This is a genomic window from Streptomyces sp. NPDC007983, assembly GCF_042958345.1.
Classification (GTDB): domain Bacteria; phylum Actinomycetota; class Actinomycetes; order Streptomycetales; family Streptomycetaceae; genus Streptomyces.
The window spans coordinates 951,082-1,008,752 of the sequence record NZ_JBIBJI010000001.1; the positions used below are offsets into that span (position 1 = coordinate 951,082).

The window sequence follows — 57,671 nt, forward strand, 5'->3', positions numbered from 1 at the left end:
AACCGGCGGCCCAAGACGTACCAGGGCTATGAAAGCGTCGTGCGCGTCCACTTGGTCCCCGGCCTGGGAGGCAAGAAGCTCCGCGACCTACGCGCCCAAGAGGTCCGGGTCTGGCTCAACCGGGTTCGCGAAGAGTGCCAGTGCTGCAAGAACGGCTGGGACAAGGAACGCGAAAAGCCGCAGTGCTGCGCCGCCCGCCGTTGCTGTGAGCGCAAGCTGTCGGCCCGCATGGTCCAGTCGATTCACGCCGTGCTGCGGAACGCCCTTGAGCACGCAGTCCGCGAGGAGCTGATCATGCGGAACGTCGCGAAGCTGGTGAAGACCCCGGCGCCCTCCTACCGGACCGGCAAGGGGCTCTCACCGGCTCAGGCCAAGCTGGTGCTCAAGGAGCTCCGGGACCACCGCTTGCACGCCCTCTACGTCCTTGCGCTGCTCCTCGGAATGCGACGCGGTGAACTGCTGGGCCTGCGCTGGGCGGCGGTGGACCTGGAGCGGGGCACCCTCACCGTGCTGACCAACCTTCAACGCGTTGGGGGAGAGCTGCGGCTCGTCCTCCCCAAGACGCGGTCTTCCGAGCGAACCATCCCGCTCCCGCCTCTCGCGGTCTCCGCGCTCCGCGCCCATCAGGAGCGTCAGGCCCAGGAGCGGGCGGCGGCCGGCATGGCCTGGCAGGAAAACGGGCTGGTCTTCCCCTCCCGGATAGGGACGCCGTACGAGCCGGACAACCTGCGCCGGAGCTGGGACCCGGTGCGGAAGCGGCTCGGCCTGGACCTGCGCTTTCACGATCTGCGCCACACCTGCATCACGCTGCTGCTGGATCTTGGCGTCCCCGTGCACATCGTCCAGCAGATCGCCGGGCACAGCGATCACGGCGTGACCATGCAGGTCTACGCCCATGCCTCGCTCGATGAACAGCGGAAGGCGCTCGGCCGCCTGGAGGGCCGGTTGGTGTAGATCCGGCGCCGTTGGTGTCAGCCGCTGGTGTCACAGGCAACGAAGAAGCCCCCTCCGGGTGACCCTGGAGGGGGCTTTGCCCTGGTCGGGCTGCGGTGGCTGGGGCCGGGGTCGAACCGGCGACCTTCCGCTTTTCAGGCGGACGCTCGTACCAACTGAGCTACCCAGCCGCAGCGGTCCTGACGGGATTTGAACCCGCGGCCTCCACCTTGACAGGGTGGCGAGCACTCCAAACTGCTCCACAGGACCTTGCGTGTGTACGAGAACGAGTCTCGCACAAGGCGGCGTACGGGCCTAACGGGTTTCCGTTGAGGGGGTCGTACTGCCTGCGATCTTCTCGGCGGAGGTTTTTGCTTTCCCCCGCGTCGATGTCGCTGGATCAGCGTATCAGACCTCAGGCCCTGTCCTGACCGCGTCGAGGGCCGTGTGGAGGGCCGTGTGGAGGGCCGTGTGGAGGGCCGTGCGGAGGGCCGTGCGGAGGGCGGTCAGGCGGGCCGGGGAGACGAGGCCCGCGTGGTAGAGGTGCAGCTCGTCCGCGCCCGCTGCCAGGCAGGTGGTCCATTCGGCGGCCAGGGCCGACGGGTCCGCCGGGCGGGGTGGGAGGGCCGGGACGTAGGCGGCGAGGCGGGTGTCCGGGGCGGCCAGGGGGCGGAGGGCGGTGAGGTTGGCGGCGCCCTGGCCGGCGCTGGTCCAGGCGGAGGCGACCAGGGTGGTCACGGGTGGGGCGGGGGCGTCGGCGATCGTCGCGAAGGGGCCCGTGGCCCAGGGGTCCGCGCTCGCGTGCAGGGTCAGGGGGAGGGAGCCGGAGGCGGTCGCCAGCACCTCGCGGCGCAGGTCCGCGGTGAGGGTGGTGCGGATCTCCCGCAGGGTCGACAGCAGGGCGGGGGAGAGAGGGGCGGAGTGGTCCACGGCGTCGGTGACCTGGCGGCGGAGGTGGCGGGGGTCCAGGCCGGCCGCCTCGTAGCGGGCCAGGCAGGACCCGCAGAAGCACCACGACAGGAGGCGGTCCGCTTCCGCGTCCCAGTCCGCGCCGTCCGTCTTCTCGTGGTGGCCGCCGTGCCCCAGGCCCAGCGGGCCGCACGCCTCCAGGACCAGGCCGTCCGGCTCGCCCAGCGCCAGGACTTCCCGCACCAGCGTGGTGCAGTACGCCCTGACCTCGGCGGACGAGGGGCACAGGGCGTACGGGTACGGGTCGCCGAAGGCGTTGCGTACGGCCAGGTCGGGGTGGGCGCGGCCGAGGCGGGTGTTGTGGGTGAGGACCGTCCAGGCGTGGACCGGGAGGCCCACGGCGCGCAGCGCGTCGCGGGCCTCCAGGAAGGAGTCGGGGGTCGGCATCCAGGGAGGGGTGCCCGGGGTCAGGCGGGACCCGGCCCACGCCTCGCCCCGGACCGGGAGGTACAGCGCGGCGTGGTGCGCGTCGACCACCCGGTGCGCGGGGTGGAACGGGGTGGCGGCCCGTACGGAGTGGTACGCGGCGGCCAGGGCCACCGCGTCCACCCCCAGGGCCGCGATCCGCTCGGCGGCGGCCGGGTCGCCGACCACGTCCCAGGGGTACAGATACGCCGTCGCCGTCACCACCGCGGCAGGCCCGCCTTGAAGTCCGGGTTCACGCGCCGCATGTATCCCGTGTCGTCGCGCTTCCGCAGGCCGCAGGTCAGGTAGTTCTCGTGCAGCCGGGCGAGGACGTCCTCGTCCAGCTCGACGCCGAGGCCCGGGCCGGTGGGGACCGGGATCGCGCCGTCCACGAAGGTCAGCGCGCCCGGCCGCACCACGTCGTCCTGGGCGCTCCACGGGTAGTGGGTGTCGCACGCGTACGTCAGGTTGGGGGTCGCGGCGGCGAGGTGGGTCATGGCGGCGAGGCTGATGCCCAGGTGGGAGTTGGAGTGCATGGACATGCCCAGGCCGAAGGTGTCGCAGAGGGTGCCCAGGTGGCGGGTGCGGGTGAGTCCGCCCCAGTAGTGGTGGTCGCCGAGGACGACCTGCACCGCGCCCTGCGCGACGGCCGGCGGGATGTGGTCGAAGGCGACCACGCACATGTTGGTGGCCAGCGGGAGCGGGGATTCGGCGGCGACCCGCGCCATGCCCGGGATGCCGCCGGTGGGGTCCTCCAGGTATTCGAGGACGCCGTCCAGGGCCCGCGCGACCTCGAGCGAGGTCTCGTGCGTCCAGGCGGTGTTCGGGTCGAGCCGCAGCGGATGATCGGGGAACGCCTCTCGGAGCGCGTGGATGGCGGCGATCTCCTGGTCGGGCGGGAAGACGCCGCCCTTGAGCTTGATCGAGCCGAAGCCGTACTGGTCGATCATGCGGCGGGCCTGCGCCACGACGCCCTCGGGGTCGAGCGCCGCGCCCCACTCGTCCTCCTCCGCGTCCGGGTGTCCGGCCCACTTGTAGAAGAGGTACGCGCTGTACGGGACCGACTCCCGGACCGCACCGCCGAGCAAATCGCTCACCGGGCGGCCCGCCAGCTTGCCCTGGACGTCCAGGCAGGCGACCTCGACGGCCGCGTGCACCCGGCCGAGGTCGAAGGAGGAGATCTTGCCGCCCGCGTGGTCGAAGAGGGTCGCCGCCTTCTCGTACAGCTCGCCCAGCGCGTACACGCTCAGGCCCGCGAGGTGGGGGCGCAGCGCCGCGAGCCGGTCCAGGTGGAGGGTGTCGCCGAACGTCTCGCCGAGGCCCGTCACCCCGTCCTCCGTCACCAGCTGCACGATGCTGCGCAGCGCCCATGGCTCGTGGACGCCGTCCGCGTTGAGCAGGGGCGGGTCGCGGAAGGCGATCGGGGTGATCACCAGGTCCTTGATGCGCATATGTGTGGTCACACCTGTCCGAGTCCGGCGTCGATGATCTTTTTGAGTTCGGCGAGGTGTTCCTCGCTCGGGTCCACCAGCGGCGGTCGTACCCCGCCGACGTCCAGCCCACGCAGCCGCACCGCCGCCTTGATCAAAGAGATGGCGTAACCGGGGACCTTGTCCCGCAGGGCGACCAGGGGCTGGAAGAACTCGGCCAGCAGCCGTTCCGCGGTCGCGGTGTCGCCGGAGCCGACCGCCCGGTGGAAGGCGAGGGAGACCTCGGGGGCGAAGCAGAACACCGCGGAGGAGTAGAGGTCCACGCCGACGGCCCGGTAGGCGGGCACGGTCATCTCGGCGGTAGGCATGCCGTTGAAGAACTGGAAGTCCTCGCCGACCGTGGAGCGCACGGTGAGCACGATGCGCTGCATCAGGTCGAGATCGCCGGTGCCGTCCTTGAAGCCGGTCACGCCGGGGATGGAGGCGATGCGGGCGGCGGTCTCGGGGGTGAAGACGGCGTTGCCGCGCTGGTAGACGATGAGGGGCAGCCGGGTGGCGGCGGTGACCTGTTCGACGTACCGGACCAGGCCCTCGGGCGGGAAGGTGACCAGGTACGGGGGCAGCAGGAGCAGCCCGTCCGCGCCCGCGCGCTCGGCGGCGCGCGCGAACTGGGCGGCCAGCGTGACCGGGCCGCCCGCGCCCGCGTAGACGGGGGCGCGGCCGCCGGTGACCTCGACGGCGATGCGGACGACGCGTTCGTACTCGCCGGGCTCCAGGCTGTGGAACTCACCGGTGCCGCAGGCGATGAACACCCCGCCAGGTCCGGCGGCGACGCCCTGCTCGATGTGGGTGGCGAGGGTCTTCTCGTCGACGGTGCCGTCCGCGGCGAAGGGCGTGACGGGGAAGAAGAGCACTCCGGTGAGTCTCATACGGGACCTCATCAGTGGGGGGTGGGCAGAGGGCGGATGACGGACGGCGGATAGCAGATAGCGGATGACGGGGGACAGATGACAGACGGTGAAAAATGTCAGCGCCTTGACGGCATCCGTCAGCCCTTCAGCGCTCCGGCCGTCATGCCGCGGATCAGCGACCGCTGCAGCAGCAGATAGACGATCAGGCTCGGGATGAGCGCGAGCAGCGAACCGGCCAGCACCAGCCCCGGCCCGATCGTGTCGCTGCGCATCGTGGAGAGGGCGACGGACAGGGTGTAGTCCGACGGGTCGTTGGCGACGATCAGCGGCAGCAGGTACTGGTCCCAGATCATGATGAAGCCGAAGACGGTGATCACGCCGAGCGCCGGACGGCACAGCGGCAGCACGACCTGGGCGAAGATGCGCCACTCCCCGGCACCGTCGATCTTGGCGGCCTCCTCCAGCTCAGCGGGCAGTTCCCGCATGAACTCCGTCATCACGAAGATCGAGAATCCCCAGGCGCCGAGCGGCAGGATCATGCCGAGCAGGGTGCCCTTGAGGCTCAGGTGGACGACCGGGAGATCGCCGAGGACGAGCGAGAGCGGGATCGCGATGACTTCCTCGGGCAGCATCATCGTCGTCAGGAAGAGCAGTGACAGGATGGCCCGTCCCCGGAACCGCTTGCGGGCCAGGGCGTACGCGGCGAAGACGCTGACGCTGACCTGGAGCAGCAGCGCGCCGCCCGCGACGATGAGGGAGTTGGCGAGGTAGTGCCAGACGTCCCGTTCGCCCGCGACCTTGAAGTTCTCCAGGGTCGGGGAGTTGGGGATGAGGGACAGCTTCGTCGGGTCGGGGTTGTTGTCGAACGCGCCGGAGAACAGCACGATCAGCGGCCCGGCGAAGATGGCGAGCGCGATCAGGCACAGCAGGGCCCGGAGCGCCATGCTCAGCAGATGGCTGCGGCCGGTGCGCCAGCCGAGCGCGGTCTCGACGCTCTGCGAGACGCCGACGCCGCCGGGGCGGCGCTGCCTGCCCGGAACGGAGAGCGTCATGGCCGGGCCTCCTTCCGTCGCTGGTACCACTGCATCGCGACCGTCAGGCACACCGTGACCAGGAACAGCAGCGTGGCGGCGGCGGAGGCGACGCCGATCTCGTTGCGGGTGAATCCGAGCTGGTAGATCCGGGTCATCCAGACGTCCGTGGATCCGGCGGGTCCGCCTCCGGTGAGGACGTAGACCTCGGTGAAGGTGCGGAACCCGCGGATGGCGGCGAGGGTGAGCAGGATCGTGACGACGGGCCGCAGCGCGGGCAGGGTGATGTGGCGCAGCCGCTGCCAGGTGTTGGCGCCGTCGAGGGCGGCCGCCTCGTACAGCCCGCGGTCGACCTGGGTGAGCCCGGCGAGGACGATCACCATGTTGTAGGGGCCGCCGGTCCAGATGGCGACGGCCATGACGGACCAGATGGCGGAGCCCGTGTGGTCGAGGTAGTGCAGCGGGCCGATGCCGAGGAAGCCGAGGATGGTGTTCAGGAAGCCCGCGCTGGTCGGGTAGTAGAGCAGCCGCCAGATCTCGCCGACGACGGCGGTGGCGGTGACGACCGGCAGGAAGACGGCGGAGCGCATGAACCACAGGGAGCGCGCCGGGCCTTCGAGCAGCAGGGCCAGGAAGAAGCCGACGATGACGGAGCCGATCGTTCCGCCGACCGCGAGCAGCACGGTGTGGCCCAGCGCGGCCTGGAACTGCGGATCGCCGAAGACCGACCGGTAGTTGGCCAGGCCCACCCACAGATTACCGAGGAACGGCCGGACGTCGTAGAAGCTCAGCTGGACGCCCTTGGCCATGGGCAGGTACTTGAAGACGACGAAGAGGAGCAGGGCGGGGGCCACGAAAAGCCAGGGGACCCACGCCGAGGCGGTGAAGCGGCGGCCGCGCGGGCGCCGCTTCACCGCCCCGGCGGGCGGGCCGGCGGCCCGGCGGCGCCCGCCGGGCCGCGCCTCGGCGGCCGCCGCCGTCGTGGAGACGGCCGTCGTGGTCCCCGAGTGGCCCGGGGATGTCCCCGAGCGGCCCGGGGACGTCCCCGCGTGGCCCAGCGGCGCCCCCGCGTGGCCCAGGGGCTGGGTCACTTGGCCACCCCTTGGGACTTCAACTCCTGCTGAAGGGTGGAGTTCAGCTCGCTCAGCCCGCCCTTGACGCTGGAGCCGCAGTTGGCGAACAGCTTGTTCAGCGACTCGGCGGTGTCCTGACGGATGGGCTGGTAATTGATCGCGGACGGGAAGGGCTTGGAGTCGTTCGCGTACGCGTCCGAGAAGATCTTCCACCGCGGGTCGTGGTAGACCTTGCCGGTGTCCACCTTGGTGTTGACCGACAGCCGCACGACGGGGGCGTCGGGGGCGGTCATGCCGAGCTTCTGCGCCTCGGGGCTGATCAGGAACTCGGCGAGCTTGCGCTGCTGCTCGGACTTCTTGGAACCGGCCATCAGATAGACGTTCTCGCCCTCGGCCAGCACGGTGTTGCCGTCCGGGCCCTTGGGGGCGGGGATGACCTCCAGCTTGTCCTTGCCCGGGGTCTTGTCGAACAGCGGGAACTCATAGGGGCCGGTGAGGGAGATGCCCACCTTGCCCTGGGTGAAGAAGGGGTACGAGTCGCCGGTGGTCATCGTGAGCGAACCGGGCTGGGTGACCTTGCTGGAGCAGTACATGCCCTTGAGCCAGTTGACGGTCTTGACGTTCGCGGTGGAGTCGGCGACCGCCTCGTACTTGCCGCCGCCGCGCGAGGCGACGATGTCGCCGCCGCCCTGCCAGATGAAGTTGGAGGCGAACCAGGCGAGGTAGCCGTTGTTGGTGGAGCCGGGGACGAGGAGGCCGTAGGTGTCGTTCTTGCCGTTGCCGTCCGGGTCCTTGTTCGTGAAGGCCTTGGCGACGTCGAGCAGTTCGGCCCACGTCCTGGGGGCCTTCATGCCCACCTTCCGCAGCCAGTCCTTGCGGATGAACATCCCCTGGGCCTGGCGGGAGAACGGAATGCCGTAGGTCTTGCCGTCGGTGCCGACCGCGCCGGACCAGGCGGTGCCGGTGATGTCGGAGGTGCCCGCGATCGCCTTCTTGTCGATGGGCTGGAGCAGCCCCTGGGACTGGTAGTTCCCGAGGCTTCCCATGTCGTTGATCGTGACGTCGGGCAGGTTCTTGGAGGCGGCTCGCTGCTGGAGGAGCTTGTCGAAGTCGACGACGGGCTTGTAGTCGACCTTGATGCCGGTTTTCTTGGTGAAGGCGGCGAATATCCTGTTGTAGGCCTTCGCGTCCACGGCGTCGCTGCGGGTCCACACCTCCAGGGGCCCCTTGGTGCTGCCGCCGCCGCTGCCGCTGGTGCTCGCGCCGCACCCGGCGACGAGGGAACCGGCGAGTGCCACGCATGCCAGAGGTGCCAGTCGCTTCGTTGTGGCTGAGTGTCTGAACATGGCCACCGCCTGTTCGCATAGATGAACACTGGTTATGTCTACGAACCAGATGGCGGGACGCTAGAGCGCTCCGAGATGGCTGTCAATACTTGTTTCGCTGTGTGCTGTGTTGTTTGCTAAGTCGGAATCACTGCCTCCACATCCCTGGCTGAACAGGGCATCTCTCGAATCTTCGAGAGGGATACGGACAATGATCAACACGCGCCCGGACGCCCTGGCCGGGCGTGCGCCCCGTCTCGCTGCCCGTGCGGCACCCTGCTCCGGAGGTCAGTCATCGGACTCCGCCGACGCTCAGATCGAGCCATGATCACGTACTACGAGGACCCCTCGCCCGGCACCGGAGCACTCGCCCCCCGCGCCGCCTTCCGCTCCGACGCGCGGACCCTGTCCCTGAACGGCGAGTGGGACTTCCGGCTCTTCCCCACCGTGGCCCACGCGGAGGCCGCGGAGGCCTCGGAGGCCTCGGAGGCCTCCGCGGCCGCCGAGGAGACGACGGAGACCGACGGCTGGGAGCCGCTGCCCGTCCCCTCCCACTGGGCCCTGCGCGGCCACGGTGCCCCGCAGTACACCAACATCCGCTTCCCCTTCCCGGTCGACCCGCCCCGCGTCCCCACCGAGAACCCCACCGGCGACCACCGCCTCGTCTTCGACCTCCCCGACGACTGGCCGGGGCCGGACGACGGCCGCACCCTGCTGCGCTTCGACGGCGTGGAGTCCTGCTACCGGGTCCGCCTCAACGGGCAGGAGCTGGGCACCGCCAAGGGCAGCCGGCTGCCGCACGAGTTCGACGCCGGCCCCCATCTGCTGCGCCGCGGCAATGTGCTGTCCGTACGCGTCCACCAGTGGTCCTCCGGCAGTTACGTCGAGGACCAGGACATGTGGTGGCTGGCCGGGATCTTCCGCGGCGTGACGCTCCTCCACCGGCCCGAGGGCGCCGTCCGCGACGTCTTCGTGCACGCCGGATACGACCACCGCACCGGGCACGGCACCCTGCGCGTGGACGCCGACCCGGGAGGCCGCGTCACCGTCCCCGAACTGGGCCTGACCCTCGCGACGGGCGAGACCGCGACCGTCCCCGGCGTCCGGCCCTGGTCCGCCGAGGCGCCCCGGCTGTACGAGGCGGAGCTGGCGACCGACGCCGAGTGCGTCCCGTTGCGCCTGGGCTTCCGTACCGTCGCCGTCGAGGACGGGGTGATCACGGTCAACGGGCGCCCGCTGCTGCTGCGCGGCGTCAACCGCCACGAGTTCCACCCCGACCACGGCCGCGCCGTCCCGTACGCCACGATGCGCGAGGACGTGGCCCTGATGAAGCGGCACAACATCAACGCCGTCCGGACCAGCCACTACCCCCCGGACCCCGCCTTCCTCGACCTGTGCGACGAGTTCGGGCTGTGGGTGATCGACGAGGCCGATCTGGAGACCCACGGCTTCATCTACGGCGGCTGGCACGGCAACCTCGCCGACGACCCGGACTGGGAGGAGGCCCTGATCGACCGGGCCGCCCGGATGGTCGAGCGGGACAAGAACCACCCGAGCGTGATCATGTGGTCGCTGGGCAACGAGTCCGGCACCGGCCGCAATCTGGCCGCCATGTCCCGCTGGATCCGGGACCGCGATCCCCACCGGCTGATCCACTACGAGGGCGACTGGTCCTGCGAGCACACCGACGTCTACAGCCGGATGTACGCCTCGCACGAGGAGGTCGAGGCGATCGGCCGCCGCGCCGAGAAGCCGCTGGACGACCCCCGGCTGGACGCCCGCCGCCGCGCCATGCCGTTCATCCAGTGCGAGTACGCGCACGCGATGGGCAACGGCCCGGGCGGCCTCACCGAGTATCAGCGGCTGTTCGAGACGTACGAGCGGCTGCAGGGCGGCTTCGTCTGGGAGTGGATCGACCACGGGCTGCGGGCCCGGGACGCCGCCGGGCGGCCGTACTTCGCGTACGGCGGCGACTTCGGCGAGACCCAGCACGACGGCAACTTCTGCGCGGACGGCCTGCTCTTCCCCGACCGGACACCGTCCCCGGGGCTGCTGGAGTACAAGAAGGTCGTCGAGCCGGTCGGGATCGCGGTGGACGCGGCCGCCCGCACCGTCCGCGTCACCAACAAGTACGACGTCATCGACCTGACCGGGCTCGCCTTCGGCTGGTCAAGCGAGGTGGAGGGGCGCCGGGTGGCCGAGGGCGCCCTCGACGTACCGCCGCTCGCCCCCGGGGACTCCGCCGAGGTGGCGCTGCCCGAGCCCGGCACGGAGACCGAGGGCGAGGAGTGGTGGACGGTACGGGCCGTCCTGGCCGCCGACACCACCTGGGCGCCGGCCGGCCACGAGGTGGCGTGGGGCCAGGCGCGAGCCCGGGGCCCCGCCGTCAGGCGTACGCCCGGGGCGCGCATAGCCCCCGTACGCGCTCCAGAAGCCGCCGGGCCCGCCGGGATCACCCTCGGCCCGGCCACCTTCGACCCCCTCGACGGCAGCCTCCGTACCCTCCACGGCCTGCGCGTCGCCGTCCCGCCCCGGCTGAACGTCTGGCGCGCCACCACCGACAACGACCGGGGCCCGGACGAGGCGAAATCCCTCGCCGCGCAGTGGCGCCGCCACGCCCTGGACCGGATGCTGCACCGCTGCGACGGCGTCACGGTGGACGGCGACGCGCTGGTGGTCAGGGCGCGGGTGGCGCCGCCCGGGGGCTTCTTCGGCCTGACCGTCGTCTACCGCTGGACCGGCGAACGGACCGGCGAACCCACCGGGGACGGCACCGGCGAACCCACCGGGGACGGCACCGGCGAGCGCACCGGGGACGGCACCGGCGACGGCACCCGGCTCGACCTCGCCGTCGACATCGCCCCGGACGGCGAGTGGCCCTGCCCGCTGCCACGCCTCGGGCTGACCATGGCCGTACGGGCGCCGCTGGACTGGATCGAGTGGTACGGCAGCGGCCCCGGCGAGTCGTACCCCGACACCCGGCGCGCGGCGCGCATCGGCCGCTGGGCGACGACCGTGGACCGGTTCCAGACGCCGTACGTCTTCCCGCAGGAGAACGGCAGCCGCGGCGACGTCCGCTGGGCCGAGCTGCGCGGCCCGGACGGCGGCGGGCTGCGCGTCGAGGGCCGCCCCGCCTTCGCGCTCACCGCGCGCCGCTGGACCACCGAGCAGCTGGAGGCCGCCCGGCACCCGGCCGACCTGACCCCGGGCGACGTGCTCCACCTCGACCTGGACGTGGCCCACCACGGCATCGGCACCGCGTCCTGCGGCCCGGGCGTCCTGGCCCCGTACGAGCTGCGGGCCGCCCGGACGCGATTCGGCGTCGGCTTCACCCTGCCGCGCTGAGCACGGTGCACATCCCTGGGGGAAAGCACGAAGGCCGCGTCTCGACGAGCGAGACGCGGCCTTCGCACCAAAACCTGTGGGTGCCCCCAACGGGATTCGAACCCGTGCTACCGCCTTGAAAGGGCGGCGTCCTGGGCCACTAGACGATGAGGGCCGATGGCCCACCTGGGCGCCTTCCGGCGCTTTCGGGGACGCGAGAAGCATATGGGATGCCGGTGAGGTTCGCCAAAACGGTTTACGAACCGCTTACGGAGCGGTCGTCGCCGGGGTCGCGCCGGGCCGGTTCTCGGCGGGCAGATGACGGCTGACCTCGGCCTTGGCCAGCCCGAGCCCGCCCAGATCTATCTCGTCCCAGGCCTGCAGCCGATGGGTGTCCCGGTCCAGGTAGAGGACCGACGCCTGCACCGTGTCGGGCTCGGCGTCGTCCACCGCGCGCAGCCCGCTGCCGCCCGTCGAGCCCTCCGTCATCAGCCGGGTGCCACCGGGCAGCACCTCCGTCCGGCGGTGGTGGACATGACCGGCGAGGGCGAGGGGAACGGTGCCGTCGGTCTCCTTGGCGGCGAGCGGATTGTGGGCGAGGGCGATGTCCACGGGCGCGCCCGCCGCCTTCCGGGCCCGGATCGCGTCGGCCAGCGCCCGGCCCGCCCGGTGCTCGGCGGCGTCCCCGGCCACGGCGGCGGAGCGGTCCGGGGTGAACTGCGGATCGCCGACGCCCGCGATCCGCAGGCCCGCGACGGTCACCGTCCGCCCGTCGTCGACGACGTGGACGCCCTTGCGGCCGGAGAGGTGGCGCTGCGTCGTCGCCGAGTCGTGATTGCCGCGTACCCACACATAGGGGGCGCCGAGGTCGGAGACCGCTTCGAGGAAGCCGTTCTCGGCGGCGGTGCCGTGGTCCATCGTGTCGCCTGTGTCGACGATCACGTCGATCTTGTACTGCTCGACCAGCGACTGGACGATGTGCCAGGCGGCCGGGTTGAGGTGGATGTCCGATACGTGCAGTACGCGCATCGTCGTCGGGTCGGGCCGGTAGGCGGGCAGGGTCGAGGTCGCCTCGTACAGCCGCGTGACATTGGTCACCAGCCGGGCCAGCTCCCGCTGGTACACGTCGAAGTCGGTGACGATGCTGCGCGCGTTGCCGACCACGGACGGGGCGCTGGACAGCAGCCCCGAATAGCGCGGCTCCAGCACCGACTTCGGGTTCCAGGTCGCGTACGCGGCGCCGCCGGAGGCGGCCAGCAGCCCGAGCGCGAGGCCGCCCGCGGCCAGCGCCCGCCGCGGGCGGCGGTAGACGGCCAGGCCCAGCGCGGTGGCGCCGAAGACGACGGCCGCGCAGGAGCGCACCGCCAGGTCCCGGGTGCCGCGGACGACATCGCCCCCCACCTCCTCCTGCAGCCTGGACAGCCGCTCGGGGTGGTCGACCAGCGCCGCGGACCGGATGGGGTCGAGCCGGTCCACGTCGACGTCGAAGCGGAGCGGGGCGTGGTGGCTGCGGAGTTCGAGGGCGCCGAGCGGGGACACGTTGATCTTGGTGCCGCCGGTGAGGGACGGCCTGAGCGCCATCCGGGTGTCCATCGGGCCCACCGAGGCGTGGACGCTCCCGACGACCAGCAGCCCCATCCAGGCCCCGAGCACGGTCACCGCGGCCAGCCCGATGGCGCGGACGACCGGCCGTGGCCGCTCGGCGGCGGAGGCGAGGGGGAGCGGGGCGCGGGCCATTGGTCCCGTATGCCCGGCCGTACGACCCGCCATTCCCGGCCGCCACCGCCACCATTCCCGGGCGCGGACCGTCCCGTTCCGGGCCCGGCTGTTCGACAATGGCCACGTGCTGGAAATGACGCGCGAGGAGTTCGAGGAACTGGTTGCCGAGGCGCTGGACCGGATCCCGCCGGAGCTGACACGGCTGATGGACAACGTGGCGGTGTTCGTGGAGGACGAGCCGCCGTCCCACGACCCCGAGCTGCTGGGGCTCTACGAGGGGACGCCGCTCACCGACCGCGGCGAGTGGTACGCGGGCGTCCTGCCCGACCGGATCACTGTCTACCGGGGGCCGACGCTGCGCATGAGCGAGACCCGGGAGGACGTCGTCCAGGAGACCGAGGTGACCGTGGTCCACGAGATCGCGCACCACTTCGGCATCGACGACGAGCGGCTGCACGCCCTCGGCTACGGGTGAGGGGAACCCGTGCGCGACGCACGGGTTACGCCGCACGCGTGTCCTAAGGGGGGCGGGGCCAGTTGGGCACTGCGTCACAGCCCTGCGGCCTGGAGGTGTCCCACGCATGTCTGGAACCCCCGCTCCACGCACCGACCGTTCCCCCCGGACCGACGCGCCCCGCGCCTCGCGCGGCCCCCGCGTCTCGGCGCGGAGCGCCGTGGTGGTGACCCTGGTGGCCGGGGCCCTGGCCCTGGGCGGCTGCATGAGCATCTCCGACGACTCCGGTAAGCCGGACCGGCACCGAGGCGGCTCCGGCAAGGGCGGCGGGGCCGCGGAGCCCGGCGGCGGCGTGGTCGTGCGTACGGACGGCCGGGGCCATACGTACACGGTGGCGCCGCGGGACGCCAAGGGCCACAAGCGCAAGGGCGGCGAGCGGCGTTCGCCGTCGGCGTCCGCCGCCGCCGAGCCCGGGGCGGAGCCGTCGCCGTCGGCCGGGAAGGGCGGCTCCCAGGCGCACGGCCCGGCGCCCTCCCTGCCGCCGGAGCCGGGCGCGCCCGCGCCCTCCGAGGCCGCCCCGGAGCCGCGCCCTTCGAGCCCGCCGCCGAGCGCGCCCGACCCCAAGCCCACCCCGTCGGAACCGGCCTCCGCGCCCGCTTCGGAGCCCGAGGAGTCCGAGGAGTAACGGGGGCGAACGCCCGGTGCGGGGCGGTGTGTGACGCGGGACACGGGGGCAGGGACAGCCGGTTGGCCCAGCGAATTTGCTCTTGTGGGGTGGGGGTGCGTATGGTGGTAGATCGTTTGATCCCATTTGCCCGGCGCCTCATCGAAGTGCGCCGCGAGGCGCGTTCCTTGCCATCCCGTGGCTGACCGCATAGAGGCGGTCGTTTGCGACAACACGGAGTTTGGGCGCGTGCCGAGACTCCGGAAGGTTTCGCATTTCGCATGTCCGTTTCCACTGATCACGCCGTCATGCCCGCTGTCGACGAGCAGGGCGACCACGGCGACCAGTCCCAGCCGGTCGAGCAGCCCCAGGTCGAGCAGTCCCAGCCGGTCGAGCGCGCCGAGTCCGCCCCCGCCACCGAGCGCGCCGCCGGCGCCGACGTCTCCACCGATGACGGCGATGACACCGCTGCCGCCGAACAGAGCGCTCCCGAGACCTCCAAGGGCCCCGACATCACCTTCGCTGACCTCGGCCTCCCCGAGCAGATCGTCCGCAAGCTCGCGCAGAACGGCGTCACCACGCCCTTCCCGATCCAGGCCGCGACCATCCCCGACGCCATGGCCGGGAAGGACATCCTCGGCCGCGGCCGCACCGGCTCCGGCAAGACCCTCTCCTTCGGCCTCCCGCTGCTGACCACGCTGGCCGGCGGCCACACCGAGAAGAAGCGTCCCCGGGGCCTCATCCTCACCCCGACCCGCGAGCTGGCCATGCAGGTGAGCGACGCGCTGCAGCCGTACGGCGACGTCCTCGGCCTCAAGCTCAAGGTCGTCTGCGGCGGCACCTCGATGGGCAATCAGATCTACGCCCTGGAGCGGGGCGTGGACATCCTGGTCGCCACCCCGGGCCGGCTGCGCGACATCATCGACCGCGGCGCCGCGTCCCTCGACAAGGTCCAGGTCGCCGTCCTCGACGAGGCCGACCAGATGGCCGACATGGGCTTCCTGCCCGAGGTCACCGAGATCCTGGACCTGGTCCCCAAGGGCGGCCAGCGGCTGCTGTTCTCCGCGACGCTGGAGAACGAGATCGACAGCCTGGTCAAGCGCTACCTGGTCGACCCGGTCACCCACGAGGTCGACTCGGCACAGGGCGCGGTCACCACGATGACCCACCACGTGCTCGTGGTGAAGCCGAAGGACAAGGCCCCGGTCACCGCCGCCATCGCGGCGCGCAAGGGACGCACGATCATCTTCGTCCGCACCCAGCTGGGCTGCGACCGGGTCGCCGAGCAGCTGTGCGACGCCGGGGTGCGCGCCGACGCGCTGCACGGCGGCATGACGCAGGGCGCCCGGACCCGGACCCTGGCCGACTTCAAGGACGGGTACGTCAACGTGCTCGTCGCCACCGACGTCGCCGCCCGAGGCATCCACGTCGACGGCATCGACCTGGTGCTCAATGTGGACCCGGCCGGTGACCACAAGGACTACCTGCACCGCTCCGGCCGTACGGCGCGGGCGGGCCAGAGCGGCACCGTCGTGTCGCTGGCCCTGCCGCACCAGCGGCGGCAGATCTTCCGGCTGATGGAGGACGCGGGCGTCGACGCCTCCCGTCACATCGTCGGCGGCGCGGGCGTCTTCGACGAGGACGTGGCCCGGATCACCGGTGCCCGCTCGCTCACCGAGGTGCAGGCCGAGGCCGCCGCGAACTCCGCCAAGCAGGCCGAGCGCGAGGCGCAGGACCTCACCCGGGAACTGGAGAAGGCCCAGCGGCGCGCGACCGAGCTGCGCGAGGAGGCCGACCGGCTGGCGGCCCGCGCGGCGCGCGAGCGCGGCGAGACCTTCACCCCGGCCGCCGAGGCCACGGCCGGTGCCGAGGCGCCGGGCGCGGCGGCGGGTGAGACCGCCGGGGACGCCGTGCCGTTCGTGCCCGCGCAGCGTTCGGCCGAGTCCACGGCCCCGGCCGGTGAGCGCCGGGACGAGCGCGGCAACTTCGACCGCCGGGACCGCCGCGACAACGACCGTGGCGGCTTCAGCCGGGACCGTCGTGACGACCGTGGCGGCCGTTCCTTCGACCGTCGTGACGACCGTCCGTCGGGTGGCCGCGATCGCCGGGATGACCGGGGTGGCTTCAACCGTGACCGCCGGGACAACGACCGTGGTGGCCGCTCGTTCGAGCGCCGCGACGACCGTGGCGGCTTCAACCGGGACCGTCGTGACGACCGTCCGTCGGGCGGCCGGGACCGCCGGGATGACCGGGGTGGCTTCAACCGTGACCGCCGGGACAACGACCGTGGTGGCCGCTCGTTCGAGCGCCGCGACGACCGTGGCGGCTTCAACCGGGACCGTCGTGACGACCGTCCGTCGGGCGGCCGTTCCTTCGAGCGCCGTGACCACAACCACCGCGGTGGGGACCGCCCCTTCAACCGTGACCGCCGCGACGACCGCCCGGCGCGCCGTGACGACCACCGCGGCGGCAACGCCGGCGGCCGCTCCCACGACCGCCGCACGGACAAGCCGCGCTGGAAGCGCAACGGCTGACCGACGCCGATGAGGGCCGTGCAACCCCCCGCGGTTGCACGGCCTTTCGACCCGGGGGGATATTGTCTCGGGGCGGACCCCGCGGCCGGGCTATGCTGCGGGGGTGCGGGTCATTAGCTCAATTGGCAGAGCAGTGGACTTTTAATCCATTGGTTCAGGGTTCGAGCCCCTGATGACCCACAGGGGAAACCGCAGGCAGCATCGCTGACCTGCGGTTTCGTCGTTTTCCGCGGGTATCGCCGGCGAGGCGTGCCCCGTACGCCGCCGATCGGCGGTCACACGTCCGGCGCCCGAGCGGATGCCGAACGCCTCCTGGCCGCACAGGCTGAAGCCTGCTGCTCCCAAGGGAGCTCCCCCAGGAGAACGCGTAAGGAGACCCTCGTGCGACTCGTGACTACCCTCCGCGGAACCCTCCCCGTCATGGTGCTGGCGCTCTTGGCGTGGGGCGCTTCCGCACCGGCGTCGGCCGAGGGAGGGGGAACCAGGGCGGGCGGTGGCGACTCGCCTCAGGCCGCCGTGCCCTGTGGGGACGCGGCGGCGCTGGTCACCGCGGTGGGCCAGGCGGCGACCTCGGGTGGCACCGTCACCCTGGCCACCGGGTGCGTGTACACGCTCACCTCGGTGGCGGCGACCGGCGCCGACGGCGCCGACGGGCTCCCGATCATCACGGGGAACGTGACCATCTCCGGCACCGGCGCGACGATCAGACGCAGCGCCTCGGCGCCGGACTTCCGCATCGCGGAGGTCGCGCCCGGCGGACGCCTCACGGTCAGCGGGGTGACCCTCTCGGGCGGCCGGGCGGTGGACGGGGCGGGGATCCTCGACCTGGGCAACCTGGTCCTGAGCCAGAGCGCGGTCACCGCGAACGTCGCGAGCGGTATCGGCGGCGGCATCCAGGTCGCCCCGGGTGCCACGGCCGCGTTCTCCCTGAGCCGTATCTCGGGCAACACCGCGGGCGACGGCGGCGGCGTGCACGTCGGTACGGGGGCCTCGCTCACCGCCAACAGCAGCACGTTCTCCGACAACACCGCGGAGAGCACCGGTGGCGCCATCGCGAATTTCGGGAATGTCGTCCTGAGCGCCGTGACGCTGGAGACCAACCACGCGAACGATTTCGAGGGTGGTGGCATGTGGACGTCAGCCGGGGATGTGACCTTCAATGGCGGACGCATCATCGGAAATACGGCGGGGAGTGACGGCGCCGGTATCGCGAACTTCGGCAGCGCGTTGCGATTGCAGTCCACCGTGGTATCCGAAAACATCGCCACCCTGAATGGTGGAGGGGTCTTCAGTCACGCGGGCAGCACTCAGATCGTCGGCACGAACATCAGCGGCAATACGGCCAATGGCGGCCAGGGTGGCGGTATTTTCTCCGACGGCGGTTCGGTGTCGCTGATCGCGACGAATGTAACCGGCAACAACCCCAACAATTGCGTCCCGGCGCTCGCGGGCTGCTCCGGGTAATTCGTCCCGCGTCCGGCAATGAGGCCGCAGCCCTGGAAGCGAGTGCTGCTTCCAGGGCCGCGTTGGTGCGGTGCCGCCTCAGTGGTGGCCGTGCGCCTTCTTCTTGGCGTGCTTCTTCTTGGCCTTCTTTTCCTTCTTCACGCTCTTGTTGTGCTTTTCCTTCTTCTCCACCTTGTTGACCACGATGGTGGGCGGGTCGGCGAGCGCGATGTTCGTGCAGTTGCTGCCCAGGTCGATGTCGCCGGTCGGCGCCAGCGCCGGCAGCGTGGTGACCGGGCCGGTGGCGGTGTCGCAGTCGTTGCCCTGGTAGCCCGCGCTGGCGTTGGTGAAGTTGACGCAGTCGGAGGAGACATCCAGGACCCCCGACGGGGCGGCCACGGCGCCGGTGATGATGGCGCTGGTGGCGCCGTCACACGAGTTCGCCTGAGCGACACCGTTGCCGCCGCCGGTCAGTCCGCCGAGGCCGTAGGCGCTCGCTCCACCCGCGGTACCGATGACCATGGCGCCGGCCGCGGCCGTCATGAGAGCTGCCTTCTTGCCGATCTTCATTGCTTGGTGCCTCCGTAGGTGATTCTCCGCGATATTCCGCAGACACCCAATCAACGAAGATGAAGAGCGGAGGATCCGGTATCGCCGGGAGCTTCACCCGTCCGCCGCAGTTTGGATATCTTCACCCCTTGTCTCCGGTTATCGCAAAAAATCGCACGACCCTCGCGAATATATTCCGAGGGCCGCGCGAATGACCGGATGGGAGTTTCTCGTCCCGTCCCGGGGTGGCTGACGGGAAATCAGTCGTCGACTACTCCGCCGTTCCGCTGCTCTGGCCCTCCCCGGTCCCGGACATATTGAGGCAGTTGGTCTCGTTGGTGACCTCGGTGCCGGGGCCGAGCGTGATGGGACCGAGCACGGACGTCGACCGGCAGTCATTCGTCTGCTTCGTCACGCCGCCCGACTCGCTGACGTTGATGCAGTTGGTCCTGTTGGTGACCTCGGAACCGGGCGACAGGGCGATCGTGACGGGCCCGACGACGGAATGGGTCCGGCAGCGGTTCTTCTGCTCCGACACCCCCGACTCGCTGTAGTTGACGCAATTGGTCTCGTTGGTGACGTCCTCGCCGCCACCGGTGATCTCGATGGTGCCGATGAGAGAGCTGGTGTCACAGCGGTTCTGCTGGACTCCTCCGCCAAGGGGGAGGGCCGATGGGCCGGTGCCGCTGTCGGCGGCGTCGGCGGCGCCCGCGCCACCGATGACCAGTGCGCCCATGGCCGCTACGAGAAGCGCGGACTTTTTTCCCATGTGCATCTAAGAGCCTCCAAGTGATTTTCCCCGATATCAGCGAACACCTGATGAACGACGCCGACCAGCTGAGGCTCCCGGGAACGCTGTTGCCGTACCCGAATGGCGCAGTGAACACGTCGTGGGTCGGTGTCCATTCATGCGGCGGCGGCCCTGGAAGGAGTGCTTCCAGGGCCGCCGTTTACAACGGGAACACCGCGAGGTGTTCAGTGCCGCAGCGACGTCACGGGGTGCCGTCGACCGCGATGTTGGTGCAGTTGCTGCCGATGTTGAAGTCGCCGGTCGGGGCCAGCGCGGCGGCGGTGGTGATGGGGCCGGTGGCGGTGTCGCAGTCGTTGCCCTGGTAGGCCGCACCGGAGTTGGTGAAGTTGAGGCAGTTGGGAGCGAGGTTGAAGTCGCCCGACGGGGCGGCCACGGCGCCGGTGATGATGGCGCTGGTGGCGCTGTCACATGAGTTGCCCTGGTAGGTGCCCGGGTCGCCGTAGTTGTGCGCGCTCGCGGCGCCGGCGCCGACGAAGACCAGAGCGCCGGCCGCTGCGGTCAGGAAGGCTGCCTTCTTGCCGATGTTCACTAAATCCTCCGTGTGGTGATTCCGCGGATTCACGGACGCCTGACTCAACGAAGGTATTCAGGAAAGGCACTGGGTCAGGACTTCGTTTCACCCGTCTGGCATACGGTGTCCCTCATATGACAGGCATTCAGGGGCCGCTCCGAGCGTGCCGCCTTTTCGGGAAACCGGGAAAGGGGCCAGAGGGGGCGGGGGCGACCGCTCCGGCCCCGGGGTGGCCCCGGGGGTGTCACGCCGACGGCGGGCAGGTTTCCGGAATATGACATTCCGACTTGTTCGGCCTGTCGAACAAGTGATACATCCTGGCTCTGCGGCGCAGGAGTGGGTGAGGCACAAGTCCGACCGGCTGCTTCGCGGAACCGCGGGCGCGGCGCGTGTTCGCACCGCTACGCTAAGTGTGCGAGGGAGTCACCCGGGGGCGGGAGGAGAGACGTGGGGCACTCAGGAGCGGGGGGAACCCCCGCCGAGCTGATGGACGGGCTGCTGGCCCGTGCGCAGAACGGCTTCGAGATCGGCGAGGCGGTGCTGAGCCGGGCGCGGAGCGCCCTGATGCACCAGTCCGAGCTGCGTTCCTGCCGGCAGTGCAACGAGCCGTCAGGGCCGCGCGGGTACACGACGTACCGGCATGTCTTCCTGCTGCCGGACGGCAGCAGCCTGCTGCTGTGGGAGCTGGAGCACAACACCGGCCCGGACGACCGCCCGCTGTTCGAGCTGTACGCGCACGAGGACGCCCTGGAGCTCGCCGAGCGCCGCGTCCACCGGTGCATCGGCGGCGCCCGCTGGGAGGAGCTGGACGGGTTACCGCTGTGGCTGCCGGATCAGATGCTCCAGGCCGCCGAGCCCCCGGACGCCCAGCGTGCGTACGTCGCCGACGACTCGGCCGACCACGCCCGCCGCGTACTGCGCCGCGCGGAGAACCCGGACCGGCCGGGGGAGGAGACCGAGCGGCTGCTGGCGACCGCGTTCGCCCATGACATCGCCCTCGCCCCCAAGCCGCGCCGCCGCTCCGGCGGCCCCGACGCCACCTGGTGCCGCTTCTACGAGCACGCCTTCCTGCTCGCGGGCGGCGACGAGATCGTGCTGTGGGAGCTGGAGCACAACCTGACCCGGGACGGACGGCTGGTGTGCGAGGTGTACCTCGACGAGGTGTCGGCGGAGCTGGCGGCCGACCGCCACGCCCGCGCCCTCGGCGTCGATCTTTGACGGCGTCGATCCCTTGAGGTGCTGACTTCCGGCTAATCCGACAGTGGGCCCATCGGGTGAAGTGCGTGCGCGCCTCCCCGGTGTCGCGGATGTCCTTCCGTTCAATCGGAACGTGTGGTTTTCCGCGGATTCGGCTTTTCTGGAGGAAATCAAGTGAACATCGGCAAGAAGGTAGCTGTCCTGACCGTGGCGGCAGGCGCCCTGGTCCTGGGGAGCGCGGGTGGAGCGTCCGCCCACGGTTACGGGGGCTTCGACCCCTTCGGGGCGTATCAGGGCAACACGTGCGACACGTCCACCGGCGCCATCGTCGCCACTTCCGTGGGCGCCGCCACGGGTGACATCACTGCCGCCAGCAACTGCCTCAACTTCACCCAAGGCATCGCGGCCTACCAGGGCAACGACTGCGACACGGCCACCGGCCCCATCGCCGCTGTCTCCGGGACCGCGCCCACGGGCGGGATCACCGTCGGCAGCAACTGCACCAACATCGCCTACGGCACCCCCTGAGGCCACGAGAACCAAGGCGGCGGCTTCGGCCGCGGCTGACCGGGCCCCGGCGGACGCCACGGCCCACCCCGCGGCCTCGGATGCCTGTCATCCGGGGCCGCTCGGCGTCCAGGGGCGGCCACCCGGCGACGCATCTGACGACGCACCCACATGGCCGCCACCGGCTCGCACCGTGCCCCGGCGCCCGGGAGCCTGGTGACGGGGTCATGGATCCAGGGACAGCGGGAGAAGCCGGTGGCGCGGGTGCGAGGGACCAGGGCTCGTACGGGTGCCCGTACGCCCGTCCGTACGCCCGCCGCCCGGTCCTCGGTCGCGGCCCCCGGACTCGTCATGGCCGAGGAGGCCGTCCAGGCATCGGCGGGGCGCCGGCCGATCCGCTGGGCCCCCGCCGTCCTCCTGCTCGTCGGCGTCGCGTTCGACCTCGCCGCCCCGGCCCCGTACACCGCCTCCCCCTTCTTCGCCGCGGCCCCGCTGGTCGCCGCCTCCCTCTTCCCGCTGCGGCAGACCGTCGCCACCGCGGTCCTCGCCCTCCTCGCCGTATGCCTGCTGGCCGAACTGCACGGCGTGAAGGACCCGACCCAGGCCGCGACCGAGATCGCCACGGTGGCCACCGTCGCCCTGCTCGCGCTCGTGATCAACCGCGTCGTCCGCCGCGGCGACCGTCGGCTGGCGTCGGCGCGCGGTGTCGCGGAGGCGGCGCAGCGGGCCGTGCTGCCCGTACCGCCCGCCCGCATCGCCGGGCTGGACGTCGCGGCGCGCTATGTGGCGGCCGAGCGGTACGCGGCGATCGGCGGCGACCTGTACGCGGTGCAGGACACCCCGCACGGCGTACGGCTGCTCGTCGGGGACGTGCGCGGCAAGGGGCTGCAGGCCGTGGAGGTCGTCGCGGTCCTCATCGGCGCCTTCCGGGAGGCGGCGGAGCAGGAGACGACGCTGGAGGGGCTGGCGGGGCGGCTGGAGCGGGCACTGCGGCGCGAGGGCGCGCGGCGGGCCGAGCTGGAGGCGTTCGAGGGGTTCACCACCGCCGTCCTCGGCGAGATCCCGCGCGGCGACTCCATCCTCCGCCTCATCAACCGCGGCCACCCCGCGCCGCTGCTGCTGCCCGGCGACGGCGAGGTACGGCCCCTGGGGCCGGAGACGGCCGCGCTGCCGCTCGGGATGGGCGAACTGGGCGCGTGGCCCGACCGGGTGACGGAGCTGCGGTTCCCCGAGGACGCGACGCTGCTGCTGTTCACGGACGGGGTGACCGAGGCCCGCGACCGGCACGGCACGTTCTACGTACCGGAGGAGCGGCTGCGCGGCCGCCGCTTCCCCGGGCCGGGCGGGCTGCTCGACGCGCTGGTGGAGGACGTCGCGCGGCATACGGGCGGGGAGACCTCGGACGACATGGCACTCCTCGCGGTCCGGCGGCCGCCCGTATCGAACGGAACGACGGCGAACGGAACGACGGCGAACGGAACGACGGCGCCCGCTCCGGACACGGACCGTAGCCGACCGTGACGCGTACGCATAACGATTGACGCACGATCAGCTCGCCGGAGGTTTTTACCATCCCTTTTCAACCGGGGTGAAACGCCCCTACTTGTCCCCCGATGCTTACTAAGTTCATCCCAAAGCTGCGCGGATTCTTCAGAAGAGCTTGGAATCATGTCGCGCTCTCTATTAACGTTCGATAACGCAGCGCGGTCGACACAGCCGTCGCAGAGGCGGCACCGTGCGCCGTCGCCGAATCCCATACGTGCAGCGACAGCACCACCAGCGGCACCACGCACCACGGCGGTAACAGCCGCAGCACAGGGAACCGGGGAACCACCACCTTGGGGTGAATCGGGTCGAACCTGACCCGTAGGAGACCTTCCTGCTCCGAACCCGTCAGCTAACCCGGTAGGCGAGAGGGAAGGAAAGGAGTGCGCCCCGGTGGCGTCCAACAGGTCCGTACTGGACGAAGCTCCGTACCGCTCGTCCGGTACCGGCATCGGCACCGCGACCGCGTACGGAGTCGGCTTCGACGCCGGAGCCGGCGCCCGGCCCACGATCGGCCTCGGCGCCGAAGGGGATGATTCCTCCGTCGCCAAAGAAGCCGTCTGGGACGAGTGGAACCCGACGGAGGAGTCCATCGCCCCGCTGCGCGGCAAGCACCGCGTCGTCAAGCAGCGCGGCGGGACCATGGCCCGCAGCGGCGCCGTCCTCGGCGTCGGCGTCATCGCGGCGGTCGGCGCGGGCGGCATGGCGAGCGCCAAGGACCGGCCGGCCGTACCGATCTCCATGCCGGACCTCGCCCACGTCGCCGACGAGGTCAAGGCCCAGCTGCCCGCCGCCAAGGACCTGCCCGGCATCGGCTCCCTGATGGCCGACGACCAGGACTCCTCCCAGCCCGCCGCGGCCACCCTCACCACCAGCGCCACCGACTCGGGCGAGGCGCTGCGCACCCGCATCCTGCGGCAGGCCGAGAGCCAGCAGACCGCGGCGGACGACGACCGGCGCGAGGCCGCGGCGCGGGCCGCCGCCAAGGCCGCCGCCGACGACGCGGCCAAGGCCGCCGCCAAGGCCCGCGACCTGGCCGAGCAGAAGAAGGCCGAGGCCGCCGCCAAGAAGAAGGCCGCCGAGGCCAAGGAGAAGGCGGAGGCCGAGAAGGAGGCCGCGGCCAAGGCCGCCGCCGACCGCCCCGCCAAGACGTCCACGTCCAGCGGGCTCACCCTCCCCGTCGCCTCGTACACGCTGACCGCGGGCTTCGGCCAGGCCGGCGACCTGTGGTCCGCCGACCACACCGGCCAGGACTTCGCCGCCCCGACCGGCACCCCGGTCAAGGCGGTGGGCGGCGGCACCATCACCCAGGCGGGCTGGGCCGGTTCGTACGGCTACCGCATCGTGCTCAAGCTCGATGACGGCACCGAGATCTGGTACTGCCACCTGTCGTCCATGGTCGTCACCTCGGGCAAGGTGTCCTCGGGTGAGACCATCGGCCGCGTCGGCGCCACCGGCAACGTGACCGGCCCCCACCTCCACCTGGAGGTGCGGCCGGGCGGCGGCTCGCCGATCGACCCGATGCCCTGGCTGCGCGACCACGGGCTGAACCCGTGACACCCTGAACCGGCCGTCGCTTCCGGCGGCCCCTCGCTCCGGCGGCTCTGGCGCTCTCTCCCCCCTTGACGCCAGGGCCGCCGGTTTCTGTCATCTGCGGTCTGTCATCTGCGGACGGCAGCGGAATAACCCCCTCCACCACGAGCGTTGAAGAAACGCATGACTGAGACCCGCAGGACCATCGGCAACCTGTCCGTCTTCCCGCTCTCCCTGGGCGGCAATGTCTTCGGCTGGACGGCCGACGAGGCCGAGTCCTTCGAGGTGCTCGACGCCTACGTGGCGGCGGGCGGCAACTTCGTCGACACCGCCGACGTCTACTCCGCCTGGGCCCCCGGCAACCAGGGCGGCGAGTCCGAGACGATCCTCGGCAAGTGGTTCGCCTCCCGCGGCAACCGCGACGACATCGTCCTCGCCACCAAGGTCGGCGCCGGCGTCCCGGAGCCCCGCGGGCTCTCCTCCGCCGCCATCAAGTCCGGCCTGGACGAATCCCTCCAGCGCCTGGGCACCGACTACATCGACCTCTACTACACCCACTACGACGACACGTCGGTGCCGGTGGAGGAGATCATCTCCACCCTGGACGAGCTGGTGAAGGCGGGCAAGGTCCGCGAGATCGCCGCCTCCAACATCACCGCCGAGCGCCTCGACGCCTCCCTGGCCTTCTCCGCCCAGGAGAGCCTGGCCCGCTACGTCGCCCTCCAGCCCCACTACAACCTGGTCTCGCGCGACACCTTCGAAGGCGACCTGGCCGACGTCGCCGCCCGCCACGGCCTGGCGACGCTCCCGTACTACGCGCTCGCGTCCGGCTTCCTCACCGGCAAGTACCGCCCCGGCACCGAGGTCGACAGCGCCCGCTCCACGGGCGCCGCCCAGCACCTGGATACGGAGCGCGGCCAGAAGGTCCTCGCCGCTCTCGACGACGTGGCCGCCAACCACAACGCCGACCACGCCACCGTCGCCCTGGCCTGGCTCGCCGCCCAGCCGACCGTGGTCGCCCCCGTCGCCAGCGCCCGCGTCCCCGCCCAGCTCCCCGCCCTGCTGGCCTCCGCCGAGCTCCAGCTCACCAAGCCCGAACTGGACCTCCTGACGTCCGCCTCGGCCTGACGCCGCTCCCGGCGACGCGCCGTCGCCTCGGCGCGTCGCTTACGTTGCGCTGGGAGTCCCCGGGGCGACATGCCGCCCGGAGACTCCCAGCTTTTTACGCCCTAAGCCGCCTCAGTCGTCATCGGTGGTGGTGTTGAAGCAGCTGACACTGATCACGATGGTGTTGTTGGCGACCGGGGAGTTGTCCCCGACGTTCCCGGTGGTGATGTCCCCGTTGGTGAAGTTGAGGTCGCCGGTGGTGACGCTGCACGACTGGACACTGACGGGGGGAGTCGGAACCTCGTGGTCCATGCCATGGGCGGCTGCGGTGCCGGTCCCGAGGAGCGCCAGGCTGCCGGCGGTCGCGGCCAGGAAGGCCACCTTCTTCGCGATCTGCATGATTCCTCCATATGAAGCGCAGTCGGATGTCGACTGTCAGTTCAGATTTAAGAGAGAAAATCATGAAGAAGGCTGAGGAAGACGCCGGAATTGGTCCACACGGCCCAAGGACTGTCCCTCGGCCACCTCCAATGGCGCAGTGAAGCGCCCGCGGTGCCGCGGTGCCGGAAGGCGGCGCCCACCGAGTACGCCGTGATCGTGTGGTGGCCCTTGGCGGCCGCGCTGAAGCCCGGTGTCCGGGCGGTGGCCGGCGCGAGCTTCCCCAGCGGATCGCCCGCACCATTCCCGCGCACCTCCGTGCCGCCCGCCCGCCCGTCAGCGCGTATCCGGACCCCCTACGCCCCGCGCCGATCGGCGAGCACCCACGAGGCGGCGGCGACCCCACCGGCGACGCCGAAGACGGACGGCCACGCCCCGACCTTCTTCGCCAGCGGATGCGATCCGGCGAACGCGGCCACGTACAACCCGCTCAACGCGGCCGCGGTCCCGTTCCCCGCCTTCTCGCGCCACCCCTTGGCGGCCAAGGCCCCGGCCGCCGCCAACGCGACCCCACCGAGCGGCCGCCTCCTGGTCCACCGGGCCACCCCGTACCCCCCGATCAACCCACCCGCGGCCACCAGCCCCGCCGGTACTCCAGCCATGTCGCTACCTCCCTGCTCAACGCGCTGCACCGCATTAGTTGTCCGTTAGTGGAACGCCAACTCGATCTTCGAGACTGATTGTCGTCCGGAAACGGCACAAGAGCACAGAGCAACGGGAGAAGCACCATGAACACCGCCACCAACCGCCTCCGCGGCCGCGCCGGCCGCCGCATCGCCGCCACCATCGTCGCCGCCGCGGCGCTGGGCCTGGGCGCCACGGCCTGCGGGCCCGACGACGGCGCGGCGAGCTCCTCCAGCTCTTCGAACGCGCCCGCCTCGCAGGACGCCTCGGCGTCGACCCAGTCCACGAGCGGCGGCTCGTCCTCCTCGGACAACTCCGCCAAGCAGGGCCAGGACGGCGGCAAGTCCACCGGCGGCACCGGCAGCGAGTCCCCCTCCGAAGGCGGCGGCGTCGCCAACGCGGGCAACCACCAGGTGATCGTCGGCAAGATGTCGTACCTCGCCCCCGGCAAGCTGACCGTCAAGCCCGAGAGCGGCGGTATGGAACAGGCGTTCTTCGTCGCCAACGCCACGAAGATCCTCGGCGCGGCCGCGATCTGCTCCGACGACGGTGGCGCCGGAGGCGCGAGCATCGGCGACGACGGCTACGGCACCGCGAAGTGCACCGTGGACGAGCTGGAGAAGGCCGCGAAGACCAACAGCGTCACCGTCCGCGTCACCATGGACCGCAAGTCCGGCGCTGCCGAGACGGTCGAGGAGAAGTACCACCCGTAAGCCCCCGCACCACATGCCACGCGCGCCCGGCGGCCCCTCGGCCCCACCGGGCGCGCGGGCCGGCGTCCACCCCGTGCCGTCAGCCCAGCCGCCCGCCCCGCACGGCCGCGACGAAGTCGCCCCAGGCCCCCGCCGAGAACCCGAGCACGCCCCGCTCCGGCTCCTTCGAGTCCCGCACGGCGGTCTGGGAGTCCCGCAGACGTGCCGTTTCCACGCAGTTGCCTCCACTGCCATTGCTGTAGCTGCTCTTCTGCCACACGAGAGCTGTCATTCCGCCGACTCCTTGTCCCGCCCCCGCCCCCTAACAGGAGGCGGGGCGACGTACGGATGCCATGGCGCTCGGCGAAGCGAGAGCTCTGCCCAGCCGCCCGCCCCGCAGGGCCGCGACGAAGTCGCCCCAGGCCTCCGCCGAGAACCCGAGCACACCCCGCTCCGGCACCTTCGAGTCCCGCACGGCGGTCCTGCCCGGCCCGAAGGACGCCTCTACACATTCAGTGTTACCGGCACCGCTGTAGGAGGACTTGAACCAACCGGAGTCTCTCCCGGGTATGCAGGGCTCGCGCATCAGATCTCCTCGCGGACGCGTTCGATGAGGGCGGAGGACGAGGCCATGTCCAGCGCCTGAGCGCGAAGGTAGTCGAACGCGAGCCGGTAGCGCTCCAGTTCCTCGTCCTTCTCCATGAACAGCGACCCGACGTGGATGTCCACGTACACGACATCCAGGGAAGGCTCCACACCGCCCAGGACCACGAAGCTCCCCATGGCCGCCGAGTGCGCACCCTTCGCGAACGGAAGCACCTGGAGCGTGATGTCGGGCGACTCGTTGGCCCGCAGCAGATGGTCCAACTGCTCCCGCATCACCTCGCGCGAACCGACCACCCGCCGGATCACCGACTCATCGAGGATGGCCCACAGATGGGGCGGCTTCGGTCGGTTCAGGATCTCCTGCCGCTTCATGCGGATGTCGACAAGGCGCTCGACCTCCGCCGCGGACAACCGCATCTCGGAGGCGTGCTGCACGGCTTCCGTGTAGCCACGCGTCTGCAGCAGCCCCGGCACGTAGAGGCAGGCGAAGTGATCCTCACGAACCGCCTCGTCCTCCAGCGTGAACAGCAGGTTCATGGTCTCCGGGAGCGAGTCCGCGAATGAGCTCCACCACCCCTGCCGCTTGGCGTCCTTGGCCAGGCCGACGACGGCCTTCCGCTCCGCCTCGCTCGCTCCGTACTCCCGGCAGAGCGCGTCCACGATGGGCCACTTCACGGGCCCTTCCTGCGTCTCGTACCGGCTGACGGTCGCCTTCGATACGCCGACGAGCCGTCCGGCCTCCTCCAGCGTCATCCCCTTGCGGGCCCGGAACTTGCGCATCATGACGCCGAGCTGGCGGCGACGAGTAGTGGCTCGCGCTGGCATGACGGCTACCTCTTCCTCTGGGGCTGGCTGCGAAGGACGAGGCCAGCGGCAACAAGGCTAGGACCGGGCGAAGTTGGCGAACCAGCCGATTCACCCTTTCGAGAATCCATGAGAAGTTACATAGCGAGACTTCTCACTGCCATACTCCCGAACAGTGAGGCTACGCAGCGCAGTCGTACGGACACGGCTTGGTACAGCGCTGACGTAGGCGCCCAAAGGGAGTGTGGCCATGCACCGCTACGCAATCACCGAACCCCCACCACGCCGATGCGTCCTCCCCTTCGCGGCCGACGCTCCACAACTGGCCGGCCTCCGACGAGCCGTCAGGGCCGAGCTCACCGCCTGGGGCATGTCGGCCCTGGTCGACGAGGCGGAGCTGATCACCACGGAGCTGGCGTCGAACGTGATCAAGCACGTCGGTCAAGGCTCCGCGGCCACCCTCGTCCTCGACGCCGGCCCGGACCAGCTCCGCGTGGAGTTACACGACAAGAACGGCAAGGAGCCGCAGCGTCTCCACCCGACATCCGACGAGGAATCCGGCCGCGGCCTGCAGCTACTGTCCGCCCTGTCTCCCTCTTGGGGCACCATCCGCACGGCGGTCGGCAAGGCGGTCTGGTGCGAGCTACCGCTGACCCCGGACGAAACCCGCCGCCGCATTCAGCGTGCGACGACCGTGATGGAGACGTACGGCCTGGCAGTCGGCGGTCCGGCCGCCGGACTCACCCACCGAACTGTCCTGGAGGAGGCTGCGACCAGCCTGATCCTGGACCTGCTGCACTGGCTGACCGCGAAAGGCATGGATCCCGACGACATCATCGACCGCGCCCAGACCCACTTCGAGGCTGGGGTGAATGCGGCATAGCTGCTGCGAGAGTCCCGGGGCCGACCGAGCGTGTCTACCCGACTGCTTTCCCGATCTCGGCGCGGAGTGCCGTGGGAGTGCGCCATGATTCGCCGGGGCGGCCCCTGTGACACATGCGATGGCAGTTGGAGCACAGGAGGGCGAGGTCGTCCAGCTTGGTTTCTCGCGGCCCGGATATGTGGAGGGGCAGCAGGTGGTGCACTTCTATGTAGCCCTCGCCGAGCGCTCCGTAGAAGCGGCCGAAGTCGAAGTTGCAGACTTCGCACGCCAACGGTTGGCCGAGGTGCTGAACGCTGTCGATCTTGCGCTGGCGGAGCTTGGGGTCGCGCTCGCGCGAGATCGTCCAGCGGGCGAGGAGACGGCCTTCGGCGCCGGTGGCGCCGTCCTCGGCTATCTCGTCCGGCTGCTCGGGTATCTGCTGCAGTTCGCCGGAGCGGATGCCTTCCGCGATTGCCCTGGCTGCTTTAACCATCCTCGACGGCTGCGAGATGAAGTCGGTGATCACTTCTCGGTCCAGGCGCCCGCACCTAGTGGGTTTCCCCTGGTACGCGGGGTGGTTCGTCGCGAAATCGGTGGTCTTGCGGCTGACGCTGCCGATGGATCGGAAGTTGGGCACGCTCTTGACTGCGTCGCCGTGCAGAGGGAGTGAACGGAGCAGCTTGGAGAGCTCCTGCGTCCGTGGATCGCTTTCACGCAGCTCGTTCCAGTCGTTCTCAACGACGAGTACGCATGCCAGCAGCAGTTCGTCCCGGGTCCATGCAGGGCTTCGCATAGGTAAGATCGTATGACTGTTCGCTGAGATGTATATGGGGCGGGCGGTGTTGGGGCGAGACCGTCCAGCAGACCTGGCGAATCACAGTGTCAGTGGGGTGCGAGGGTGCATGACTCGCATTGAGTCCCAGTTCACCTCAGGGAAGATCCGCGCCAGCGTTGGAGGCTAGGCGGTCGGCCTGCAGGGTGGGGCTCATCGCTAGGCCCTCATCGACATCGATGAACATGGCGCCTGTGGCGGGGTGGAAAGTGTTCAAAGTCGTACGCGCGCTGAACGGCGGGTGGCCTTACCCGGACCCTGGACTGCGGCGGAGCCCAGGTGAAACGTCCTGGAACCTCAGGTCCGGCAGGGTTGCGTCCTGTGAAGTGGTGTACGGGTTCTACCTGATCCGGGGGTTTCTCCCGGCGTCGGAGTGGGGGCCCGAATAGAGAGACGGCCATCGGCTGATCCTTCGAGAACGACGAAGATCTTGAAGGAGATCAGCACGATGACCGCACCTGACAGTGTGCCCCTGCACGCCCTGACCGAGGACAATCTCGCCTCGGCGAGTCCGGATCTGCTCCGCGCGATGATCAAGACATTCGTCGACGCGCTGATGTCCGCTGAGGCCGACGCCGCCTGCGGTGCCGAGTACGGCCAGGTCAGCGACGAGCGCGTCAACCACCGCAACGGCTACCGCCCCCGAGAGTGGGGCACCCGAGCCGGCACTGTGGAACCCGCCGTTCCCAAGCTCCGGCAGGGCAGCTACTTCCCCAGCTGGCTGCTGGAACGTCGCCGCCGGGCCGAGCAGGCCCTGGTCTCGGTGGTCGCCACCGCCTACGTCCTTGGGGTCAGCACCCGGCGAGTGGAAAAGCTCGCCGCCTCCCTCGGAGTGGCCCAGCTATCGAAGTCCCAGGTCAGCGCGATGGCCAAGCACCTGGACGAGCAGGTCGCAGCCTTCCGCAACCGCCCCTTGGACCAAGGCCCATACACCTTCGTCTGGGTCGACGCGCTGACACAGAAGGTCCGCGAGGGCGGCCGCATCATCAACGTCCACGCGCTGGTCGCGGTCGGCGTCAACGCCGACGGCCAGCGCGAGATCCTCGGCTTGGATGTGGCCACCGCCGAGGACGGCGCCGGCTGGCTCGCCTTCCTGCGCTCCCTGATCGCCCGCGGTCTCACAGGCGTGCAGCGCGTCATCTCCGACGCACACGCCGGACTCGTCGACGCCATCGGCGCCGTTCTGCCCGGCGCCTCCTGGCAGCGCTGCCGCACCCACTACGCCCGCAACCTGCTGGCCCAGGTCCCCAATTCCGCCCAGCCCTGGGTGGCGACCCTGCTGCGGACTGTCTTCGAGCAGCCAGACACCGCTGCCGTCCGCGCACAGATGAAGCACGTCCTGGACGCCCTGGAAGCGAAGTTTCCCAAGGCCGCCGAGCACCTCGACGCTGCCCAGCACGACCTGCTGGCCTTCACCGCCTTCCCCTACGAGATCTGGCGGCAGAGCTGGTCCAACAACCCCTAGGAACGGCTGAACAAGGAGATCAGACGCCGCACCGACATCGTCGGCATCTTCCCCGACGGCACCGCCGTGATCCGTCTGATCGGCGCTGTGCTGGCAGAGCAGAACGACGAATGGACCGAAGCCCGCCGCTACATGGGCCGTGAACTCCTCGCCAAAGCCCGCCTCCACCCGATCGAGTCAGAAACCGGCGAACCAGACCTGCCCACCGAACTCACCGCATAGCCTCAACCACGGGTCGTCGAGTGGCCGTCGATACACCACACCAGCGGACGTGACCTCCGGCAGCAAGCGGAGCTGTCCGACGGGCCCGGGTCGCTCGCGAAATGTTCCGGGTTGGTGCGGCCTGGCAGGCCATTAACTTCGAGGCAGCGCCCCGGATTTGCGGCTATCGGAGGGGGGGGACCCGCGCCTCTCGGCGAGCGCCGCAGCTCCCCGAGCCTGTGAGGTGCTGGAACCCCTCATGGTGGCCCACATCATCCGCAGAGCCTGGGGGCGAGCCTCCCAACCGCTCTCCGCCGTCTTCCCAGCCCACGACTCGACTGGCAAACCCAAAAATTGAGAGCCCTGCAAACGGGCCCAAGTCCGCTGGTGCGACGCAGATGCCGTTCCAGAGGAAATTCGTGGACACCGCCGTGCAGTGCCGTTCATCGCTACCTGGATCGTGGCTCTGACCATCGCATACTGTTGACACCCCGGGGTGGCCTGGAGCCCCAATTGTCAAGGCCACCCCAGGCACCCAACGGTGTACGTGTCATACCTCACAAAGTTGGCGGGCACCCCTCTGCAGACATCACCTACGCCCGACAAGCCCCTTTCTGTACCATAGTCCGAACGGGGGGTTTCGGCTGTCGCGGAACGAGTAGCAGGGGCACTCACCGCACGATGTCCGAGAAGTCCTGTCACATGCCGCCCCGCGGAGCGCGCAGATGAATTAGCCACAGGACTGACCGGGTGCACCGGGTACGGAGCGTGAAGATGGATTTCGACGTCGCCGCTCCCGATCCTGCTGGCATGGTGGCATCTCTCAGTTCACTCGGCTACTCGCTTCCCGCCGCCGTCGCAGATCTCGTGGACAACAGCGTCTCGGCAGAGGCCAAGAACATCGACATCGACTTCACGTGGGACGGACAGGGTTCCTGGATCGCGGTGACGGACGACGGCAAGGGGATGACGGAACCCGAGTTAGTGACCGCCATGACGGTGGCGGCCCGTGGCCCGTCGGCCGAACGGAGTGCCACGGATCTTGGCCGCTTCGGCGTGGGGCTGAAGTCCGCCTCCTTCTCTCAGTGCCGCAGGCTCACCGTCGCCTCGGTCAGGGACGGGACTTGGCACGTCCGGACGTGGGACCTCGGTGTCGTGGAGCACTACAAGGAGTGGCGGCTCCTCCGTGACCCCGGCGATACGACCACGACTCTGCTGTGTCGGATCGTGGGAAGCATGCGTCAGGGGACCGTCGTCCTGTGGGAGCAGCTCTCCGGCTACCACAACACCGCCGTGACCAGCGACGACCAAAAGACGCAGGCTCAGTTCTATGACGAGGCGGACCGTACCGAAGATCACCTCTCGATGGTCTTCGCCCGTTTCCTGCAGCGTCCGGCCCCGTGTCGGATCCGGGTGCGCGGTTCCGACCTCTCCCCGTGGGACCCGTTCCTGTCCACGCACCCGTCGGTACAGCGGATTCCCTGTGAACCTCTGCCACTAGGGTCGGAGTCGGTGCGTGTGGAGCCCTTCGTCCTCCCGACGGCACAGCGTCTTTCGGATGCCGACTACGAGTTGGCTGCCGGGCAGAAGGGATGGCTGGGGCAGCAGGGGTTCTACGTCTACCGCCGTGATCGACTGATCCTGGCCGGTGACTGGTTGGGGATCCGCGGCCTGCGGCGCGAGGAGAAGTACAACCTTGCGCGGATCGCCGTGGACATCCCTGCGGAGGCCGACGCCGACTGGGGCGTGGACGTGCGCAAGGCGCGCGTATTTCCTCCCGTCTCCTTACGTCGTCACCTTGAGAGGATCGCCAAGTACACGCGCGAGGCGGCCTCCCGTGCCGCACGACAGCGTGGTCAGGTGGTGTCGCGGGTGCACGGCGACCCCCTGAAGTTCGCTTGGAACGTGAAGCGTCACGACGGCCGGATCGTTCTGCGCATCAACAGAAAACACCCCTTGGTGAAGGCAGTGATGGACGACCAAGGTGGCAATCCGGAGGCTGTTCGTTCGATGATCCGCCTCCTTGAGGAGACGGTCCCGGTCACGGCGCTCCGCATGCTCCACGAGACCGACACGGTCGACGATCCTGAGCCTTTCGGCGGTCCGGGGCCGGCTGCTCCGGAGACCGTTGACATCGCCCGCCAAGTGTACGAAGCGCTCCTGGGGCAGGGCCGCTCACCTGAGGACGCCCGGAGTGTACTCAGCTCCATGTCTCCCTTCGACGAGCAACAAGGGTTCTGGAACTCCTGACCCGTCTGGTAGTCCGCCACCCACAACCGACCCGGCCGCTGGAGGTCGCTGTGAGCACCACCCCCGAAGACAGCCTCGAGAAGGCCGAGCAGACCGCGGTGCTGCTCCTGCCAGGTGACCGTCAGGCAACGCCGACCGAGGTGGACTTCGCTGTGAACACCGCGGTCAGCATCCTTGCTGCCCAGGGAATCACTGTGGAGCGAGACCAGGTGCGGAAGGTGCTCGAGGCCCGGGCTTCCGTGTTCCAGGCTGAATCCTCCGCGATGAAGAACCACGAGGGCCACGTGCCCTGGCTCGCCGACGCGAAGGCCGACCGGAAGTGGGACTTCTGGGATCGCTACCGGCGCTACCTCCTGAGCGTCTCCAAGCTCCCGACACAGGTCGTGCGCCGACTCGACCAGAGCACCGACGACGTTCTCGGTGAGCTGGAAGACCCTCAGCGGGAAGGGGCCTGGCGCCGGACCGGACTTGTTATCGGACAGGTCCAGTCCGGCAAGACAGGGCAGTTCATCGGGCTCGCCGCAAAGGCAGCCGACGCAGGCTATCGGCTCATCGTGGTGTTCGCCGGGATCCACAACGACCTGCGCAGCCAGACCCAGCTCCGTATCGACGAGGGCCTCCTCGGGTTCGACACCCAGTACCAGTTCCGCTCGGACGACGACGCGCATCGTCATATCGGTGTCGGCGCGATGTCGCACGGCAAGCGTCTGAAGGCTGCGTCGCTCACCACCAGCCACGAGAAGGGGGACTTCGCCCGAAAGACGGCGGCCTCCGCGAACGTGCCGGTGGGCAGCGTCCCGGTGGTCCTCGTGGTCAAGAAGAACCGTCGGATCATCGACAACCTGCGTGACTGGGTGATCGACAACCACGGCGTGGAGGACCCGGAGACCGGCCGGATGGTCGTCCCCGACCTCCCCTTGTTCGTGATCGATGACGAAGCCGACAACGCCGGGGTGAACACCTCCAAGGACCCCGACACCAAACCGTCGGCGATTAACAAGGCCATCAGGAGGTTGGTCAACAGCTTCACGAAGGCGTCCTACGTCGGCTACACAGCGACCCCCTTCGCGAACATCTACATAAACCCTGACACTGACCACGACGAGCTGGGCCCCGACCTCTTCCCGGAGAGTTTCATCCGGACCCTGCGTGCACCGTCCAACTACCTCGGTCCCGAGCGTCTCTTCGGTCTGCAGACCGACGGCGATGAGGAGGACATCGAGCCGCTGCCACTCATAAGGGACATCAAGGACACGGACCTCTGGGTGCCGGGCAACCACAAGTCCTACCACCGGGTTCCCGACTTCCTGCCCCAGTCGCTACAGCGCGCCATCCGGTCCTTCGTCTTGACCTGTGCGGCCCGCCGAGCGCGCGGGCAGGTCGCAGTACACAACTCCATGTTGGTGCACGTGACCCGCTTCACCGCCGTGCAGCAGCAGGTCCGCGACCAGATCGACGCCCATGTGCGTCTGCTCTTCGATGTCCTCCAGGACCGGTTCAGCAGTGCCCGCGACAAACTCGAGGAAGAGATGCGGCAGCTCTGGGAGGAGGACTTCGCCCCCTGCACCGAGGACATGACTGGGGACAGGCTTGACTGGGAGGACGTCGAAAGCCATCTCCACGCTGCCCTCGCGAAGATCACCGTCATGGCCGTCAACGGCGCGGCTAGGGACGCCCTCCAGTACTACGAGCGCCGGGAGACCGGTCTGTCGGTCATCGCCGTAGGCGGCGAGAAGCTCTCCCGCGGTCTGACCCTCGAAGGGCTGTCGGTCAGCTACTACCTGCGTGCCTCCAAGACGTACGACACCCTCCTGCAGATGGGCCGCTGGTTCGGCTACCGTCCTCGCTACGAGGACCTGTGCCGGCTGTACACGACACGTACGCTGCAGCGCCAGTACGCGGAGATCACCGCTGCCACCGACGAACTCCGTCGCGACGTCGAGGAGATGTCCGCGGTAGGGCTCACCCCCAGCGAGTTCGGTCTCAAGGTCAGGACCTCATCGCTCGGCCTCGGCATCACGGCCTCCAACAAGATGAGGCAGGGCACGCGTGTCCGCCTCAGCTACTCTGGTGATCTTCCCGAGACGACCATTTTCGATCTCTCTGAGAAATCGGTCCGCCACAACCACGAGCTTCTCGAGTCGTTTGTCGCGCGCCTCGATGCGCTCTCCTCCGGGAAGGTGGACGGGCGGAGCGGGAGTATCACCTGGAGTGGCGTCGCAGCCTCGGACGTCACCGAGAGTTTCCTCGACTCCTATCTCACTGACCGGCACGCCCAGCGGGTTCGTCCGGCCTTTATCGCAGAGTACGTACGCCAGTGCGCCAAGCAGGGCGAGCTGGGAAACTGGACGATCCGCCTCGCCAGCCGACTGCCCGAGGGAGCGGCGGCTGAGATCGCAGGCCATCCCATCGGCCTCATCACGCGTAGCCATTCCAAGTCCTCGGAGATCGTTGCCCGCCGCTACACGATCAAGCGCGTGCTCAGCCCCGCCGACGAGCTCTGCGACCTGACCGAGGAGCAGAAGGAGCGTGCGCTGAAGGCCACGAAGGAGGCCGCCAAGGGGAAGCTCAATAGGAAGGGCGAACCGCTCGACCCCGATACCCCTCGCGGTCGGCCTCTGCGTCACCAGCGCCGCCCTGACCAGCCGTTGCTTCTGCTGTATCCCCTGAGCCCTGCCGAAGTGGCCGAGTCGTCGGGGAACCCTGAGCCGGTCGCTCCTCTGGTCGGGTTCGCCATCAGTTTCCCCTTCTCGGACCATCAGTTGAAGACCGAGTACGTGGTCAACGACATCTGGTTCAAGCAGGACATGGAGTTCGACGACTTCGAGGACGAAGAGTGATCGACGAGAGTGTGTGGCAGGAGCTGGAGGCCCACCAGCAGACTCCCGGCAGGTCTTCCCGGCGGCTCCATCCCGAGTCCCCGCACGACATCCAGGTGTCGGTGACGCACCCTGCCCTCCGGCGGATGCTGCTGCTCGGCACCGACGCCAGGACAGCCGACACCGTGCGTCAAGAGATCCACGAACTGCCGGCCACCCGTGGCCTGCAGCTGAACCTGTCGTCGGTGTCCGGGAACCACTACGAGCTCCAAGTCATGCTCACCGACGATGAACTCACGGAGGTGTTCACCCCGCTCGTCACCGACATCGCGGAGGTGGTGCGGGACGCACCGACCACCGAGACGGCAGCTGAAGGGGCGGTCCGCCGCTATGTCCGATGGCAGCAGCTGCTGCGCTCCGTGTCGCGTGAGGGCCTGTCCCGACAGGCTCGGTGCGGCCTATTCGGCGAACTCCACTTCCTCCTCGAGTACGTGTTGACGGCTGTCGACCAGCACACAGGCGTCAGCTCTTGGACCGGTCCACGGCAGACGAACCAGGACTTCCAGCTGCCCGGCGCCGCGGTCGAGGTGAAGGCGACTACGGCCCGCTCTCCCCGGACGATTCAAGTCGCCAGCGAGCGGCAGCTGGACACGGCCGACTCGACGCCCCTGGCACTGGCCCACTTCGTCTTCGATGACCGGCAGCGGGGGCTCGGCAGGAGTCTGAACGCCTTGGTGGACGAGATACGGGCCCGCCTGCTGTCGCCATCTGCCTCCCAGCGGTTCGAGAGTCTGCTGGTCCAGGCCGGCTACCTGCCGAACCAACGGGACCTCTACGACCATGATCGATATGCCCTGCGCCGCAGCGAGTTCTGGACGGTCGGGGAGGGCTTCCCCCGGATCGTCGAGGCCGAACTGCCTCCCGGGATTGGCAACTGCACCTACACCATCGACGTGTCGGCCCTGGCTGCCCACAGCGTGACCGCCGACGTATTGGTCGACCTGATCCGAGGAACCCATGGCTGAGCACGACCTCCACGAGTACTCACGCGCACTGGTCACCGACATCCAGGCGCTGGCGGACGCCGAGGGTGGCTCGATCCCGAACACGTTTACCCAGCATGTACTCGAGATCCTCGAGGAAGCCGGAGTCGTAACGGACGCCGCGCTCGCGTACCACTCCTCCCGAGGACTGGAGATCTACGGCTACGGCCTGCCCGAGGACGGGTCCAGCCTCGACCTCTACACCACAGACTTCAACCTCACCCCGTTGAGCAGCAAGTTGACCAAGGCCGAGTCCGACAGGCTCTTCCGCAGGCTGTTCGCGTTCTTGGGCAAGCACGGGGCCATCCGCTTCAACCAGGCGGACAACACCGACGTCCATGACATGTGTGTCGGTGTGGAGAAGGCCCTGTCGAACGTTCCGAAGATCCGCCTCTTCCTCCTCAGCAACCGGGTCAGCACGACGAGCGCCCCGGAACCCAGGGAGTTCGAGGGGATCCCTGTCACGCACGAGCTCTGGGACCTTGCTCGGCTCCACAGGCACGAGACCTCCGGGAGTATCGGCGAGCCGATCAAGGTGACCTTCGAACGTCCCCTGCCCTGCCTGGCCGCTACAAGCGACGAGCCGAACTACTCGGTCGTCCTGGCCGTGATTCCCGGTCGGCAGCTGGCCGAGCTGTACAAGGAGCACCGGACACGGCTGCTCGAACTCAACGTCCGGTCATTCCTCCAGACCCGTGGTGGAGTGAACAAAGGGATCCGCGACACCCTGCTCAACGCTCCGGGTCGCTTCCTCGCCTACAACAACGGCGTAACGGCCACCGCCTCTGACGTGGACTTCGAGACCGACGAAGCCGGTAATCCAGTCGCCATCAGAAGCATGACTGGCCTCCAGATCGTCAATGGCGGCCAGACCACCGCCTCGCTGCACCACGTCCTGACGCGTGACAAGCGGGACTTGGACGGAGTCCATGTGCAGATGAAACTCACGATCGTCGATCCCGGGTACCTGTCCGAGATCGTTCCGAAGATCTCGCAGTACTCCAACACCCAGAACAAGGTGACACTGGTCGACTTCAGCTCGAACCACGAGTTCCACGTCGCATTCGAGCGCGTCTCCCGCAGTCTGTGGGCTCCTGCGACCGACGGCAGCGGCCAAGAGACGCGATGGTTCTACGAGCGGGCACGGGGTCAGTACACCGACAAGTCGGCCGAGTGCGAAACCCGTGCCACTCAGCGCAAGTTCAAACTGATCACGCCGAGTCGGCAGAGATTCAACAAGTCCGACCTGGCCACCTTCGTGCACTCCTGGGAGCAGCTCCCGTACTGGGTGAGTCGCGGCGCCCAGAAGAACTTCGCCCACTTCATGGAGCGGATCGAGAAGTCCGACCCCGTTGTGGACGTGCAGTACTGCAAACGCGCTATCGCCACTGCCCTCCTGTTCCAGGCCGCCGACCGGATCGCCCGTGCGCACTCGGCCGGCAGCCATAAACGGCTGATCACGACCTACACGGTCGCCCGGCTCTCGCTCGCAGCCGAGAAGCGGATCGACCTCGACAGGATCTGGAACGAGCAAGGCACCACTGACGCCCTGAGGGATGCCCTCGACGAACTCTGTCCCTTGATCATGGACACGGTGATCTCCGGCGACAGGCACGTGTCGGAGTGGGCCAAGAAGCCCGACTGCTGGGACGAGGTGTCCCGCATTCCGTGGATGCTCCCCGACGAGCTGTCCGCCGAGCTCACGGCCGAGCCCTTCGAGATCGCCTCCCCCGAGGACACCGAGTCCGACGAGGCCGAAGCCGCCGTCGAGGACATTCCCAGCGAGGAGTGGCGGGCTCTCGCGGACTGGGCCCGCGAAGGCCGGGCCCTGCGCTCCGTCGACAGGCAGCTCGCCGACCGTGTCGCGCAGCGTTTGTCCCAGGGGCGACGAGTCATCGGGGCCCAGGCCAGGCAGGCGATGCAGGTCCATGAAGAGGCCCTGCGGCAAGGGTTCCACCCCGTGCCCGTCGACTTGGACCACGAGACGGCCTGAGTGTGGCAGGCCCGGAACTAGTTGGGCTGCTGCTACCGGGCCTTGCCAACAGGTCGTTGATCGCGTCTTCTGCGCGCCTCAGCGCGATGCATCGTCCCCGTCACTGAACACAACCCGTTGGTGCCGGGCCGATGCCCGCTTCGGTGAGGATTCCGGACCATGAGCTGCAACACGGGATTCAGATCAGTCCTGAGGAGCGCCCGTCCATGCCGTCGGGCTCCGCCTTCGACTGCACCGCCGACGCCACACGCCGCAGCGCCCCTGTTCCCCTGGGAGCGTGTCAGCCTCCGGTCAGCGCAACATCGAAGGTGGTCCAGGCTCCCTTGTCCTCCCTCGGACGGGTCGGGCAGTAGTCGCTCAGTGGGCAGCTTCCGCAAAAGGGCTGCTTTTCCCGGCACAGATTCTCGCCGATGTACCTGATGGCGGCCATACGCACCGGTGCATCACGGCCAGCGCCGAGAAGTTTGATGAGGTTGAGCCGTCCCTCGGTCAGTCGATTGGTCAGGTGCGATTGGTTCTGCTGTACCCTCGCAGCCACCCGCAACGCACTCTGGTTGACCAGCATGATGTCGCCGCCAGCCAGCAGCCTGAACAACGCGAGCTCAGCGGGTTTGAGTCCCATCACCTTGCTGTGATCAAGAACCGAATCCGCGTTCACCCAGACTTCGGGCTTGTCGGCGACCGGACCGAGTCGGTCTTCCAAACGCTTGCGGGCTGCTGCTGTCGGCGCCGCCTTCACGAGGGCGAGGTAGACGTCCCCTGTCAGTTCCTTGTGCCCTGCGACATCGTCCATCACGTTGGCGAGCTGCTTCGGGTGCAGCTTGCTTCCGGAGAGCACCGCCATGACGAGAGCTCCGAGCGGCTTCATCTTCCGACCACGGGGGAACTGATACCACTGCTTGCCGGCGCGCTGCTCCTTGGCCCAGCGGGTCAGCTCCTCACGCACCTTCGGCCACTTGTCCGCGGCCTCGTTCCCCGTGGGAACATCTTGCGGCAGGAGAACCCGAGCTGCTGCTTCGCCCAACAGCGGGGGAACTGCGTTGCCAATCTGCCGGAAGGCGTCGCTTCGCGTACCTGCGAACCGAAAGCGGTCCGGGAAGGTTTGGATCCTCGCGGCTTCACGCACGGTCAGCGTTCTGGGCTCTTCAGGATGGATGTACCAGTAACCGTCTTTGGCGATGTGCGCAGTGATGGTGCGGCTCAACTCGTTCCAGTCGAGCTTCTTGTACTTGTCCGTGAACTGTTCCGCGTCGTACCTCTGAAATTCCTTCTCGTCGTCTCCCAGCTTTTCGTCGAGCTCGGAGTAGAGTGTTTTGGAATCCATGATGGTGAAGATCTTGAAGTCATCGACACGAACCCGCCGCGTCATGTGGTCATAAATGACACCTTTATCCGCCTTCTTGCGCATCTCCTTCGCGAAGGAAGAAGGCTTCGGATCCTGCTTCTCGTCGTAATCGAGAACTCGAGCACCCACCGGCTTCAAGGGCTTCGGATCGATCGCAGGTAGGTCGCCGATAGCATCACGAAGGCTGGTCTGTTTCTTCGAGTTGCCCCACGTGAAGCCGCCACGGTCTCTCCGTGCAAGCAGGATCAGACGCTTCCTGTGCTGCGGCACGCGATAGTTCCACGCATCGACGAGACGTACCTGGGTGACGTACCCAAGGCTCTCCAGCTTTGCCTCGATGATGCGGATTACACTGAAATCATCGCCGAGCCCCATGTCGGGGACGTTCTCCATGAGGACGGCACGCGGAAGGAGCCGCTCCACCACATCGACGTAGGCGCGCCACAGTTCCTTGCGGAGATCGTGCGGGTCGCGGTCATGGTACTCGACCAAGTGCCGGATCTTGCTGCGGCCGGCGCGACTGAACGGCTGGCAGGGCGGGCCCCCTGCCACAATGTCGATCTCCGCTCCGGAGTCAAGGATTCGCTGGACGAACTCGCCTCGCTGCTGATCGTCTCCGAGGTCGGCACAAAGACTCATTCCCGGGAAGTTAGCTGCATGAGTCTCGCGAGCCCTCTCGTCGAAGTCCACGGCCGCAGCGGTGGTCCACCCAGCCCGCTCAAGGCCGAGGCTCAGCCCGCCGGCACCCGAAAACAGGTCAATAGCCAGACGCTTACCTTTTCCGTAACCGGACCGGATCCATTCCCCGAATTTTTCCGGCTCGCAGTAATGTCTGTGATTATCCAGCTTTAGGGGGTCGCTCCGTTCCAAGGGCACGCCATACGTCTTTTTCGCCCCCTCCTCCTCCGCCACGACCCAATCCTCCGTACCTGCCGACCTGAACGAGCTCCAGGAGATCACGCACGATGCTGCGGAGGCAAGGCTTCCGGCTGGCCAACGCCGCCGTGAAGCCTCGACTGTCACGCGGGTGACCTGCCTGGCGAACACCACATCCACTCACCGTGTCCCCGGTGGTGACCCGGTGGTAACCCGGAGCAGCGTCCTCCTCTTGAGGCACCCCATATTAGAGGACAACCCTTGAGTCTCTCCTCGCGACCGCCCCCTCGGGGGCGACGTGTCCATGTACAGCGCCTTGTCTCAACGAGCCCCCGAACCAGAAGACACGTTCGATCGCGGGCTGTGTCTCGATCGTCGACGCCGCATCCACCGCGTCCGCTGTCCCGCTGCACAAACAGCCCAGATTCTTCTGAACACCGTTTCCAGAGCCCTCCCCGCCGTTAAGATCGGAGCTGGGGCGCCTTCGGGCGGGGGTGGGTACGAAGCGGGTCAGAGGGGCGAGCGTGGACTCCGAGAACACACAGGCATTTCTACGTCCCCGTGCACGCCTGATGAGCACGCTCGGCGAGGAACTGATCAGCAACGAGCGGGTGGCGCTCACCGAGCTGGTCAAGAACGCCTACGACGCCGATGCCGGCTTGGTTGTAATCAGGTTCAACGCACCGCTGGAGGAGGGCTACGGCTCCATCGAGGTGTGGGACGACGGGCACGGTATGTCCCCCGAGATCGTCCGGGAGACCTGGATGGAGATCGCAACACCGTTCCGGCACCGCGCTCCGCGTAGTGAGCAGTTCGGGCGGCGGGTTCTTGGTGCGAAGGGGATCGGTCGCTTTTCGGCGGCCCGCCTCGGTGCAGTGACCGCGATCACGAGTCGCAGGGCCGGCGGCCCCGAGGTGAACATCCGGCTCGACTGGAGTGATTTCGCCGCCGAGAACGCCTACCTCGACCAAGTGCCGGTCCAGTGGAACGTTGGCGCTCCCGAGGTGTTCGCCGACAACGGCCAAGCCCGGCGCCTCTTCGACGAGGTGACGGTCGCTTTCCGCGCCAGCGAGAAGCGGCCCGCCTGGACGGGCTCCAACGGTACCCTCGTCCGACTCGAAGGGCTTCGACAGGACTGGGGAGAGGAGTCGGTCGAGAGCCTCAAGCGGTCCCTGTCCCGACTCCTCCCCCCTCCCCCTCCAGCGGAGCTGGATGTACCCGACCAGCCGGAGTTCGCCATCTACCTCTCCTTTCCGACTGGGCCGCTGGACCACCACACCGGTTTCGTTGGTGCCAGCGAGGCTCTGGCGCATCCGCACTACCGCCTCATAGGGACCATCGACGAAAACGGTCTCGCGGACCTGGCCATGACCAATCTGACGTCCGGGCAGTCGGAGACCCTGAACCAGTACCTTTTCCCGTCACATGGGAAGGCACCCAAGTGCGGTCCCCTGAAGCTCGACCTCCGCACCTGGGACCTCGACTCGGCGTCCCTCAAAGAGATGCTGAACATCGACCTCGGGGCCCGCAACATCACCGAGGTCCGTAAGCTGATCAAGGACAACAGTGGCGTCGCCCTCTACCGGGATGGCTTCCGTGTGCAGCCCTTCGGCGAGGCCGACTTCGACTGGCTTCGCTTCGACCTCCGCCGTGTGAACAACCCCACTATGCGGTTCTCCAACAACCAGGTCGCGGGTTTTGTGTACATCTCGGCGGACGGTAACCCTGGGCTTCAGGATCGGTCGCACCGGGAGGGGCTGATCGACTCTCCCGAGTACGAGGACCTGAAGGGCGTACTGACCCAGGCCGTGAGTCGACTCGAGACCTGGCGCTACGGACTGCGTCGGCCGAGGGGAAAGAGCCGTACCGAGTCGGCTCCGATCACGGTGGACACCGCCTCCGGTGCTGGAAGCGACCGCCACGGACTATTCCAAAACTTCACCCTCTCGCCCGTCCGGGACGTCGTCAACGAGAGGTACCCGGACGACACCGTGCTGAGCCGCGCATTGGAAGAGGCGCAGGAAACGATCGACGAGAGCGTCGAGAAGGTCCAAGAGGTCCTTTCGCAGTTCTCTCGCCTCGCGACCCTGGGAGCGCTGGCCGACGTCGTACTGCATGACGGCCGAACGGCATTGACCCGGATCGCCTACGTCCTCCGCCGGTTGAACAAGTTGGCGGGTCGCAAGCGCGACGAGGACGAGCAGCTCGCCTCTGCTCTCGCGAAGATGCACGTCGACCTCACCGCACAGGAACAGGCTCTGGACCGGCTCTTCACCCGCGTCGAGCCGCTGAGCGGCCGGCGGCGAGGCCGTCCCCGCGCTCTGTCTCTCCAAGCGGCGATCGACGAGGCCGTCGCCGTCCACGAGGGCACGCTCGAGAAGCACGGCATCACCGTCACTGTCCGCGGCGAGGACGTGACCGTGACAGCCGACCCCGGTGACATCTCCCAAGTGGTCCACAACCTCGTGGGGAACTCGATCTACTGGCTTTCCACTTTGCCCGAGGAGAAGGAGCGCGCCATCCTCATTGAGTCGCGGCGGACGTCCGAGAACCAGGTCGACATCGACGTGAGCGACAGCGGCCCCGGAGTGCGTGAGGAGATCCAAGAGATGATCTTCGACACGTACTTCAGTGACAAAGAGGACGGCATCGGGCTGGGCCTCAGCATCGCTGGCAGCGTCGTGAAGGACTTCTACGACGGCGATCTGTCCTTGGTGTCGTCGGGGCCTCTCGCCGGAGCGACGTTCAGGGCAAGACTGAGAAGGAGAATCGGGTGACGGACGGGGGTGCGGTGTACCGAGTCTTGATCGTCGAGGACGAGGTGGACATAGCGGAGGAACTATCCGATATGCTCGTGGAGGAGCTTTCGGACCTTGGGAGGCTCGACACTCACGTCGAGAACGATTTCGACGAAGCTGAACGCCTTCTGGAGGCCCAGGCGTTCGATTTGGTCGTACTGGATGTCAGGGACGCGACACGCGGTGGCTCCCCCGCACACCCGAACCTGCAGGGCCGTGAACTGTACGACCGGATCGCCAAGACCCGTTGGGTGCCAGTCGTCTTCTGTACCGGCCTCGCGGAGCAGGTGAGCGACTTGGCGGAACCACCACTCATCCAGGTGGTCCCGAAGAACCGGCTGGATGACGCCGTCACTGCGGTACGGAACGGCCTCGAGTCCGGTGTCCCGGTCCTCACCCGGCACATCACCGCCCTTGTGGACGAGTACGTGCGCGGATTCCTACGGGACGAGATCTCCCCGAACTGGCCCCGGCTCGCGGCTGCTGAACGCAACCAGATCGCTCATGCCCTCGTGCACCGCCTCGCAGCCTGGCTCAAGGAGAACGCGGTCGAGGCCCTCGGAGCAGTGCTCGGCACCTCCGATGACCGCGTGATGGGACACGCGTCGACCGCCCGGATGTATTTGATACCGCCGGTCACGAAGCACGTGACTGCCGCGGATATCCTGCGGGATCCCCAAGACGGCTGGTGGGCCGTTCTCACCCCTGCGTGCGACCTCTACGAGGACTTACACAGCGGTGGCAATCGTGTCGCCAAGGCCGAGTACGTGCGTCTCGCCAAGGCGGTTCCGTTGAGCGAAGCACCTTTGATCGCTCGTTGGATCGAGGTTGGCTCTCCCGTCAAAGGGAGCAAGGAGCGGAACGCGGCTCTGGAGATTTTCCGCAACAACAACGCCCGTTACCGGATACTGCCCAAGTACCTCGACATCCCGGACCTTCTGGTCGACTTCGAGTTCGTGCAGTCCGTTCCGTTGGCAGAGGTCCGCTTGTGGACCCGCGTCGCCACGCTTGACAGCCCGTTCGCCGAGGCCATGCTGACCTCGCACGGGCATACAGTGGCCAGGATCGGCACCCCGGACGTCGACTTCGAGAACATCAAGCAGGCGCTAGGACTGGACGGGAAGGGGAAGGCCGCGGACCAGAAATCGGTACCGAATCCTCGCACCACGACGAAGGACGCCAAGCAGTTCTGAGTTCCGACCCGGTTGATCAGCGTGTGGATCCATTCGCTCGACGTGCTGATTCCTGAAGCGTGATTCGGTCCCCAACTGTGTCGGGGACCTTCCGATCCCAGGCGCCGTCCGCCGACCAGCGTCTGGGCCGCTCGCAGACGGTCTTCCACTTGTCGAACCTGCTGGCAGACTCCGCCGCGGAATACGTGTGCGTGGTAGAAGCGAATGCTGTTGATGACCCTGCGGTGGCTCGCCCAAGCCTGCCCGCTGGCTCGTCGCGGGCAGATGGGGTTTGAGGCGACGAATCGCCACTTGCTCATCGGCCCCCGCCCTTCGTGGATCGTTTCCGCCTGTTCGCCTTCTCCCGGTCGACAGCCGTTGCCACCTGACGCATGACGGCGTCCGCCGATTCGTGTTCCCAGAAGCGCAGCACCGTCCAGCCTTCCGCCACCAGCTGCGCGTTCGTCTCCTGGTCCCGCTCGATGTTGCGATCGAGCTTCTGGCGCCACCATTCCGCGTTCGCCCTGGGACTGGTGGCGTGCTCCGGGCAGCCGTGCCAGAAGCAGCCGTCGATGAGGACGGCCAACTTGGCACCCGTGAACGCAATGTCGATCTTCCGCCTGCGCATACCCGGCACCGGATAGTGGATCCGGTAGCGGTATCCGGCAGCGTGGAGGAGCTGCCGCACCGCCCGTTCGACACCGGTGTCCTGATTGGTCTGCCGGCTCATTCGGGCCGAGACTTCGGGACTGGATGGGACTGCTGCGTGCATGGCCCCAGTGTCCTACTTTCCGGAGTTCTCGCGGTCCACCCCTGCGGATCCGACGGCCTGCCGGGCTGTTACTGGTGGGTTCGCGGGCCCGCGGGGAGCTGGGGCGGCTGCGGGGCGTACGACGGTTGGAAGGCGTACGTCGGGTGCGGGGCCTGTTGGGCTTGGGGCGGCTGGGGGCCGCCGTAGCCGTATCCCTGGCCGGGGCCGCCGTACCCGTAACCCTGGCCGGGGGAGCCGTATCCGTAACCCTGGCCCGGGGCGCCGTAGCCGTAGCCGCCGTACGGCGGGGCGGGCCAGTACGGCGGGGGGACGGGGCCCTGGGGCGGGCCCGGGTAGGGGAGGGGGAGGGAGAGGGCCGCGTGGGCCAGGGCCGGCTGGGCGGTGTCGCGGCGTTCCCACAGGGTGTCGAGGAGTTCGCGCTCGCGCGTGGTGAAGTCCGGGCCCGCCGTGCCCCGGTACGCGCGGCGGCGGAGGAAGGCGAGGGAGGTCGCGGCGGCGATGTACTCGCCGACCGCGCGGGCCGCCGCCGCGCCCTGGGTGCGGCGGGCGAGGTCGCGGGCGATGCCGCGGGCGCGCATCGAGGACAGCGCGATCGGTTCGGGCGGGGTGAGCCACCCGGCGGCCTGGTAGGCGGTGAGCTGCTCGCGTACGGTGCGCAGCTCGCTGGTGCGGGACCAGACCGTGAGCCAGGTCAGCAGCCCGAAGACGGGGACCATGAACGCGGCGTAGACGATGATGAAGCCGTAGCCGCCGAGGGCGGACGAGCCGTTCCAGAGGCCGTGCAGGACCATCGCGGCCAGCAGCGCCACGATCGGCAGCAGGACGCGGCGGGTGCGCTGGTGGGCGGCGGCCGCGGCGGCCAGGCCGAAGCCGACGCCGGTCATCGAGGTGAACAGGGGGTGCGCGAAGGGGGACATCACCCCGCGGATGAAGAACGTCGCGGCGGTGGTGGACCGGATGCCCGAGTAGCCGAACTCCTGGTCGCTGACGAACGCCGAGCCGAGGTAGAGGATGTTCTCGGTGAAGGCGAATCCGGTGGCGGTGATTCCGGCGACGACGACGCCGTCCACGATCCCGTTGAAGTCGCGTCGTCGGAACACGAAGAGCAGGAGCACGGCAGCCGCCTTGGCGCTCTCCTCCACGAACGGCGCGACGAACGTGGCCCCCCAGGTGTCGGCGTCGGCCCGGCCGCCGGGGGACGAGGAGTCGGCGACGGTCGTCATGAGCCATTCCGTCGCGAAGCCGTTCGCGATGAGCGCGACGAGCGTCGCGGCACACGCGCCCCAGGCGAAGGCGAAGATCAGGTTCCGCCAGGGTTTGGGGTCGACGCGGTCCAGCCAGCGGAAGACCGAGATGATCAGCGGTACGGGCAGCACGGCGAGGCCGAGCCCCACCAGGAAGCCCTTGGTGCCGGTCTGCTCGCGGACGAGGGCCAGGATGACGAGGCCGGAGAGCGACAGCAGTCCGATGAGCGCGGTGGCGCGCAAGGCCTTGTTGTCCCAGAGGCGGCTGAGACGGCCGGTTCTGCCCCACGGCCCCGGATGGCCCGGGTAGCCCGGGTGTCCCGGGAACCCCGGGTATCCCGGGAGCCCCGGATGTCCGGGGTGCCCCGGCTGCGGCGCCTGCGGCCGGCCCCCCGGAGCGGCCACGCCGTCGAACCACGGCTGCTGGTCGTGCGGTGTGACCGGCGGATCCGGCGGCTGGTGGGGGGACGGGGACTGATGCACTCAACCGACCCTAACGAACGCGGAAGTGGCGGACTGCGGGATTGTTCCCATCCGCGCAGGGCCGCTATGCGTCGTTGCGGCGGAAGATCAGGTCGTGGACGATATGTCCCTTGTTCAGGCCCTGGGACTCGAACTTGGTGAGCGGGCGGAAGTCCGGGCGCGGGCTGTAGCCGCCGTCGGGCCGGGTGTTGTCGAACGACGGGCTGGCGGTGAGGACCTCCAGCATCTGCTCCGCGTACGGTTCCCAGTCGGTCGCGCAGTGCAGGAGCGCGCCGGGGCGCAGCCGGGTGGCGGCCAGCTCGACGAACTCGGGCTGGATCAGCCGCCGCTTGTGGTGCCGCTTCTTGGGCCAGGGGTCCGGGAAGTAGACGCGCAGCCCGGAGAGGGCGGCGGGCGCCAGCATCTCGCGCAGCAGGATGATCGCGTCGCCGTTGGCCACCCGGACGTTGGACAGCCCGTCGCGCTCGGCGAGGGCGAGCAGATTGCCCTGGCCGGGGGTGTGGACGTCGACGGCGAGGATGCCGGTGCCGGGGTCGGCGGCGGCCATCTGCGCGGTGGCCTCGCCCATGCCGAAGCCGATCTCCAGGACGACGGGGAGGTCCGGGTCGCCGAAGAGCGCGCCGAGGTCGAGGCGGTGCAGCCCGTCGATGTCCAGCCCCCACTGCGGCCACAGGCGGCGCAGTGCCTCGCCCTGGCCGACGGTCACCCGGCCGCGGCGGGGGCGGAAGGAACGGATGCGGCGCTCATGGTGCGAGCCCGCCGGATCGGCGGCGGGGCCGCCGGGGAACCGCGGCTCGCTGCGGTCGCGGTCGCGGGCGGGGCCGGAGTCGTGGCCGGGGCCGGGCACGGTGCGGTCGCGCTCCGCGTGGGCGTCGGGGGCGGTGGAGTTCTCGGACACAGTGCTTCCGATTCTACGGGCGGGGGCGGGTACCCCGGCGGGCCCGCCCGGGATGCCACGGTGCGGGCGCGAGGGCCCGCTGGCGGGCCGCCCCCGCTACCCCTCGGCGGCGGCCGTGAGACCGCTCACAGCGCCTCCAGCACCCGCCGGGCCACCTCGCGGCCGATGGGGAGCGAGGCGGTGGCGGCGGGGGAGGGGGCGTTGAGGACGTGGACGACGCGGGGCGACTGCGAGATCAGGAAGTCGTCCACGAGCGTGCCGTCCGGCAGCACCGCCTGGGCGCGCACCCCGGCCGGGGCGGGTATCAGGTCGTCGGGCGTGACATCCGGCAGCAGCCGGCGCACGGCGTCGGTGAAGGCGCGCTTGGACAGGGACCGGCGCAGCTCGCCCGCCCCGTACCGCCAGTGGCGGCGGGCTATCCGCCAGGCGCCGGGATACGCCAGCGTCCCGGCCAGCTCGCGCGGGCGCACGGTGCGCCAGGCGTACCCCTCGCGGGCGAGGGCGGGCACCGCGTTGGGCCCGATGTGGACGCCGCCGTCGATGCCGCGGGTCAGGTGGACGCCGAGGAAGGGGAACGCCGGGTCGGGCACCGGGTAGACCAGGCCGTTGACCAGCGAGGTGCGGGACGGCGCCAGCTCGAAGTACTCACCGCGGAAGGGCACGATCCGCATGCCCGGGTCGTCGCCCGCCAGCCGCGCCACGCGGTCGCACTGCAGCCCCGCGCAGTTGACCAGGGCCCGCGCGCGCAGCACCGTGCCGTCCGCCGTACGCACCGCGACGGCCGTCGGGCGGCGGCCGATGCGGGTCACGCCCGCCCCGTACCGCACGGACGCGCCCGCGTCCCGCGCCAGCCGGGCCAGCTGCGCCGCCACCGCCCCGAAGTCGCATACGCCCGTCGTGCCGACGTGGATCGCGGCGAGCCCGCGCACCCACGGCTCGTACTCCGCTATCTGGGCGGGGCCCAGCTCGCGCACCGGGATCCCGTTCTCCCGGCCGCGCTGGACCAGGGCGTGCAGCCGCGGCAGCTCGGAGCGCTCGGTGGCGACGATGAGCTTGCCCGTCACCTCATGGGCGATGCCGTACTCGGCGCAGAACTTCACCATCTCCGCCGCGCCGCGCACCGCGAACCGCGCCTTCAGCGAGCCCGGCCGGTAGTAGATCCCGCTGTGGATCACTCCGCTGTTCCGCCCGGTCTGGTGGCGGGCCGGGCCCGCCTCCTTCTCCAGGACGGTCACCCGGGTGCCGGGCGCCGCGCGCGTTATCGCATACGCCGTCGACAGGCCGACGATCCCGCCCCCGATCACCAGCACGTCGCAGTCCACCGCCGTCACGCCATGCACCTCCCCACGCGCCACAACCCTCCGGTCGCCCGACCGTCGATCCCTATCATGACCTGCGCCACTGACAACGGCCCGAAACCCGTGCGGCGCCTGGGATCCGGACGGGTGCGTGAAGATCACGCGGGCTTTCCCCGGCGCTCACGCCGGCGCCACACACGGGGGCGCGAAATCCCGGGGTCCCACCCTCACGCCGGCACCACCCTCACGCCGGCGCCACCAGCAGCGGCCGGGCCCGCTCGCGCAGCTCCGCCACCCGCGGCTCGTCGCGGTACGCCTCGAGCCGGTGCATCAGGTCGCGTACGTACTCCGTGGTGCGCGCGGAGGAGATGCGGTTGGCGACCTCCACGGCCCGGGCGCCCGCCGCGCACGCCGCGTCCAGGTTCCCGGACTCCAGTTCGGCCACGGCGGAGACGACGAGCCGCAGCCCGTGGGACCGTACGAACTCCTCCGTCGGCCGGGCCAGCGCCTGCTCGGTGAAGCGCCGCACCTGGCGCGGCAGCCGCAGGTCGCGGTAGCACTCGGCGGCGTCGGCCGCGAACCGCTCGTGGCTGTAGAAGTCGAGCCAGGACGGGTCGGCGTCGCCCGACCGGGACCGCTCCAGCCAGCCCTCGGCGGACTTCAGCGCCGCCCCGCAGGCCGGGCCGTCCCCGGACTTGGCCTGGGCGCGCGCCTCGACCAGCCGGAAGAAGCTCATGGTGCGGGCGGTGGCCAGGCCGCGGTTGCGCTCAAGGGCGGCCTGGGCGAGGTCCACGCCCTCGTCGGCGAAGCCGCGGTAGGTGGCCTGGAGGCTCATCGACGCCAGCACGTAGCCGCCGAGCGGGACGTCGGCGGCGGCGCGGGCGAGGCGCAGCGCCTGGATGTAATACCGCTGGGCGGCCTCCTGCTGGCCGGTGTCGAAGGCCATCCACCCGGCCAGCCGGGTCAGTTCGGCGGTGGCGCCGAAGAGGGAGCGGCCGACCTCGTCGCTGTACGAGCCGAGCAGCAGCGGTGCCGCGTCGACCCGCAGGCATTCGGGGACCACGGAGGAACGCCAGTCGCCGCCGCCGTACTTGGAGTCCCAGCGGCGCGCGTCCTCGGCGGCCTCGCGCAGCTTGGTGACGTCGCTGTGGCCGACGCGCTGAGGTAAGGCGTCGGGGCCGCTGCCGCCCGCGCCGGCCGCCGCGGCCTCGGCGTCCTCGGGCCCGCGCGCGACGGAGCTGTCGGCCGGGGATATGAGCCAGCGGGAGGCGGGCGTGGCGTACGCGCTGACGGCGAAGGATCCGGCCAGGCTCTGCCAGATGCCCACCCCGCCGCGCCGACCCGCGAGATCAAGCCGGTACAACTCGGTCGCGGAGCGGACGGCCTGGCCGATGTCGCGCGGGAAGGCGAGCCCGACCTCGGGGGCCGGATCGGCGTCGGCGAGCCCTATCTCGTGCAGCGGGACGGGGCGGCCGAGTTTGCTGCCGATAGCGGCAGCAATCAGATGGGGCGCGGCGCCCTGGGGCACCATGCCCTTGGACACCCAGCGCGCTACGGACGTCTTGTCGTAGCGAAGGGTCAGGCCGCGCTGGGCGCCGAGGTCGTTGACTCTGCGCGCGAGCCCGGCATTGCTGATCCCAGCGAGGGCGAGAACGGTGCCGAGCTTCTCGTTCGGCCCGCGTGGCTCCCTGGACATGCGCACCCCTCGACAGCACCGACGGCCGCCCCGGCATAGGCGCGGAGCGTTCGTAAACCCAGCGTAGTTCGCCGCATCCCGACCGTTAAGAGGTGGTGTCCCGGATGGCGAGATTCTTGTACGAACGGGCGTGCGGGGCGTGACGCGTGCTCCCGGTGTGTGTGGCTGTGCGCCCGTGTGTGCGCTCTGTCTCAGTCGCGGCGAGAACGTTTCGATGGGACCTGCGTGGGTCGGCCCGCTGTACTGGATCCAGTGGGCTGGGGGACGCCGCCGCCTCATTCCCCGCGGGTGGCGGAACGGTCCGGGAGGCGGACGCCGCCTCCCGGACTGTCGTGTTGGGAGGCGGGGAGGCGAGCGAGGGCGAACGGCGCGCGACCGTCCGGATGGTGGTGGGGCATCCGCAAGACCGTCGAGCGCGCCACGGCGAACTTGGCCGGATATCGCCTGTCGGTGCCGGGCTCCCGCGGCGGGCCGGGGAGGGGGAGGCCCGGCGCGGGAAGCCCTTTCCTCGCGGCCCTGTTGGCGTCCCGTCGTCCACGCGTCGGCGTCCTTGCGCTGTTGTACGCCCCAGTCGTGGCAGCATGGGCCACGGCGGAACGGTGCGTCGTGACCGGTGACGGCTCTCTTCCGGTGCTTCCCGCGAGCGCCTGCCCGCGGGGGCCGCACGGTGTGATCAACTCCTGGGATTCCCGCGGTCATCAGCGGTCAAGGGAGATCCAAGAGATCCGCGTAGTTGTCCGGTTCGATGTCGAAACCGTCAACATGCTGTGCATGATGGCACCTAAATCTTGGTTGCCCTGGATGCCCACAGCCTGTGGAGGCGGCGATGCGGTGGTTGGTGGGGTGGAGCAGTACCGCATCCGGCCCGGTCCCCCCGGAAGGCCGTGCGATCCAGCCGGTCGGTGCCCAACTCCTGTGGTCCGACCCCGATCCGCTGTGGGCGGTCGGCGACTGGCGGCCCGACGAGGTACGCGTCGTCCAGGCCGACCCCTTCACCCGGCTCGCCGTCTTCGGCTGCTGCGGCGCCACCGACGAGGAGCTGCGGGTCGGCCTGTTCGCCGCCCGCGGCGGCGCCCTGCGCCACCTCACCGCCTGGCCCGGCAGCTACACCGCCGTCGCCCAGGTCGGCCGCCGCATCACTATCGCCGGTGACCTGGCCGGTGCCCGGCCCGTCTTCCACACCGACTGGTCCGGCGGCACCGCGTACGCCACCGCCGCCCTCCCGCTCGCCGACCTCATCGAGGCGCAGCTCGACGTCAGCCACCTCGGCGCGCTGCTCGCCTGCCCCGACTCCCCGGAGGCCGTCGGCGACGGCACGCCGTACATGGGCGTCAGACGGGTGCCGCCCGGGCACGCCCTCGTCCTGCGCGACGGCGCCCGCGACGTCACCGGCTACGAGCCCACCGCCTCGCTCGCCGTCGCCGCGCCCCCGCTCGACCAGGACACGGCCGTGGAGGGCGTACGGGACGCCCTGCTCGAAGCCGTACGGGCCCGCCTCACCGCACCCCGCCACGCCCCCGCCACCGAGGGACTCGACCCCGGACCCGTCCCCGGCATGGGCCCCGCCGAACGCCGGGCCGCCCGCGGCGCGCCCGCCCCCGGCATCGGCGCCGACCTGTCCGGAGGCAGCGCCTCCGCCACGCTCGCCCTGCTCGCCGCCGGGCTGCCCGGCATGCCCGGCACCCTCCTCGGCCACGGCACCGAAGCCGGTGAACGCCTCCTCGCCGTCACCTTCAACGACCTCGCCACCACCGGCGGCGCCCGCACCCGCGAAGCCGAACTCGAACGCGCCGGCACCATCGCCGCCAACCCCCGGCTGCACCACGTGGTCGTCGCCGGCGGCGAAGAGGCCCTCCCGTACGCCGCCCTCGACACCGGCGCCCTCACCGACGAACCCGGCCCCTCCCTCGTCATCGCCGAACGCCACCGGCGCCGCCTCGCCGCGGGCAGCGCCGACCACTTCGTCGGCCACGGCGCCCGCCAGGCGCTCGACGCCCACCCGGCCCGCCTCGCCGACCTGCTGCTCGACCGCCGCAGACGCCATCTGCTGCGCCCCGCCACCGCCCTCGCCAAGGCCGACGGGCCCAACGCCCACTCCTTCTTCGTCCCCTTCACCGTCTACCGCGCCGCCCGGCGGCTGGCCCGCACCTCCTACCGGGACGGCGTACGGGAAGCCGCCGCGAGCCTCCTGGAGCGCCGCTTCACGGACGACGGCGCGGGCGTGGCCGCCGGCGCCGTCTCCGCCTCCCTGGCCTCCCTCGCCTGGTGCCGCCCCGGCCCCGCCGCCCGCTGGCTCACCGGGGAAGCCCTCGCCGAGGTGTCCGTCCGCCTCGAGGAGGCGGCGCTGCGCCCCGTCCTCCTGCGCCGCCCCGGCGAACGCCGCGCCGACGCCGCCCTCGCCCGCTACGCCGCCGACCACCGCGTCTTCGAACAGGCCGCGGAGGTGCGCAGCCAGCGCCTGCACGCCCCCTTCCTCGACAACCAGGTCGTACGGGCCTGCCGCGCGCTCCCCGAAGCCCTGCGCGTCCAGCCCGGAGCGCGCGCCTCCGTCCTGCGTACGGTCCTCGCCGGAGCGGGCATCCGCGACCTCCCCACCGGCTGGGGCGCCACCTCCCACGCCGCCCACGCCGCGTCCGTACGAGCGGGCCTGCGCACCTGGCTCGGCGACCTGGTCGGCCTCTTCGACGCCCCGCTGCTGGCCGACGCCGGGCTCATCGAGGCCCGCGTCGTCCGCAAGGCGCTGCGCGCGGCGTCCGAAGGCGAACGGCTGCCCCTGGACGGCCTGGCCGAACTGGTCTCCACCGAAGTCTGGCTACGCCGCCTCCTGGCCCGCCGCGGCACCTGCTGGACCGGCACGGCGGCCCCCCGCCAGCGCGCGGTGGCGGGCGGAGTGGTGCCCCGGCCCACCCTGTGACGACGGTGCGCGACGATCACGGCGTCGGCCGCCGCGGGTTGCCGGGGCCGGTCGACCGTGTGTGCGACCCGCTCGTGGTGGAGCGTCCCGTTCCGCAGCAAACCCAGGAGAATGACCGCCGTGCGGTATCTCATCCTCGGCACCACCGAAGCGCGTGACGAACACGGCAACGCGCTGCCCCTCGGCGGCCCCCGGATCCGCGCCCTGCTCGCCGCGCTCGCCCTGCGCGCCGCACGTCCCGGGCCCACCCCCGTCGATGTCCTCATCGACGAGGTGTGGGCCACCGACCCGCCGCACGACGCGCCCGCCGCGCTCCAGGCGCTGGTGGGCCGGTTGCGACGGGCGATCGGGCGGGAGGCCGTGGTCTCCTCGCCCGGCGGCTACCGCCTCGCGACCGCCGCGCCCGGGGACGACGTCGATCTGCTGCGGTTCGAGCGGCTGACCGACGAGGGCATGCGTGCCCTCGACGCCGGTGACCCGCACACGGCCGCCGCCACGCTCCGGCAGGCGCTCGCGCTGTGGCGCGGACCGGCGCTCGCCGATCTGCCGGAGCGGGACGCGGCCGCCGCCCGCGCCGAGGCCCTGCGGCTGGCCGCCCTGCACCGCCGGATCGACGCCGACCTGGAGCGCGACCGCCCGGCGGGCCTCGTCCCGGAGCTGCGCGAGCTGGTCGCCGGCCATCCGTTTGACGAAACGTTCCACGCCCAGCTGATCCGCGCGCTGCGGGCCACCGGGCACTCGGCGGACGCCCTCGCCGCGTACGAGGAGGTCCGCACGCTCCTGGCCGACCGTCTCGGCACCGACCCGGGACCGGAACTGCGGGAGCTGCACCGCCAACTGCTCCTGGGCGAGCCCACCCCACCGACGACCCCCATGCCTCCGCTGACTCCACCGGCCGCCGGGCGGGCTCGTGACGGCGCCGGGCACCGCGGGTCGGGCGGTGACCGGCACCCCGACGCGGATGGCCCCCGCGCCCCGGACGGCGACGGTGCCCCGGGCCGGGACGGCTACGCGGACGGTGACCGTGACCGGGACCGGGAGGGTGACCGAGACCGTCACCCGGACGGTGACCGGTACGGCGCCCCGGGCCGGGACCGTGATCGGGACCGGGAGGACGGCCGCCGCCCGGACGGTGACCGGTACGGCGCCCGCGTCGGCGACGGCGACGGCGCCCCCGGCCGGGATCGCGCCGTGGACGGCGACCGGTACCGCTACGCGGACGGCGATCGGGACCGCCGCCCGGACGGTGACCGGTACGGCGCGCCGGACGGCGATGGCGGCCGTGCCCCGGGCCGGGATCGCGTCTTGGACGGCGACCGGTACCGCGACGCGGACGGTGATCGGGACCGCCACCCGGACGGTGACCGGTACGGCGCCTCGGACGGCGATGGCGGCCCGAGCTGGGACCGCCGGCCGGACCGCGATCGGTACCGCGTCCCGGACGGCGACGGCGACCGTGCCCCGGGCCGGGATCGCGACCGCGCCGTGGACGGCGCCCGCGACGGTGGCCCGAGCCGGGACCGCCACCCGGGCCGAGACCCCGACCGTGGCCGTGACGGTGACCGGTACCA

Annotated in this window: 43 protein-coding genes, 4 tRNA genes, 1 pseudogene and 1 riboswitch (2 of these 49 only partly in view); of the genes and pseudogenes, 23 read left to right on the plus strand and 25 right to left on the minus strand. The window is 69.9% G+C overall.

Going from position 1 to position 57,671, the window contains the following annotated elements:
* Positions 1 to 954: the 3' portion of a tyrosine-type recombinase/integrase gene (locus ACFZCY_RS04495; RefSeq protein WP_391169282.1), read on the plus strand. It extends 261 nt beyond the left edge of the window; 954 of the gene's 1,215 nt are visible here — the last part of the coding sequence; its start codon lies off the left edge, out of view; its stop codon occupies positions 952 to 954.
* Positions 955 to 1,050: 96 nt separating this feature from the next.
* On the opposite strand, the gene ACFZCY_RS04500 is transcribed toward ACFZCY_RS04495, so the two are convergent.
* The 8 genes from ACFZCY_RS04500 to ACFZCY_RS04535 form a co-directional block, all read right to left on the minus strand.
* Positions 1,051 to 1,124, minus strand: a tRNA-Phe gene (locus tag ACFZCY_RS04500).
* Positions 1,125 to 1,128: 4 nt separating this feature from the next.
* Positions 1,129 to 1,203, minus strand: a tRNA-Asp gene (locus ACFZCY_RS04505).
* Positions 1,204 to 1,341: 138 nt separating this feature from the next.
* A complete protein-coding gene (locus ACFZCY_RS04510; protein WP_391169284.1) occupies positions 1,342 to 2,532 on the minus strand; it encodes a hypothetical protein in 1,191 nt (396 codons plus the stop codon).
* Positions 2,526 to 3,758, minus strand: a complete 1,233-nt coding sequence (locus tag ACFZCY_RS04515) for an enolase C-terminal domain-like protein (protein ID WP_391169285.1) — start codon at positions 3,756 to 3,758, stop codon at positions 2,526 to 2,528. The genes ACFZCY_RS04510 and ACFZCY_RS04515 overlap by 7 nt, the downstream gene beginning before the upstream one ends.
* Positions 3,759 to 3,766: 8 nt before the next feature.
* Complete coding sequence (locus ACFZCY_RS04520) at positions 3,767 to 4,666, minus strand: 5-dehydro-4-deoxyglucarate dehydratase (RefSeq protein WP_391169286.1); 900 nt, start codon at positions 4,664 to 4,666, stop codon at positions 3,767 to 3,769.
* 119 nt (positions 4,667 to 4,785) lie between these two features.
* The gene (locus ACFZCY_RS04525) at positions 4,786 to 5,592 is read right to left on the minus strand and encodes an ABC transporter permease subunit (protein WP_391169414.1); all 807 of its coding nucleotides are present in this window, start codon (positions 5,590 to 5,592) and stop codon (positions 4,786 to 4,788) included.
* 104 nt (positions 5,593 to 5,696) lie between these two features.
* Entirely contained in the window at positions 5,697 to 6,593 is an 897-nt protein-coding gene (locus ACFZCY_RS04530) for an ABC transporter permease subunit (protein WP_391169416.1), read from the minus strand.
* A gap of 173 nt (positions 6,594 to 6,766) precedes the next feature.
* Positions 6,767 to 8,050 (minus strand): extracellular solute-binding protein, encoded by a 1,284-nt coding sequence (locus ACFZCY_RS04535; RefSeq protein WP_391169288.1) that lies wholly within the window; start codon positions 8,048 to 8,050, stop codon positions 6,767 to 6,769.
* Between the two features lie 351 nt (positions 8,051 to 8,401).
* Here ACFZCY_RS04535 and ACFZCY_RS04540 point away from each other — a divergent pair, with 351 nt between their 5' ends.
* Positions 8,402 to 11,422, plus strand: a complete 3,021-nt coding sequence (locus ACFZCY_RS04540) for a glycoside hydrolase family 2 TIM barrel-domain containing protein (protein ID WP_391169290.1) — start codon at positions 8,402 to 8,404, stop codon at positions 11,420 to 11,422.
* 81 nt (positions 11,423 to 11,503) lie between these two features.
* Here ACFZCY_RS04540 and ACFZCY_RS04545 read toward each other — a convergent pair.
* Both ACFZCY_RS04545 and ACFZCY_RS04550 read right to left on the minus strand, forming a co-directional pair.
* Positions 11,504 to 11,576: transfer RNA gene (locus ACFZCY_RS04545), tRNA-Glu, on the minus strand.
* A 92-nt stretch (positions 11,577 to 11,668) separates the two neighbouring features.
* Positions 11,669 to 13,138 (minus strand): metallophosphoesterase, encoded by a 1,470-nt coding sequence (locus ACFZCY_RS04550; RefSeq protein WP_391169292.1) that lies wholly within the window; start codon positions 13,136 to 13,138, stop codon positions 11,669 to 11,671.
* A 106-nt stretch (positions 13,139 to 13,244) separates the two neighbouring features.
* On the opposite strand from ACFZCY_RS04550, the gene ACFZCY_RS04555 reads away from it, so the two are divergent.
* The 5 genes from ACFZCY_RS04555 (at position 13,245) to ACFZCY_RS04575 (ending at position 18,236) form a co-directional block, all read left to right on the plus strand.
* Entirely contained in the window at positions 13,245 to 13,595 is a 351-nt protein-coding gene (locus tag ACFZCY_RS04555) for a metallopeptidase family protein (protein ID WP_055545487.1), read from the plus strand.
* A 106-nt stretch (positions 13,596 to 13,701) separates the two neighbouring features.
* Positions 13,702 to 14,259, plus strand: coding sequence for a hypothetical protein (locus ACFZCY_RS04560; protein ID WP_391169294.1), 558 nt, complete (start codon positions 13,702 to 13,704; stop codon positions 14,257 to 14,259).
* Between the two features lie 260 nt (positions 14,260 to 14,519).
* The gene (locus ACFZCY_RS04565; RefSeq protein WP_391169295.1) at positions 14,520 to 16,772 is read left to right on the plus strand and encodes a DEAD/DEAH box helicase; all 2,253 of its coding nucleotides are present in this window, start codon (positions 14,520 to 14,522) and stop codon (positions 16,770 to 16,772) included.
* 107 nt (positions 16,773 to 16,879) lie between these two features.
* Positions 16,880 to 16,952, plus strand: a tRNA-Lys gene (locus tag ACFZCY_RS04570).
* A gap of 240 nt (positions 16,953 to 17,192) precedes the next feature.
* Positions 17,193 to 18,236, plus strand: a complete 1,044-nt coding sequence (locus ACFZCY_RS04575; protein WP_391169297.1) for a right-handed parallel beta-helix repeat-containing protein — start codon at positions 17,193 to 17,195, stop codon at positions 18,234 to 18,236.
* A 78-nt stretch (positions 18,237 to 18,314) separates the two neighbouring features.
* On the opposite strand, the gene ACFZCY_RS04580 is transcribed toward ACFZCY_RS04575, so the two are convergent.
* The 3 genes from ACFZCY_RS04580 to ACFZCY_RS04590 all read right to left on the minus strand — a co-directional run bounded on the left by ACFZCY_RS04580 (position 18,315) and on the right by ACFZCY_RS04590 (position 20,104).
* Positions 18,315 to 18,785: a hypothetical protein gene (locus ACFZCY_RS04580; RefSeq protein ID WP_391169298.1), complete on the minus strand. Its 471-nt coding sequence runs from the start codon at positions 18,783 to 18,785 to the stop codon at positions 18,315 to 18,317.
* Between the two features lie 250 nt (positions 18,786 to 19,035).
* Positions 19,036 to 19,500 carry a hypothetical protein gene (locus tag ACFZCY_RS04585; protein ID WP_391169300.1) on the minus strand — a complete coding sequence of 155 codons (465 nt, stop codon included), beginning with the start codon at positions 19,498 to 19,500 and terminating at the stop codon, positions 19,036 to 19,038.
* Between the two features lie 256 nt (positions 19,501 to 19,756).
* Entirely contained in the window at positions 19,757 to 20,104 is a 348-nt protein-coding gene (locus tag ACFZCY_RS04590) for a hypothetical protein (protein ID WP_391169301.1), read from the minus strand.
* Between the two features lie 429 nt (positions 20,105 to 20,533).
* Between ACFZCY_RS04590 and ACFZCY_RS04595 the strand changes: the two genes are divergently transcribed.
* The 5 genes from ACFZCY_RS04595 (at position 20,534) to ACFZCY_RS04615 (ending at position 25,996) form a co-directional block, all read left to right on the plus strand.
* The gene (locus ACFZCY_RS04595; protein ID WP_391169303.1) at positions 20,534 to 21,304 is read left to right on the plus strand and encodes a DUF6227 family protein; all 771 of its coding nucleotides are present in this window, start codon (positions 20,534 to 20,536) and stop codon (positions 21,302 to 21,304) included.
* A 153-nt stretch (positions 21,305 to 21,457) separates the two neighbouring features.
* Positions 21,458 to 21,811, plus strand: coding sequence for a hypothetical protein (locus ACFZCY_RS04600; RefSeq protein WP_391169305.1), 354 nt, complete (start codon positions 21,458 to 21,460; stop codon positions 21,809 to 21,811).
* Positions 21,812 to 22,141: 330 nt separating this feature from the next.
* Complete coding sequence (locus tag ACFZCY_RS04605) at positions 22,142 to 23,311, plus strand: SpoIIE family protein phosphatase (RefSeq protein WP_391169418.1); 1,170 nt, start codon at positions 22,142 to 22,144, stop codon at positions 23,309 to 23,311.
* 274 nt (positions 23,312 to 23,585) lie between these two features.
* Positions 23,586 to 23,717, plus strand: a riboswitch (cyclic di-AMP (ydaO/yuaA leader).
* Between the two features lie 11 nt (positions 23,718 to 23,728).
* Complete coding sequence (locus ACFZCY_RS04610; RefSeq protein ID WP_391169306.1) at positions 23,729 to 24,892, plus strand: peptidoglycan DD-metalloendopeptidase family protein; 1,164 nt, start codon at positions 23,729 to 23,731, stop codon at positions 24,890 to 24,892.
* Positions 24,893 to 25,051: 159 nt separating this feature from the next.
* A complete protein-coding gene (locus ACFZCY_RS04615) occupies positions 25,052 to 25,996 on the plus strand; it encodes an aldo/keto reductase (RefSeq protein WP_391169307.1) in 945 nt (314 codons plus the stop codon).
* 111 nt (positions 25,997 to 26,107) lie between these two features.
* On the opposite strand, the gene ACFZCY_RS04620 is transcribed toward ACFZCY_RS04615, so the two are convergent.
* A complete protein-coding gene (locus tag ACFZCY_RS04620; protein WP_391169309.1) occupies positions 26,108 to 26,374 on the minus strand; it encodes a hypothetical protein in 267 nt (88 codons plus the stop codon).
* A 335-nt stretch (positions 26,375 to 26,709) separates the two neighbouring features.
* Positions 26,710 to 27,015, minus strand: coding sequence for a hypothetical protein (locus ACFZCY_RS04625; RefSeq protein ID WP_391169311.1), 306 nt, complete (start codon positions 27,013 to 27,015; stop codon positions 26,710 to 26,712).
* Between the two features lie 126 nt (positions 27,016 to 27,141).
* On the opposite strand from ACFZCY_RS04625, the gene ACFZCY_RS04630 reads away from it, so the two are divergent.
* Complete coding sequence (locus tag ACFZCY_RS04630; RefSeq protein WP_391169313.1) at positions 27,142 to 27,750, plus strand: hypothetical protein; 609 nt, start codon at positions 27,142 to 27,144, stop codon at positions 27,748 to 27,750.
* Positions 27,751 to 27,829: 79 nt separating this feature from the next.
* Here ACFZCY_RS04630 and ACFZCY_RS04635 read toward each other — a convergent pair whose 3' ends face one another.
* Genes ACFZCY_RS04635 through ACFZCY_RS04645 form a run of 3 tightly spaced genes read right to left on the minus strand, consistent with a single transcriptional unit; the run spans position 27,830 to position 29,160 of the window.
* Positions 27,830 to 28,021: a DUF397 domain-containing protein gene (locus ACFZCY_RS04635; RefSeq protein WP_391169314.1), complete on the minus strand. Its 192-nt coding sequence runs from the start codon at positions 28,019 to 28,021 to the stop codon at positions 27,830 to 27,832.
* A gap of 30 nt (positions 28,022 to 28,051) precedes the next feature.
* Positions 28,052 to 28,315 carry a DUF397 domain-containing protein gene (locus tag ACFZCY_RS04640; protein WP_391169316.1) on the minus strand — a complete coding sequence of 88 codons (264 nt, stop codon included), beginning with the start codon at positions 28,313 to 28,315 and terminating at the stop codon, positions 28,052 to 28,054.
* On the minus strand, positions 28,315 to 29,160 hold the full coding sequence (locus ACFZCY_RS04645) for a Scr1 family TA system antitoxin-like transcriptional regulator (protein WP_391169317.1): 846 nt from the start codon (positions 29,158 to 29,160) through the stop codon (positions 28,315 to 28,317). Before ACFZCY_RS04645 ends, ACFZCY_RS04640 begins: the two co-directional genes overlap by 1 nt.
* 229 nt (positions 29,161 to 29,389) lie before the next feature.
* Here ACFZCY_RS04645 and ACFZCY_RS04650 point away from each other — a divergent pair, with 229 nt between their 5' ends.
* Entirely contained in the window at positions 29,390 to 30,022 is a 633-nt protein-coding gene (locus tag ACFZCY_RS04650; protein ID WP_391169318.1) for an ATP-binding protein, read from the plus strand.
* 34 nt (positions 30,023 to 30,056) lie between these two features.
* Here ACFZCY_RS04650 and ACFZCY_RS04655 read toward each other — a convergent pair whose 3' ends face one another.
* Entirely contained in the window at positions 30,057 to 30,794 is a 738-nt protein-coding gene (locus ACFZCY_RS04655; protein WP_391169320.1) for an HNH endonuclease, read from the minus strand.
* 487 nt (positions 30,795 to 31,281) lie between these two features.
* Between ACFZCY_RS04655 and ACFZCY_RS04660 the strand changes: the two are divergent.
* The 5 genes and pseudogenes from ACFZCY_RS04660 to ACFZCY_RS04680 all read left to right on the plus strand — a co-directional run bounded on the left by ACFZCY_RS04660 (position 31,282) and on the right by ACFZCY_RS04680 (position 40,604).
* A pseudogene (locus tag ACFZCY_RS04660) lies at positions 31,282 to 32,520 on the plus strand (IS256 family transposase).
* A 753-nt stretch (positions 32,521 to 33,273) separates the two neighbouring features.
* On the plus strand, positions 33,274 to 34,749 hold the full coding sequence (locus ACFZCY_RS04665) for an ATP-binding protein (protein WP_391169321.1): 1,476 nt from the start codon (positions 33,274 to 33,276) through the stop codon (positions 34,747 to 34,749).
* Between the two features lie 50 nt (positions 34,750 to 34,799).
* Entirely contained in the window at positions 34,800 to 37,589 is a 2,790-nt protein-coding gene (locus tag ACFZCY_RS04670; RefSeq protein ID WP_391169323.1) for a Z1 domain-containing protein, read from the plus strand.
* Positions 37,586 to 38,593 carry a PD-(D/E)XK motif protein gene (locus tag ACFZCY_RS04675; protein ID WP_391169324.1) on the plus strand — a complete coding sequence of 336 codons (1,008 nt, stop codon included), beginning with the start codon at positions 37,586 to 37,588 and terminating at the stop codon, positions 38,591 to 38,593. The genes ACFZCY_RS04670 and ACFZCY_RS04675 overlap by 4 nt, the downstream gene beginning before the upstream one ends.
* Entirely contained in the window at positions 38,586 to 40,604 is a 2,019-nt protein-coding gene (locus ACFZCY_RS04680; protein ID WP_391169326.1) for an AIPR family protein, read from the plus strand. The genes ACFZCY_RS04675 and ACFZCY_RS04680 overlap by 8 nt, the downstream gene beginning before the upstream one ends.
* 280 nt (positions 40,605 to 40,884) lie before the next feature.
* On the opposite strand, the gene ACFZCY_RS04685 is transcribed toward ACFZCY_RS04680, so the two are convergent.
* On the minus strand, positions 40,885 to 42,861 hold the full coding sequence (locus ACFZCY_RS04685; RefSeq protein ID WP_391169328.1) for a DNA (cytosine-5-)-methyltransferase: 1,977 nt from the start codon (positions 42,859 to 42,861) through the stop codon (positions 40,885 to 40,887).
* A 488-nt stretch (positions 42,862 to 43,349) separates the two neighbouring features.
* Here ACFZCY_RS04685 and ACFZCY_RS04690 point away from each other — a divergent pair, with 488 nt between their 5' ends.
* Together ACFZCY_RS04690 and ACFZCY_RS04695 are read left to right on the plus strand one after the other, a co-directional pair.
* A complete protein-coding gene (locus ACFZCY_RS04690; RefSeq protein ID WP_391169330.1) occupies positions 43,350 to 45,602 on the plus strand; it encodes an ATP-binding protein in 2,253 nt (750 codons plus the stop codon).
* Positions 45,599 to 46,816, plus strand: a complete 1,218-nt coding sequence (locus tag ACFZCY_RS04695) for a hypothetical protein (RefSeq protein ID WP_391169331.1) — start codon at positions 45,599 to 45,601, stop codon at positions 46,814 to 46,816. The genes ACFZCY_RS04690 and ACFZCY_RS04695 overlap by 4 nt, the downstream gene beginning before the upstream one ends.
* 295 nt (positions 46,817 to 47,111) lie before the next feature.
* Here the strand turns inward: ACFZCY_RS04695 and ACFZCY_RS04700 are convergent, their stop codons facing one another.
* From ACFZCY_RS04700 to ACFZCY_RS04720, 5 genes are all read right to left on the minus strand, one after another.
* The gene (locus ACFZCY_RS04700) at positions 47,112 to 47,525 is read right to left on the minus strand and encodes a DNA mismatch endonuclease Vsr (RefSeq protein ID WP_391169333.1); all 414 of its coding nucleotides are present in this window, start codon (positions 47,523 to 47,525) and stop codon (positions 47,112 to 47,114) included.
* A gap of 110 nt (positions 47,526 to 47,635) precedes the next feature.
* A complete protein-coding gene (locus ACFZCY_RS04705; protein WP_391169334.1) occupies positions 47,636 to 49,294 on the minus strand; it encodes a PrsW family glutamic-type intramembrane protease in 1,659 nt (552 codons plus the stop codon).
* A gap of 64 nt (positions 49,295 to 49,358) precedes the next feature.
* The gene (gene trmB / locus ACFZCY_RS04710; protein WP_391169421.1) at positions 49,359 to 50,141 is read right to left on the minus strand and encodes a tRNA (guanosine(46)-N7)-methyltransferase TrmB; all 783 of its coding nucleotides are present in this window, start codon (positions 50,139 to 50,141) and stop codon (positions 49,359 to 49,361) included.
* 176 nt (positions 50,142 to 50,317) lie between these two features.
* Complete coding sequence (gene lhgO, locus ACFZCY_RS04715; RefSeq protein ID WP_391169335.1) at positions 50,318 to 51,523, minus strand: L-2-hydroxyglutarate oxidase; 1,206 nt, start codon at positions 51,521 to 51,523, stop codon at positions 50,318 to 50,320.
* 211 nt (positions 51,524 to 51,734) lie between these two features.
* Positions 51,735 to 53,186 carry an MFS transporter gene (locus ACFZCY_RS04720; protein WP_391169336.1) on the minus strand — a complete coding sequence of 484 codons (1,452 nt, stop codon included), beginning with the start codon at positions 53,184 to 53,186 and terminating at the stop codon, positions 51,735 to 51,737.
* An 826-nt stretch (positions 53,187 to 54,012) separates the two neighbouring features.
* Between ACFZCY_RS04720 and ACFZCY_RS04725 the strand changes: the two genes are divergently transcribed.
* Both ACFZCY_RS04725 and ACFZCY_RS04730 read left to right on the plus strand, forming a co-directional pair.
* The gene (locus tag ACFZCY_RS04725; protein WP_391169337.1) at positions 54,013 to 56,100 is read left to right on the plus strand and encodes an asparagine synthase-related protein; all 2,088 of its coding nucleotides are present in this window, start codon (positions 54,013 to 54,015) and stop codon (positions 56,098 to 56,100) included.
* 120 nt (positions 56,101 to 56,220) lie between these two features.
* Positions 56,221 to 57,671 carry the start of a BTAD domain-containing putative transcriptional regulator gene (locus ACFZCY_RS04730; protein WP_391169423.1) on the plus strand. Its footprint extends 3,268 nt past the window's final position, so the window shows 1,451 of its 4,719 coding nt (coding positions 1–1,451); it begins with the start codon at positions 56,221 to 56,223; its stop codon lies beyond the right edge, outside the window.

Coding starts and splice junctions, on each gene's coding strand:
- ACFZCY_RS04615 (WP_391169307.1), top strand. CDS start 25,052: ATGACTGAGACCCGCAGGACCATCGGCAACCTGTCCGTCTTCCCGCTC.
- ACFZCY_RS04650 (WP_391169318.1), top strand. CDS start 29,390: ATGCACCGCTACGCAATCACCGAACCCCCACCACGCCGATGCGTCCTC.
- ACFZCY_RS04665 (WP_391169321.1), top strand. CDS start 33,274: ATGGATTTCGACGTCGCCGCTCCCGATCCTGCTGGCATGGTGGCATCT.
- ACFZCY_RS04520 (WP_391169286.1), bottom strand. CDS start 4,666: ATGAGACTCACCGGAGTGCTCTTCTTCCCCGTCACGCCCTTCGCCGCG.
- ACFZCY_RS04700 (WP_391169333.1), bottom strand. CDS start 47,525: ATGAGCCGGCAGACCAATCAGGACACCGGTGTCGAACGGGCGGTGCGG.
- ACFZCY_RS04515 (WP_391169285.1), bottom strand. CDS start 3,758: ATGCGCATCAAGGACCTGGTGATCACCCCGATCGCCTTCCGCGACCCG.
- ACFZCY_RS04565 (WP_391169295.1), top strand. CDS start 14,520: ATGTCCGTTTCCACTGATCACGCCGTCATGCCCGCTGTCGACGAGCAG.
- ACFZCY_RS04645 (WP_391169317.1), bottom strand. CDS start 29,160: ATGCCAGCGCGAGCCACTACTCGTCGCCGCCAGCTCGGCGTCATGATG.
- ACFZCY_RS04585 (WP_391169300.1), bottom strand. CDS start 19,500: ATGGGCGCACTGGTCATCGGTGGCGCGGGCGCCGCCGACGCCGCCGAC.
- ACFZCY_RS04680 (WP_391169326.1), top strand. CDS start 38,586: ATGGCTGAGCACGACCTCCACGAGTACTCACGCGCACTGGTCACCGAC.
- ACFZCY_RS04525 (WP_391169414.1), bottom strand. CDS start 5,592: ATGGCGCTCCGGGCCCTGCTGTGCCTGATCGCGCTCGCCATCTTCGCC.
- ACFZCY_RS04550 (WP_391169292.1), bottom strand. CDS start 13,138: ATGGCCCGCGCCCCGCTCCCCCTCGCCTCCGCCGCCGAGCGGCCACGG.
- ACFZCY_RS04635 (WP_391169314.1), bottom strand. CDS start 28,021: ATGACAGCTCTCGTGTGGCAGAAGAGCAGCTACAGCAATGGCAGTGGA.
- ACFZCY_RS04605 (WP_391169418.1), top strand. CDS start 22,142: ATGGCCGAGGAGGCCGTCCAGGCATCGGCGGGGCGCCGGCCGATCCGC.
- ACFZCY_RS04540 (WP_391169290.1), top strand. CDS start 8,402: ATGATCACGTACTACGAGGACCCCTCGCCCGGCACCGGAGCACTCGCC.
- ACFZCY_RS04725 (WP_391169337.1), top strand. CDS start 54,013: ATGCGGTGGTTGGTGGGGTGGAGCAGTACCGCATCCGGCCCGGTCCCC.
- ACFZCY_RS04630 (WP_391169313.1), top strand. CDS start 27,142: ATGAACACCGCCACCAACCGCCTCCGCGGCCGCGCCGGCCGCCGCATC.
- ACFZCY_RS04625 (WP_391169311.1), bottom strand. CDS start 27,015: ATGGCTGGAGTACCGGCGGGGCTGGTGGCCGCGGGTGGGTTGATCGGG.
- ACFZCY_RS04575 (WP_391169297.1), top strand. CDS start 17,193: ATGGTGCTGGCGCTCTTGGCGTGGGGCGCTTCCGCACCGGCGTCGGCC.
- ACFZCY_RS04580 (WP_391169298.1), bottom strand. CDS start 18,785: ATGAAGATCGGCAAGAAGGCAGCTCTCATGACGGCCGCGGCCGGCGCC.
- ACFZCY_RS04620 (WP_391169309.1), bottom strand. CDS start 26,374: ATGCAGATCGCGAAGAAGGTGGCCTTCCTGGCCGCGACCGCCGGCAGC.
- ACFZCY_RS04560 (WP_391169294.1), top strand. CDS start 13,702: ATGTCTGGAACCCCCGCTCCACGCACCGACCGTTCCCCCCGGACCGAC.
- ACFZCY_RS04720 (WP_391169336.1), bottom strand. CDS start 53,186: ATGTCCAGGGAGCCACGCGGGCCGAACGAGAAGCTCGGCACCGTTCTC.
- ACFZCY_RS04640 (WP_391169316.1), bottom strand. CDS start 28,315: ATGCGCGAGCCCTGCATACCCGGGAGAGACTCCGGTTGGTTCAAGTCC.
- ACFZCY_RS04655 (WP_391169320.1), bottom strand. CDS start 30,794: ATGCGAAGCCCTGCATGGACCCGGGACGAACTGCTGCTGGCATGCGTA.